Genomic DNA, 57671 nt, shown 5'->3' on the forward strand with positions numbered 1-57671 from the left:
CTCGAGCTCAACGACCGTCCTCGACAGACCCTCGCCTTCAAGACACCATCACAAGCACTAGCCGAGGTGTTGCGTTGACCGCCTGAGCCCGCAGGTATGTCCGGATTCGTTCGGGACCAATGCCGGGACGCGCCGGCTCTCCGGCGGCGGAGTCTGGCTGGAACGTCGGCCGCCGGTGGTCGTCCTCGCGGGTCGGCCGGATGAGCTCGACGCCAGGGGATGGATGGCCGTGGGCTTCCGGCCGCGGGTGGTGGCGACCGAAAGGCAGCAAACGGAACGGTGGGCGGGTGGTCGGCGCCGGCCCCCGGCCTGCGGATCCGGGGGCCGCGCCGGCTGTGGAAAGCGGCTCGGAATCGTGACCTGTTCGTTACCCAGGACCCTGTGTAACAACGGGTTCTGGGCCTCTCGATGTCGGTGGCCGGTGCTTGAGTAGCACCATGACAGCGATGGCCACACCTCGACACCGGGTCTCGGTGGCGGTCGCCCACGCCCACGCCGCACTGGATGCGGTGAGCGATGCGTCGGTGTGGTCCATGGATGCCGCGGAGACCACCGCGACCCTCGTGGAGCTCAGTAGGTTGAAGGCGCAGGTCGCCGAGCTGGAGGCCCGGGTCGCCGAGCACGCCGACGACGAACAGGTCGATACGTGGGCGCACCGGACCCGGCAGACCAAGCCCGCGGTGCTGGGCCAGGTCAGGCTCGGCCAGGCGCTGGTCACCCGGGGCCAGGTCCGCGACGCGCTCGCGGCCGGTGACCTGGTGGTCGAGCAGGCGCGGGTGATCGTCGCCGCGCTGGACCAGCTGCCCGGCGACCTCCACCCGGCCTTGGTGGACCGGGCCGAGCGGCACCTGGTCGCCGCCGGGCGCGAGCACACCGCCCCGACGTTGCGGATCCTGGGCAAGCGGCTGATGGACGTGGTCGCCCCCGACCTGGCGGATGAGTACGAGGCGCGGCAACTCGCCCGCGAGGAACGCGACGCGCTGCTGGCCACCAAGCTGGTCATGGTCGACGACGGGCACGGCAAGTGCCACGGCCGGTTCACGATCCCGTCCTTCCACGGTGCCGCGCTGAAGAAGATGCTGCTCGCAATCGCCGCCCCCAAACGGCAGGAACCGCAGGAACCGGGCGTCCCGCTGCGCCCCGGACCCGAACGCCGGGGCCGGGCGTTCTGCGAGCTCATCGAGCGCTACCCCGTCCACCAGCTCCCCCAGACCGGCGGCGTCTCGGCGACGATCGTGGTCACCATGACCCTGGACAGCCTGCTCGGGAAGCTCGAGCAGGCCGCGCTGCTGGACACCGGGGAGCGGATCACCGCGGCCACCGCCCGCCGGCTCGCGTGCGAGGCCGGGATCATCCCCGCCGTGCTCGGCGGCAACTCCGAGGTCCTCGACCTCGGCCGCACCCGCCGGTTCCACACCAAGGCACAGCGGACCGCGATCGCCCTCCGGGACAAGGGCTGCGCCGAGCCGGGCTGCGATTGGCCGCCGGCGATGTGTCACGTCCATCACGACATCCCCTGGAGCCGCGGCGGACCCACCGACGTCGAGCACGGCCGGCTCCTCTGCCCGAAACACCACACCAGGTTCCACCGACGAACCTAGGCCGACCTGCCTACGAACCTCCACCACAGACCGGCCGACGGGCGCGGTCCCACCTGCCAACACCCCAACGCCGTGAGCCGCGCGAAATGCGGCTGCTCCGGGCGAGTCGAGGCGGTGCGGAGTCCGCGGAACCACGGACTCGGACCCGACAGCCGGACGCGCGAGCCTCCGTCTCGGGCGGACGCTCCAATGCCCGGCGTGCCTTGTAAGGCTGCTTCGGCGACCTCGAGCGCATCCGTGGCGGCGAACGCCGCGGACCCCGGTTGACGATCTCGGGCATGGCTGTCCGGCCCGGCTGGACGGCACCTCGCTGCGCTGCGTCGCCGGTCGACGGACGACCAGGCCAGGTCCAAGGTCAGTAGCTAAGGTGCCCCCGCGCTCGAACCAGGGAGACGAACACCTCAGGTCGCTGGTTCTGATTGCAGCCAACGCCGTGCCCGTGCACCACATACCGACCGTGGCCGCGCACGTCGTCGTAGGCCCGCGTGCCCCGAACTGCCTGCCAGGTGCCACGCTCGACGAACGAGAAGTGACAGGTGACCGGGTCGTAGTGGTCGCGCGAGTGGCGTGGCTTGTGCCGGACGATGATGTTGCCGGCCGAGAAGACGAATCGATCCCGTCGCGGACCGAGAACCCGGTCAATGCCGTGGTCGTGAATGACGCCGTTCGCCACAACACTGTCGGGTCCGTGCCCATCTCCGATGGCCAAGAACCGGACGTTGCCTGAAACGCGCTCCTGCACTGCTCCGGCTGCGGTACCGGACGGGACGCCGACCAGCGCTCCGGCCAGGATGGCGGCAAGAGCGAACGCACGCATACGTGGTGTGGACATGAGACTCCCCATCCATAGTTGAGTTGGCGGTTGCCTCCATCGTGTTCGGATCTCCGCTGCTGGGAATACCCAAGTTGCGCGAAATGGGAGCGGGTATCCATCCGCCCACGACGCCGCAGCGACCGACCCGTCCATGACGCGGCGGGAATCCGGCGGCGTGCTGTCGGCTCGATGCGCGCGTCAGAGACCAAAATGCTTGGCAATATTCGCGAAGGCGGCTCCGGCGAGGATGGCGACGACGATAGTGACGGCGATCATCATGGGGTGTCCCTTCTGCGCGAGACACGCCCTTTCGAACCTCGAAGGCGTTCGGCCGTGCTATCGCGATGATCGGATCCTGCTCTTCAACCGTTTCCTGGTGCATCCCACACATTGGGGGATTCGTCGGTTCCGAGCGCTGGTACGGACCTCTTGCCGCCGAAGCGCACGGTCATCGGCTCATCCGGTGACCGCGGCCGTCCCGGTCCGCGGCAGCCGCCGGGACCCCCTCAACGGAGGGTCAAAGAACCTTGGAGAGGAAGGCCTGGGTCCGCTCGTGCTGCGGGGCGGAGAGGACCGTGCGCGGGTCGCCCTCCTCGACGATCACGCCGTCGTCCATGAAGACCAGGTTGTCGCCGACCTCGCGGGCGAAGCCCATCTCGTGGGTGACGACCATCATCGTCATGCCCTCGGCCGCCAGGTCGCGCATGACCGCCAGCACGTCGCCGACGAGCTCGGGGTCGAGCGCGCTCGTGGGCTCGTCGAAGAGCATCATGTCCGGGTCCAGCGACAGGGCGCGGGCGATCGCGACCCGCTGCTGCTGGCCGCCGGAGAGCTGCGCGGGGTAGGCGGTCTCGCGCTCGGCGAGGCCGACCTTCGCCAGGTTGCGCCGGGCGACCTCGACGGCCTCGCTCTTCGAGCGCCGCTTCACCCGTCGCTGCGCGACGCAGAGGTTGCCCAGCACGCTCATGTGCGGGAACAGGTTGAACTGCTGGAAGACCATCCCGATCCGGCTGCGGACAGCGTCCAGGTCGACCTCCGGGTCGCAGATGTCGATCCCCTCGACGAAGATCTGGCCGGACGTCGGCTCCTCGAGGCGGTTGACGCAGCGCAGCAGCGTCGACTTGCCCGAGCCGGACGGGCCGATCACGCAGACGACCTGGCCCTCGGCGACCTCGAAGTCGATGCCCTTGAGCACCTCGTGCTCGCCGAAGGACTTGTGCAGGCCGGAGACCTGGATGGCCGGGGTGCTCATCGGGCCGCCCTCATCTGTCGTCGTTCGAGGTAGGCCACCAGCTGGCTGGCCGGGATCGAGATGATCAGGTAGACCAGCGCGATCGCGATGAGCGGGCTGGCGTTGGCGTAGGTCACGAGGCCCTGCTGGCCGAACGAGGTGAGGTCGACCTGGTTGGCCTGCATGCCCACGAACGCCAGCAGCGAGGTGTCCTTGACCAGCAGGATGAACTCGTTGGTCAGCGGCGGGATCACGATCCGGATCGCCTGGGGGAGCACGACGGTGACCATCGTCCAGAAGCCGCTCATGCCCAGGGACTGCGCGGCCTCGCGCTGCCCTTTCGGCACGGCCTGGATGCCCGCCCGCAGGGTCTCGGCCATGTACGCCGACGACACCAGGATCAGCGCGATGATGCCCGCGCCGACGGTGCCGCCCGGCGGCTGCCACTGGAACGCCAGCGGTACGCCGAGCGCCATCACGATGATGACCACCAGGGCCGGCAGGCCACGGAAGAACTCGATGTAGATCGTCGCGAGGTACCGGTAGCCGCGCAGCGGCGAGAGCTTCATCAGCGCCAGCACGAGCGCCAGCGCGATGCCGCCGGCGAAGGCGAGCACCGTGTACTTCACCGTGTTCTTCGCCGCCGTGAGGATGATGTCGGGCCACAGGGCCTGCCAGGTCTCGGAGTCGAAGAAGTTGACCTTGACGGCCTCCCAGTCCGCGCCCAGCACCACGGCGAGCGCGGCGACCACGAGGACGCCGTAGAGCGCCCCGTGTCGCAGGCGGCGCTTGGTGGTCCGCCTCAGGCTCACTGGTCGGTGGCGAAGTAGGTGTCGTAGATCTTCTTGTAGTCGCCGTCGTCCTTCATCTTCTGCAGGGCCGCGTTGACGGCGTCGATGAGGCCGGTGTTGGTCTTCTTCATCGCCAGGCCGTAGGTCTCACCGGTGTCGTAGGTCTCGACGACCTTGAACTGGCCGGCGGCCTTGGGGTCGTTCTGGTGGTCGAGGTTGACCGGCAGGTCCTGGAGCAGTGCCTCGACCTGGCCGGCCTTGATCGCGGCGTACATCTCGCCGTCGCTCGGGAAGACCACGATGTCCGCGCCCGAGGCGTGCTCGTTGGCGTACGACTCGCCGGTGGTGCCCTTCTGGACCCCGACCTTGACGCCGTCCAGGTCGTCGATCGAGGTGATGCTCGAGTCGGCGGGGACCAGCAGGGACTGCTCGGAGTCGTAGTAGCCGTCGCTGAAGCCGATCTTCGCCTCGCGCTCCGGCGTGATCGTCATCGCGCTCGCCGCCATGTCGCACTGGCCGGCGTTCAGCGCCAGGCCGCTCTGGAGGGCGTTGAAGTCGGAGTCCTTGATCTCGACCTTCACGTTCAGCTGCTGGGCGATCGCCTCGACGATGTCGACGTCGAAGCCCGCGAAGCCCGTCGGGGTCGACTTGTCGAAGTTCTCGAACGGCGGGTACGGGACGTCGGAGCAGACGGTCAGCGTGCCCGAGGAGATCAGGCCCAGGTCGGCGGAGCCGGACGAGTCGGTGCCCGACGAGTCGGAGTCGGAGCCACACGCGGTGAGCGAGATCGCGAGCGCCGCGAAGGCGGTGGCGGCGAGGGCGGAGCGCAGGGGTCGGATCAGCATGCGAGCACTGTAGTGGTGGCGCTCACGTCCCGTGCAACGGTCCCCGCCGGGGCTGGATCACGGTCCGGTACCGGTCCATCCGCTAGCGCACGGCGCTGACGATCTCGACCAGCAGGGGAGCGGCCACGAGGGCCGGGAGCAGGTCCGCGACCGGGATCTCGCGGATCCGGAGGAGCCGCAGCGCGACCCCGACCAGGAGCAGGCCTCCGGTGGCGGTGATCGCCGCGAGGTGGGCGTCGGGGAGCACGTCGCCGAGCGCGTAGCCGAGCAGCGTCAGCGAGCCCTGGATCGCGACGATCGTGATCGCACTGGCCGCGACGCCCCAGCCGAACGACGCCGCGAACGCGATCGCCGCGAAGCCGTCCAGCGCCGCCTTCAGGAACAGCTGGTCGGCGCCGTTCCCGAGCCCGTCGTTCAGCGACCCCAGGATGGTGAGGGGACCGGTGCAGAACACCAGCGAGGAGACCACGAAGCCCTCGATGAAGCGGTGCCGCTCCGCGGAGTCCGCGGCACCGGCCAGGCGCGCCTGGAGCCAGCCGCCGAACCCCTCGACCCGGCTCTCGAGCCGCAACAGCGAGCCGGCGATCCCGCCCAGGAGCAACGACCCGAGCACGATCAGCATCGGGGCGCTGTCGCCGACCTCGGCCGAGAGGTCGTCGCTGGTGACCGCGATCGCCGACGTGCCCGCGATCAGGAGGGTGACCAGGCCGAGCGCGTCGGTCACCAGGTCGCGCGTGCGCATCGGCAGCCGGTTGCCCAGCAGCACGCCGATCGTGGCGCCCACGAGGACGGTGGCGACGTTGACGACGGTGCCGATACCGGGGATCAAGGGACTCCTCTGACAGGAAGGCGGGCCTGAGCGTAGTCTCCTTCTTTGGTGCCGCGTTCGGGGGACACGAGACGTGGCGAGGAGGAGGTCTCGAAAGGCCATGACTCGATGACGCGTACCCTCGTGTCGCTGCGCGCCGCCACGACCGCGGACGCGCCGCACCTCGCTGAGCTCTGGACCGACGTCATCCGTCGGAACGGCCGTGAGGAGCAGGTCGCCGACCTCGACACCGTGATCGCCCGGGTCGAGGCGTCCGAGGACGAGCGCATCGTCGTCGCGGAGTACGACGGCGAGTTCGCCGGGGCCGTGCACCTCCAGGCCACCACGATGTCCCCGCTCAACCACGAGCCGGTCCTCCGTGCGCTCTCGCCGCACGTGCTGCCCCGGTTCCAGCGGCACGGCATCGGCAGCGCGTTGATGGACGCCGCCGTCTCGTGGGCCGAGGAGCTCGGCATCGGGCACGTCGCCACCGCAGCGGTCGCCGGGTCACGGGACGCGAACCGCTTCATGGCCCGGATCGCGCTCGGTCCGTACGCCGTGCTGCGCATCGCGACGACCCACGCCGTGCGCTCCCGGCTCTCCGCCCACCGCCGCCCGGTCACCTCGAGCGGTGGCCGGCAGTTGACCCAGGTGCTCGCGGCCCGGCGCTCGATGCGCCGCTCGCGGGCCTCCGCGGCTCAGGAGTCGTAGCGGTCCCGCGGCATCAGGGCGCACGTGATCCGGGACGTGCAGACCCGCTTGCCGCGCTCGTCGGTGATGACGACCTCGTAGGTCGCCGTCGTGCGGCCGAGGTGGATCGCGGTCGCCGTACCGGTCACGGTGCCGGAGGTCGCGGAGCGGTGGTGGGTCGCGTTGATCTCGATGCCGACCGACAGCTTGTCGGGGTGCGCGTGGATCGCCGAGCCGACCGACCCCAGCGTCTCGGCGAGGACCACCGACGCGCCGCCGTGGAGGAGTCCGTAGGGCTGGGTGTTGCCCTCGACCGGCATGGTCGCGACCACCCGCTCGGCGGAGATCTCGAGGAGCTCGATGCCCATCTTCTCGTTGAGGCCGCCCATGCCCTGCGGCATCTGGGCGATGAAGTCGTCGATGTCCAGCTCGTTCCCGCCACCAGAGGTCATGGGCACATCCTGCCTGTCGGCGCCGGCTACTAGAGTCGGAGGGTGCCTCGCCTCCTGCTCCTCGACGGACACTCGCTCGCCTACCGCGCCTTCTTCGCGCTGCCCGTCGAGAACTTCTCCACCACGACCGGGCAGCACACGAACGCCGTCTACGGCTTCACCTCGATGCTCATCAACGTGCTGCGCGACGAGCAGCCCACGCACGTCGGCGTCGCGTTCGACGTCTCCCGGCAGACGTTCCGCCTCGAGCAGTACGCCGAGTACAAGGCCAAGCGCAACAAGACCCCCACCGAGTTCAGCAGCCAGCTGCCGCTCATCGAGGAGGTCCTCAACGCGCTGCGGATCCCGTTCCTGAAGAAGGACGGCTACGAGGCCGACGACATCATCGCGACCCTCGTCACGCAGGCGCTCGAGGACGACGAGATGGAGGTCCTGATCCTCACCGGCGACCGGGACTCGCTCCAGCTCGTGACCGAGCGGTCGACCGTGCTCTACCCGATGCGCGGCGTCTCGGACCTGGCCCGGATGACCCCGGCCGCCGTCGAGGAGAAGTACGGCGTCCCGCCGTACCGCTACCCCGAGCTCGCGGCGATCGTGGGGGAGACCTCCGACAACCTGCCGGGCGTGCCCGGCGTCGGCCAGGGCTACGCCGCGAAGTGGATCAACCAGTACGACGGCCTCGACAACGTCATCACCCACGCCGACGAGATCACCGGCAAGAAGGGCGAGGCGCTGCGCGAACACCTCGGCGACGTGATCCGCAACCGCCAGCTCAACGCCCTGGTCCGTGACCTGCCGCTCGACAAGGCCCCCGTCGACCTCGCCGTACGCCCCTGGGACCGGCACGAGGTGCACACCCTGTTCGACGGGCTCGAGTTCCGGGTGCTGCGGGACCGGCTGTTCGAGACGCTGACGTCGGAGGAGGACATCGACGACTCCGGCTTCGACGTCGCGATGAGCGTCCTGGGCGCCGGTGAGCTGGCCGGCTGGCTGGAGCAGAACGCCGCCTCGGGCGACCGCGTCGGCGTGCATGTCGTGGGCCGGTGGGGCGGCGGCAGCGGTGACGTCACCAGTGTCGCACTGGCGACCGGCGACGGGACCGCCGGCTGGGTCGCCACCGACGAGCTCGACGCCGACAACCAGGCGGCGCTGGTCGGGTGGCTGGCGGACCCGAAGCAGCCCAAGGTGCTGCACGACGCGAAGGGCCCGATGCTGGCGCTCGCGGCGTGGGGCATGCCGCTGTCCGGCCTCGAGAGGGACACCGCGCTCTCGGCCTACCTCGCCCGCCCCGACCAGCGCTCCTACGACCTCGCCGACCTGACCGTGCGCTACCTCAAGCGCGAGCTCAAGCAGGGCGGGGCCGACGACGGGCAGCTGAGCCTCGACGGCCTCGACGACACGCTCGACGGGACCCGCGCCGGAGAGGTGGAGATGCTGCACGCCCGGGCCGTCCTCGACCTGGCCGCTGCCCTGGACGACGAGCTCGAGGAGCGCGGCGGCACCCGTCTGCTCCACGACATCGAGCTGCCGCTGGTCGACCTGCTCGCGAAGATGGAGCAGACCGGCATCGCCGTCGACACCGAGCACCTCGAGTCGCTCGAGGGCCACTTCGCGGCCGAGGTCCGCGAGGCCGCCGAGCAGGCGTTCGCGGTGATCGGCAAGGAGATCAACCTCGGCTCGCCCAAGCAGCTGCAGACCGTGCTGTTCGACGAGCTCGGCATGCCGAAGACCAAGCGCACCAAGACCGGCTACACCACCGACGCCGACGCGCTGCAGGCGCTGTACGTCAAGACCGAGCACCCGTTCCTGCTGCACCTGCTGCGCCACCGCGACGTCTCCCGGCTGCGGCAGACCATCGAGGGCCTGCTGAAGACGGTGGCCGGCGACGGGCGGATCCACACGACGTTCAACCAGACGATCGCGGCGACCGGCCGGCTCTCGAGCACCGATCCGAACCTCCAGAACATCCCGATCCGCACCGAGGAGGGTCGCCGGATCCGCGAGGGCTTCGTCGTCGGACAGAGCGTCGTCGGGCAGGGCTTCGAGTCCCTGATGACCGCGGACTACAGCCAGATCGAGATGCGGATCATGGCGCACCTGTCCGAGGACGCGCTGCTCATCGAGGCGTTCCGGTCCGGTCGTGACTTCCACTCGATCACCGCGGCCCGGGTCTTCGACGTCCCCGCCGACGACGTGACCGTCGAGATGCGGGCCAAGATCAAGGCGATGAACTACGGCCTGGCCTACGGGCTGTCCGCGTTCGGCCTCAGCCAGCAGCTCGGGATCGAGGCGGGCGAGGCGCGCGGGCTGATGGACGAGTACTTCCAGACCTTCGGCGGGATCCGCGACTACCTCGGCGGCGTCGTCGAGGAGGCCCGGAGGACCGGCTTCACCGAGACCATCAAGGGACGGCGCCGCTACCTGCCCGACCTGACCAGCGACAACCGACAGCGTCGCGAGATGGCCGAGCGGATGGCGCTCAACGCCCCGATCCAGGGCTCGGCGGCCGACATCATCAAGATCGCGATGCTCTACGTCGACGGCGCGATCGAGCAGGCCGGGTTGCAGTCCCGGATGCTGCTCCAGGTGCACGACGAGCTCGTGTTCGAGGTGGCGACCGGCGAGCAGGAGGCGCTGGAGGCGCTGGTCCGTGAGCAGATGGGCCGCGCGGCCGACCTCGCCGTACCGCTGGACGTGTCAGTCGGCTTCGGCCGGAGCTGGCACGACGCGGCCCACTGACGGGCGCAGCACGTACGCGCTGACCGCCAGCAGTACGGCCAGCAGGACCGAGTCGACCGTGATGACCACCGCCAGCAGCCCGCGCAGGCTGGACGTGGTGAGGCCGAGGACGACGACCACCACGAACGCCGACCACACCAGGTACGCCGAGCGCTGGCCCTGCCGGGCGAGCACCGAGTAGACGAGCAGCTGCAGCATCGACAGCACGGTGCCGAGGATCGCGAAGATCCAGAGGTGGTCGGCGATCTCCTCGAACTGCTGGCCGCCCACGAAGACGAGCGCCAGGCGCGGCAGCAGCGCCGCCCCGGCGGTCGCGACGGCACCCAGCACCGCGACCAGGCCGAGGCTGGCGGTCAGCGCGCGCCGACGCTCGCCCACCGTCGACATCGAGGGGAACGCGACGACCACGACGAACTGTGGCAGGAACAGCACGGCCTTGGTCAGGATCAACCCGCCGGCGTAGAGGCCGGCGTCGTGCTCGGTCAGCACGTTGCGGGCGATCACGATGTCGGTGTTGGAGAGCGCGAAGAACGCGAGCAGCACCTGAGAGTTGTGGAACGACTCCCGGATCACCCTCCGGAAGCCGTGGTCCTCGCTCTGGACCCCTTCGTCGCGCGCGCGACGAAGGAACCACCAGCCGGCGACCACCGGGGCGCAGGCGCCGAGCCCGGTGCCGACGAGCGCGGCGGCCTCGGTCGGGTGCCAGGCGATCAGGAGCGTGCCGATGACCAGGCGGGGCACCCCACTGAGCACGTACAGCACCGACAGCGCCTGCCAGCGACGCTCGCCCTGGAGGATGCCGGCCTGGCCACCCATGATCGTGAACGGCACCGAGATGACCGAGACCAGCGCGGCGGTGAGCAGGCTGTCCAGCCGGAGCACCACGTTCAGCAGCGGCGACAGCACCAGGAGCAGCACGCCGAGCGCCGCGGCCGCCCGGTAGGTGACCCCGAGGATGGTCTTCTCGATCTGCGCGATGTGCTCGGGCTCGGCCGCGATCCGGCGCGCGGCGGTGGCCTGGATGCCCAGCTGGAGGACCGTGATCACCAGCAACGTGGCCATCAGGCTCGCGAACGCGCCGTACGCCTGCGGGCCGAGCAGCCGGGCGGCGATCATCGTGAAGCCGTACGTCGCCACGTTCATGACGGCCATCGCCACGGCGATCGAGCCGCCGCCGCTCAGCAGCCGGGTGAGGCGGCGCGAAGGGGTCACGGGAGGGAAGCGTATGCGAGACTCGCGCGCGTGATTCGCGCCGGTGCCGTGCTGCGGTCCCTGCGGCCGAAGCAGTGGACCAAGAACCTCCTCGTGGTCGCGGCACCGCTCGCCGCCGGCGACCTCGGCGACGCCGGCGTCCTGGGTCCGACCGTGCTGGCGTTCCTGGCGTTCTGTGCGGCCTCCTCCGCGATGTACCTGGTCAACGACTGCGCGGACGTCGAGGCCGACCGGCTGCACCCCCGCAAGCAGTTCCGGCCGATCGCGGCCGGCGAGCTCTCCGTCCGGGGGGCGCTCCTGGTCGCCACGCTGCTGTTCCTGGTCAGCGTCGGCCTGGCCGCGCTGACCCGCTGGGAGTTCGTGCTGCTGCTCGTCTCCTACGTCGCGGTGATGCTCGCCTACTCGCTCCGCCTCAAGCACGAGCCGGTGATCGACCTGGCGCTGGTCGCCGCCGGGTTCCTGATGCGCGCGGTCGCCGGCGGCCTCGCCGCGGCGATCCCGATCTCGGACTGGTTCCTCATGGTGGCCGGCTTCGGCTCGCTGTTCATCGTGGCCGGCAAGCGCTACTCCGAGCTGCACACGCTCGGCAGCGAGGCGGGCACCCGGCGTTCGCTGGTGCACTACACCGACAGCTACCTCCGGTTCGTCTGGAGCATCGCGGCGGCCGTCACCGTCGCGGCGTACTGCCTGTGGGCGTTCGAGAACGCCGCCGAGACCGGCATCCCGTGGCACACGCTCTCGATCCTGCCGTTCGTGGTCGGGCTGCTCCGGTACGCCGTGGACGTCGACGCGGGGGCGGCCGCCGAGCCCGAGGACATCGTCTGGGGCGACCGGCTGCTGCAGGGGATCGGCGTGATCTGGGTGGTCGCGCTGACCCTCGGGGTGCTGGGTGTCTGACTCCTCCACGTTCCACGGCTGGGGCCGCACGGCACCGTCGGTCGGCCGCCCGGTCACGGCGACCGCGAACGGCGTGCCGCACCTCGTCCGCCGGGCCGGGCCCCGCGGGCTGATCGCCCGCGGCCTGGGACGCTCGTACGGCGACCCGGCGCAGAACGCCGGGGGCGACGTGCTGCTCCCGCTGCCGACCGAGATCGGCGCGGTCGCGGCCGACGGCACGGTTCGCGCGAGCGCCGGGACCAGCCTGCACGACCTGATGGCGGCGCTGCTGCCGCGCGGCCGGTTCCTGCCGGTCACGCCCGGCACCCGGTACGTCACCGTCGCCGGCGCGATCGCCTGCGACGTGCACGGCAAGAGCCACCACCGCGCCGGGAGCTTCGGCGCCCACGTCGTCGACCTCGACCTGGTGATCGCGAGCGGCGAGACCCGCACGGTCGGCCCGGACCGGGACCCCGACCTCTTCTGGGCCACGGTCGGCGGCCTCGGTCTGACCGGGGTGATCACGGCGGCCACGCTGCGGACCATCCCCGTCGAGACGGCGTACGCCGAGGTCAGCACCCAGCGCCTGCCCGACCTGGACGCCGTCATGGCCGAGATGCGCGAGGGCGACGACGCCGTGACGTACTCCGTCGCCTGGATCGACACCCTGGCCCGCGGCGCCGCGCTGGGCCGCTCCGTGCTCTCGCGCGGCGAGCACGCCACTCGCGAGCTGCTCGGTGACCGCGGCGACCTCCTGACCCCGCCCGCCGCACCGCGCCTGGCGGTGCCGTTCACCCCACCGGTCAACCTGGTCGGATCACTCGGCGTGCGCGCGTTCAACGAGGCGTGGTTCCGCAAGGCTCCTCGCCACCGCACCGGCGAGATCCAGCCGCTCGCCACCTTCTTCCACCCGCTGGACGGCGTCGCGGGCTGGAACCGCGTCTACGGTCCGCACGGCCTCGTGCAGTACCAGTTCGTGGTGCCCGACCACGAGGACGCCGCGCTGGTGCGCATCCTGGAGCAGATCGCCGCCGCCCGGCTCCCGTCGTTCCTCGCCGTGCTCAAGCGGTTCGGCCCCGGCAACGACGGCCCGCTGTCGTTCCCGATGGCCGGCTGGACGCTGGCCTACGACGTCCCTGCGCACCCGGACCTCGCCCCGCTCCTCGACGGCCTCGACGACCAGGTCGTCGCCGCCGGCGGGCGGGTCTACCTCGCCAAGGACTCCCGGCTACGGGCGGGACTGCTGCCCGCGATGTACCCCCGGCTCGACGAGCTCCGCGCCGTCCGCGAGAAGGTCGACCCCGACCGCGTGTTCCGCTCCGACCTGTCCCGCCGCCTCGAGATCTGATGGAGATCTGATGCTCAACGCCCTCGGCCAGCCCCAGACCGTGCTGCTGCTCGGCGGGACCAGCGACATCGCGCTCGCCACGGCCGAGCGGTGGGCCCGCTCCGGTGACCTGCACGTGGTCCTCGCCGCTCGGCCCGGCGAGCGTCGGGACGCCGCCGCCACGCGGCTCGAGCAGTCCGGCGCCGTCGTGGAGGCGGTCGACTTCGAGGCCGAGGCCACCGGGACCCACCCCACGCTGGTCGAGGCGATCGAGCGCGACATCGACGTGGCGGTGGTCGCCTTCGGGGTGCTCGGGGACGAGGAGCAGGCCTGGCAGGACCACGCGGCCGCCGTGCACCTGGCCACCGTGAACTACACGGCGCCGGTCAGCCTCGGCGTCTGCCTCGCAGCGAGGCTCAGGAAGCAGGGCCACGGCGTGATCGTCGCGCTGTCGTCGGTGGCGGGGGAGCGGGTGCGCCGCTCCAACTTCGTCTACGGCTCGAGCAAGGCCGGAATGGACGGCTTCTACCTCGGCCTCGGCGAGGCGCTCCGCGGCACCGGCGCCCGGGTGCTCGTCGTCCGCCCGGGCTTCGTCCGCACCAAGATGACCGAGGGCCGCGACCCGGCGCCGCTGTCGGTGGACGCCGATGACGTCGCGGCCGCGATCGTGAAGGGCGTCGCCGGCGGTGACGACCTGGTGTGGGTGCCGGCCGCGATGCGCGGCGTGATGTCCGGCCTGCGACACGTGCCCCGCGCGCTGTTCCGGAAGCTGCCGCTGTAGTGCACCCTGCGCGGTGGCTCGTGCCGGCGTGGGCCGTCGCCCTCGCCGTGCTGATGCTGGGCCCGGTCCTCGGCGCGGGCTATCTGCTGACCTACGACATGGTGTGGGTGCCCGACCTCGCCCTGCGGACCGACTTCCTCGGCCTCGGCTCGGCACTGCCTCGCGCTGTCCCGTCGGACGCCGTGGTGGCGGTCCTCGACGAGGTGCTGCCCGGGATGCTCCTCCAGAAGGTCGTCCTGCTCGGCGCCCTGGTCATCGGCGGCCTCGGCGCCGCCCGGCTGGCGGGCCGCTCGACGGTGGCCCGGCTGGCCGCGGTCAGCGTCTACGTCTGGAGCCCCTACGTCGTCGAACGACTCTGGATCGGGCACTGGCCGTTGCTGCTCTGCTGGGCGGTGCTGCCGTGGCTGGTCGCCGAGGGGATCCGGCTCCGCACCGACGCACGCCTCGGCGCGGCACTGCCGTTCCTGCTGGTCGTCGGCAGCCTCAGCGCGAACGCCGGGCTGATGGCGGCCGCCACCCTGCTCGCCGTCGGTGTCACCCGTAGCAACGCGGCCCGCCTGGTCGCGGTCACCGTCGCCGCGAACGCGCCGTGGCTGGTCGCCGGACTGCTGCACCTCGACACCGCCACGTCCAGCACATCGGGCGCGGTCTTCGGGATGAACGCCGAGGGCCCGCTGCCCGCCCCCCTCGCCGCCCTCACCCTCGGCGGCATCTGGAACTCCGAGGTCGTCCCGGGCTCACGCGGACTGCTGGTGCTCCCGCTCGTGCTCACCGTCGGGTACGGCGCTCTGGCTCTCGTCGGCGCCCGTCCACTCGCCCGGCGGCTCGGCCGCCGGACGACCACCGCCCTGGTGTCGCTGTGGGCCGTCGGGTACGCCGTCGCGCTGCTGTCGTGGGCGGTCCCGGACGGGCTCGGCTGGGTGGCCGGCCACGTGCCCGCGGGCGGCCTGCTCCGTGACGGGACCCGCTCGCTGGCCCTCTGCGCACCGCTGACCGCGGCGCTGGTCGCCGCGGGGGTCCAGTGGTGCGGGGAACGGGCACCCCGGATCCCGGTCGCGGCTGCCGGCGCCGTGCTCCCGCTGGCCTTCATGCCGGACGCGGCCTGGGGGATCTCCGGCGCGCTCCAGCCGGCGGACTACCCGGCCGAGTGGGCCCAGGCGCGGACCGCGCTGGGCGCCGGGCAGGGCGACGTGCTGGTGCTGCCGTTCACGAGCTACCGGGCGCCGGCGTGGAACCACCACCGCAAGGTGCTCGACCCGCTCCCGCGCTACCTGCGGCCGGACTACGTCGTCAACGACCAGCTCGCCGTGGACGGCCGGATCATCGCGGGTGAGGACCCACGGGTGCCCGACGTGCTGGCCGCGCTCGCGCTGCCCGACGCCGGCGACCGCGCGGTCGCGCTGGCCGACCTCGGCGTCGGGGCGGTGGCGCGGGACCGCACCGTGCCCACGACCAGCACCTACGACGCCGAGGTCGCCGGCACCGTCGTCTTCGACGGGGAGGACCTCGAGGTCACGATCCTCGACGTGCCGGTCGACGAGCGGGAGGCCTCGGCCGGGTCGCTGGTGGCGCTCGGCAGCGCCTGGGCGGCGTACGTCGCGCTGGTGCTGGCCGGCGCGTGGAACACGTGCAGACCCATCTCGTCGGGAATGCCCACCCGGCGTCGGTCCGGGTGATACGTTCTGCGCCGAGAGGGAGGAACCCACGTGCAAGCTTTTCTCATCACCTTTGCGAGCGTCGTCGTCGGCGGAGGGCTCGCAGGTGCCACCGTGGTCGGTCTGGTGAACTCCCAGACGGCTCCTCCCGCGCAGTCGCCCGCGAACGTCAGCAACCCGACCCTGGACTACGGCTCCACCCAGTGAGCTAGTCCTCGGTGGCGTCCTGGTCGCTGACCAGCTCGCCGCGGAGCGCGCTCGCGACCACGTGCGCGAACGCCGCCTGCGAGTGCGCCCACGTGAACCCCGCGCCGTGCCGCACCGCTCCCTCCGCCAGGATCCCGCGGCCCTGCTCGTCGCGCAGCAGCGCGCCGAGTGCCGACGTCAGCTCGGCCTGGCTGCCGACGAGGATGCCGGAGACGCCGTCGACGATCGACTCCCGGGTGCCGCCGGCGCTCGCGTAGGCGACGGTCGGGGTGCGGTGCGCGGCCGCCTCGCCGACGACCAGCCCCCAGCCCTCCTTGAGGGAGGGCAGCGCCATCAACCACGACTCCTCGTAGATCTCCTGCTTCCGCACCTCGGACACGTGACCCTCGAAGACCACCGAGCCGCAGGCGACCTGGTCGGCGGCGTACGCCCGCAGCTCGGGCTCCCACCAGCCGCTCCCGACCACCCGCAGCCGGAGGTCCGGGAACTCGCCGAGCAGCGCGGTGACCGCGTCGACCGCGTGCTCGACCTGCTTGTGGGGGACCAGCCGGCCGACCACGCAGATCGACGGGTTTGTCGACTTGCGGGCGTCGACGTTGACGACCGGGTCGGTGCCGTTGTGCACGACAGCGACGCGCGGCCCGGTGACGCCGAGCCCGCGGAGCTCGGCGCGGGTGGCGCGGGACACCGCGACGTACTGCCGGCCGCGGTAGAGCCGCGGCGCGAGCCGGCTCTCGATCCACCAGCCGATCCGGCCGGTGAGCCCCGGGTAGACGACCGGCCACTGCTCGCGGTGCACGTGGTGCACGAGCACGATGACGGGCTTGCGGGTCACCAGCGGGGTGAAGAACGGCAACCCGTTCTGCACGTCGACCACCACGTCGACCCGGCCGAGGCGGCGGTGCAGCAGCGCCCACATGCCGAGCAGGTAGACGCTCAGCTTCGAGCCGCGGCGCACGAACCGGATGCCGTCGACGGTCTCGTCGGGGGCGGCGCCGGCGTACGCGACGCAGAAGATCGTGACCCTCGCGCCGCGCTCGACGAGCCCCGCCGCCATCTTCTCCAGGTACCGCTCAGCGCCGCCGCCCTCGGGGTTGCGGGTGTCCCGCCAGCTGAAGAACGCGACGTGGCGTCCGGCGAGGGCGTCGGTCGTCGGCACCCGCCGAGGTTACCGGTTGGTTCGGATAGGGTCCCGGGCATGCCGTGGACCGCCGACCTCCAGCGGTCGGTGCGGCTGTTCCGGGACTTCAGGGTCGAGCAGAGCGACCCGCGACGCTTCTACTCCGCGCTCGCCGAGGACTCGGTCGGCCAGCTCTCGACCTACCACGACCTGGCGGGCGCGACGCTCCTCGACGTGGGCGGCGGACCGGGCTACTTCCGGGACGCGTTCCGGGCCGCGGGCGCGACGTACTGGGCCCTGGACGCCGACGTCGGCGAGCTGTCCGGGCTCGGTGGGATCGCCCACGGCACGGTCGTCGGCGACGGCATGAACCTGCCGTTCCGCGACGGCGCCGTCGACGTCTGCTACTCCTCGAACGTGCTCGAGCACGTCCCGCGGCCGTGGGACATGGCCGACGAGATGCTCCGCGTCACCCGCCCCGGCGGCATCGTCTTCCTCTCCTACACGCTGTGGTGGGGACCGTGGGGCGGCCACGAGACGTCGCCCTGGCACTACCTCGGCGGTCGTCTCGCGCGCCGGCGCTACCGGCGCAAGCACGGGCACGAGCCCAAGAACAGGTACGGCGAGTCGCTGTTCGCGGTGACGGTCCGCGACGGTGTCGCGTGGGCGCGGCGGCAGCAGGCCGGGGTGGTGCTGGACGTGGTCCCGCGCTACAACCCGCGGTGGAGCCGCTGGCTCACCCGGGTGCCCGTCGTCCGCGAGCTCGCGACGTGGAACCTCGTGATCGTGGTGCGCAAGGCATGACCGAGGAGCAGCAGCCCGCGCGGGCGGGCGTGGCGACGTCGCGTCTGCGCATGTGGGGGTACGCCGCGATCCTGACGGCGCTGGCGTTCTCCCAGTCGGCCGGGAAGATGGTGGCCGACACGAAGTTCGACCTCCTGACCGGGCCGTTCCGGTTCCTCGCCAACGGCCTCCGGCTCTGGGACCCGGCCGCGGCATTCGGCCAGATCCAGAACCAGGCCTACGGCTACGCCTGGCCGATGGGCCCGTTCTTCCTGGTCGGGCACTGGCTCGAGCTGCCGCCGTGGGTGATCCAGCGGGTGTGGTGGAGCCTGCTGCTCTGCCTGGCGTTCTTCGGCGTGGTCCGGCTCGCGCAGCGGCTGAGCCTGGGGTCGCCGTTCACCCAGGTGCTGGCCGGCTTCGCGTTCGTGCTGACGCCGCGGATCACCACGCTGCTCGGGGGCGCCTCGGTCGAGATCTGGCCGATGGCGCTCGCCCCGTGGGTGCTGCTCCCGTTGATCCGCGGCGCCGAGCGAGGGTCCGTACGCCGCGCGGCGGCGTGGTCGGCGCTCGCGGTCGCGTGCTGCGGCGGGGTGAACGCGATCGCGGTGGCGGCCGTCCTGCCGCTCGGGGTGATCTGGATCCTGACCCGGGCGCGCGGCGGCCGGAAGTGGCCACTGCTGGGCTGGTGGACGCTCTTCACGATGATGGCGACGCTCTGGTGGAGCGCGCCGCTGCTGTTCCTCGGCCGGTACAGCGTGCCGTTCCTCGACTACATCGAGAACGCCACCATCACCACGGTCCCCACCGACCTGGCCCGCACCGTGCTCGGCCAGTCCGACTGGGTCGCCTACTTCGCCGGCATCGACTTCCCGGCCGGCCAGCAGCTGGTGACCACGCCGTTCCTCATGCTCGACGCGGCCGTCGTCGCGGGCTTCGGCCTGGTCGGGGTCGCGATGCGCTCCAACCCGCACCAGCGGTTCCTCACCTGGGGGCTGCTGACCGGCCTGGTGCTGGTCGGCTTCGGGTACGCCGACGAGCTGGCCGGCTTCCTCGCCGGCGACCGGGTCGCGTGGCTGGACGGGCCGCTGGCCGCGCTGCGGAACCTGCACAAGTTCGACGTTGTGCTCCGGATCCCGCTGGTGCTCGGGCTCGCGCACGCCCTGGCGGTGGTCGCGGCGTACGCCCGGGACCAGGCCTCCACGTGGGCCGCGCGCTTCCTCCAGGCCGCCGCGGTGCTCGCGGTGGTGGCGCTCGCGCTGCCGTGGGCGCAGGACCGGCTGGCGCCGCGCGAGGGCGTCGCGGCCGTGCCGGACTACTGGCACCAGGTCGCGGACTACCTGCACGACACCGACGACGGCACCGTCGCGCTCGAGATCCCGGCCACGACGTTCGGCGTCTACGACTGGGGCAACGTCCACGACGACATCCTCCAGGGGCTCGCGGACAGCCCGTGGGCCGTGCGCAACGTGATCCCGCTCGCGCAGCCCGGCAACGTCGCGTTCCTCGACGCGGTCAGCAGGGCGATCGAGTCCGGTCACCCGAGCAGCACGCTCGCGCCGTTCCTCGCGGAGAACGGCGTCGGCAGGCTGGTCGTGCGCAACGACCTCGACCGGTTCCAGACCGGCGCCCCCGACCCGGCGTACGTGCGCAGCGTGCTGATCCACTCGCCGGGCGTCACGCTGGCGAAGTCGTTCGGCCCGACCGTCGGCTCCCGGGCGTGGAGCTACGCGCCCGGCGGCAACGTGCGCGTGGTGGAGGGCTCGGGGATCTCGGCGGAGACCGGGTCTGTCGACGTCTACGACGTCGACCGAGCGGCCGCGGGCACCGTCACGCCGTCGCCCCAGGTGCTGGTCGGCGACCCCGGCTCCGGTCTCGACGCGGGGACGGCCGGGCTCGGCCCGGGTCCGCGGGTGCTCGCCGAGGACGCCACCGACGAGCAGGGACAGGTGCTCACCGACGGCACCAAGCGGCGCGAGGTGAACTTCGCCGCGGTCCGCTTCAACCAGTCCGCGACGATGCCGGCCAACGAGCCGTACCGGCTGCGCGGGCCGGAGAAGGCGCACCGCTTCCTCCAGCACCCCGAGCGCTGGCAGACCACCGAGAGCTGGGCCCGCAACGTCGTCCAGGTCACCGCGAGCACGTCCCAGGCGTACGCCGACGCGCAGCCGCCGCTCGAGATCGGCGCCCACCCCGGCGCGGCCCTCGACCTCGACCCCGCCACGCAGTGGAAGTCGGCGCGGCACCTGGATCCGACCGGCCAGTGGTGGCAGGAGACCTTCTCCGGGCCCACGTTCCTCGACCGCGTCAAGGTCACGCTCGGTCGAGACTCCGCGCCGGTCCAGCAGCTCCAGGTCCAGACCGACGACGGCTCGCGGGTGGTGACCGCCCCGAAGCCGGGGCAGTCACGCACCTACTCCCTGGACTACTCCGCCGCGAACTTCCTGCGGATCACCGCGGCCGGCCGCGACCTGACGCTGCCCGGCTCGTTCGCGCTCGCCGAGGTCGCCGTACCGGGCGTGGCCGCGCAGCGGTACCTGAACCTCCCGGTGCCGGACGACCGGTTCGCGCTGGATGCCGTCTCGGTGACCCGGGACCCCGACCGGGCGCCGTGCGTGATGGTCGGCGCGACCTACGCGTGCGACGAGTCGCTGATCTCCCCGGGTGAGGACGGGGACACGCTCGCGCGGCGGTTCATCCCGCCGTACCAGTCGACCTACCAGCTGTCCGCGACCGGCTCCCTGCGGCGGACCGTGGACGCCAGCCTGCTGCTGTCCTCCGGCGTCTCGATCACCAGCGACGCGCCGGTGCGCGACGTCGCCACCAGCCCGGTCGCGCTCGGGGACGGCGACCTGGCGACCACCTGGATCGCCGACGACCCCGACGAGGTGCTGCACCTGGACCTCCCGGCGCCGCGGACCCTCGGGACGCTCCGGCTCCAGGTGAACGCCGGCGCGGCCGCCGCCCAGCCCACCCGGCTGCTGCTGCGGGCCGGCGAGCGCCGGGCCTTCGTCCAGGTCGACGGGCACGGCCGGGCCGTGCTGCCGCACTGGCGCACCGACGAGCTGGACATCGAGGTCCGGCAGACGAAGGCCGCGGTGTCGACGTACGGCCGCCAGTTCGTGCGGCTGCCCGCCGGAATCTCCGAGCTGGAGCTCGACGGCGTGCCGTTCACCACCGACCCGCTCGACGAGCGCCGGTTCCCCTGCGGCACCGGTCCGCAGATCACGGTCGCCGGGCAGCTCCGCGACACCGCATTGCGGGCGAGCACCCGCGACCTGGTCCGCGGGGCGTCCGTGCCGCTGCGGATCTGCGGGACGTCGGACATCCTGCTGACCCAGCAGGCCACGTCCCTGCTCGCGCTGCCGAACCCGTTGTTCCGCTTCGACTCCGCGACGCTAGCGCACCAGGGCCTGCCCGGCCCGTCATCGGCTGCGGTCGACGTCGACCGCACCGCGAACGGCACGCCGAAGGGCGTCGACCTGCCTGCCCGCGCGCACGACTCGGTCCTCACGCTGCCGCAGAACGTGAACGCCGGGTGGCAGGCGACCCTGGGTGGGAGCCAGCTCACCGCGGTGCGGATGGACGGCTGGAAGCAGGGCTGGCGGGTGCCGGTCGGCGAGGCCGGCGCCGTGCGGCTGACCTACCGCCCCGCACTGCCGTTCACGATCCTCTTCGTCGCCGGGCTGGCGCTGGCTCTCGTCGTGCTCGCGTTCGCTGTCTGGCCGCGACGTCGGAGGCCGGCCGGCGTGGAGCCGGCCGGGCTGGCGGCCGGGCTGGCGGCCGGCCGTCCGGGAGTGCCCGACCTCGTCGTGGTCCTCGGGGCGGGTGCCCTCCTCGCCGGGTGGTGGGGTCTGGCCGGCACGGCCGCGGCGGTGGTCGCGGGCCTGGTGCTGCGCCGGTTCGGGGGCTGGCCGTGGCTCGCGGGCCTGTCGCTCGTGACGGGTGCGCTCGCGCTGAGCGCGGACCGGATCACCCGCCAGTCGTGGGCGGTCACCTGGAGCCAGGCCTGGCTGCTCGCGGCGGTCTGCCTGACGGTCGCCGCGCTCGCGACTCAGGTCACCGAGGCCCGGTCCGTCACCCCGGACTCGCGGTCGAGCCGGGCGACGAACCGGACGTTCTTGAAGCGCATGATGCGGCGCTCGAAGGAGTAGTAGGAGATCGTCGCGAGCGCGACCGTGATGGTGAGGGTCAGGCCGGCGACGGCGACGAACCGGCCGGTGAAGTACTCGATGTCGAGCCAGCGGAAGACACCGTTGAGCACCAGCATGTGGATCGCGAAGATGCCGTAGGAGATCTCACCGAGCCAGAAGAGCACGGGACCGCTGAGCTGGGTGCGCACCCAGCCGCGGCGCTCCGGTCCGAAGACCAGCGGCAGGAGGTAGAGCCCGCCGGCGACGGCGTACAGGGCGACCTTGGGCCCGGCCTCCCAGCCGCCGGGGGTCAGCAGCGTGCGCGGGCCGGCGAGCGGCGACGCGGCGATCGCGAACACCGCGGTCGCGAGGATCCAGCAGCCCACCAGGTCGTGGCCGAGGCGCTCCAGCGGGTGGTCGCGAGGATCGACGGCCAGGCTGGCCGAGACGGCGGCGAAGCCGACGCCGACGAGGAACCACGGCAGGTAGCCGGGCAGCCACTGGGCGTAGTGGCCCTCGTTGCCCGGGATCTGGGCGACGGCGGCCTGCCAGGCGACGCCGAGGGCGAAGAGGACGGCCGAGCGGCCGAGCACCGTCGGCAGGTGCAGCTCGTGCTCGCCACGGCGCGGCCGCCAGGTGAGGAACCAGCACAGCAGGGGGAGCGCCAGGTAGAACGCGACCTCGGTGCAGAGGCTCCACATCTGGGTGAGCGAGCTCGGCAGCAGGTCGGGCCGGTACAGCTGGGTGAACGTGAGGTTGGCGAGCCAGTCCTGCCAGCCCATGTCCTCGTTCGCGGGGTCCAGGGTGAGCGCGAGGACCACCACGACCCAGTAGAGCGGCAGGATCCGCAGCGCGCGCTTCCAGAAGTAGTGCCGGGACGAGGGCGCGGGGCGTCCGAGTGCCGTGGTGAGGAACCACGGCCGGCTCAGCAGGAAGCCGGACAGCACGAAGAAGATGGTCACGCCGAAGTCGAGCCGGGCGAGCACGGCACCGACCCAGCCGTGGTTGATCTGGCCGGTGTTGAACGCCGAGTGGGTCAGCACGACCATGACCGCGCCGATGGCACGAGCGGCGTTCAGGGTGGGGAAGGTCCGGTCCCGGAAGTCAGGGGTGCTCATCGGTCCTGCTTCTCCTCGAGGGCGCTGGCGGGAGCCACGCGGCCCACCGTCACATCATCGGTGCACAGGGTCACCCCGTCGACCAGCCCCTCGATCGTGACCGACCTGAACTGCGGCCCGCCCTCGAAGTAGAGCGCGTGCACCCCCGCCCGGACGGTGGTGTCCCGGGACACGCTGCCCGCCGTCACCCGGACCGCGCTGTCACCGCTGCTCAGGTAGCCGATCCGGACCCACCATCCGCCGAACGCGACCGGTCCGTCGAGCGGGATCGTCACCGGGCTGTCCTGCACCTGCCAGCCGCACCGCCCGTGCGGCCCGTCCTTGCCGCTGCGCACCACCGGGATGACCGCGGGGCCGACGACGCCGTGGTCGTCGACGATGTCGAGCCGGTCCGTCGCGACCTCGGTGAACGCCAGCGCGTGCTCGCCGGCGAGCACCCGGCTCTGCAGGTTCTCCGGGTAGCGCACTCCGTTGGTCACGGCGTACGGCACCACGGTGTCGACCGTCGGGATCGGTGTCGTGGCGGCGCGCAGCTGCGGCACGAGGGTGGCGAACCACTTCCGCGAGCCGTCGTCGTCGTGCCAGTAGGTCATGTAGCCGTACGTCGACCACGCGGCGACCAGGACCATCGCGCCCGTCGCGAGCCCGACCCGGCGCGGATGGTCCAGGAACTCGCTCGTCGACCGCCGCTCCGACGACTCGGCGGCGCCGAGCACCGGCATCGTGAGGCAGGCCAGGGCGATCGCGGACGCTGCGGCGAGCTCGCCCTGGAACCGGTAGTCCAGGCCGACGAGGGGGCCGGAGACGCTGGCTCGGGTGACCAGCACCAGCGTGATGTCGATGCCGAGGAAGTACACCGGGATCCAGAGCGCCCGCAGCGCGTGGCGGCGGTGCTTGCGGATCTCCCAGAGCAGCACGCCGAGCAGCGCCAGGGCCAGCAGGGTGAGGCCGTCGCCGGGCAGCGAGAACGAGAACGGCTGGTCGGGCACCCGCCACCACCGCACCGGTCCGCCCACCAGGCCGGGCACGTAGGTGTCGAAGAACATCCGGTTCACGGTGTCGAGCACCGGGTAGCTGACCGGCTTCGAGGCGCGGAAGTCGCGACCGACGCTGAGGTAGAGCAGCACGTACGCCGCTCCGGTCAGGACGTAGAGCGCCAGGGCGGGCAGCCGGCCGCGGACCGCTGTCCGCACCCGCTCGACGGGGGACCGGCCGGTGGCGAAGTAGCAGAGCGTGACGATGCCGAGCACGCCGTACACGAGCGCGGTCTTCTCGTTGAACGCGATGCCGGCGACGGCCCAGGAGTTGGCGGCCACGGCGTGCCGCAGCCTCCCGGTGCGCAGGTAGCCGACGTGGGCGGCGAGCCCGAAGAACAGGGCGACCTGGAGCGGCAGCAGGTTGATCGCGGCCGCCCACCAGATCGAGCCCTCGAGAGAGATTACCGACGCGAGGAAGAGGGCGAGCGGCGGCAGGATGCCGGGCCGCAGCCCGAACATCGTGCGCAGGAGGTAGAGCAGGCCCAGGTCGCAGAGCACCTGGAGCGCCACCATCTCGGTGGCCGGCAGCCAGAAGTGCCAGGGCGCGACCGCCTGGTTCAGCCAGGACAGGTACATCGCCGCCGGCATCACGTGGCCGTAGTAGGACCGGGCCGCGACCGACGGGGAGAGCCCGTCGTGGAACATCCGCGAGATGAAGTTGAAGTCGTCGATGTGGAACCAGCCGCCGTAGGTGGCCCACGCGCGCAGGGCGACGTGCGCCGCGATCAGGGTGAGGGCGGCGACGAGGACCTGGCGCTCGCGCCTCACGACGACGTCTTGGCCGACGTACGCGTCGGCTCCGGCGAGCCCAGCACCAGGTCGGTGACGCACAGGCCGGTGTCCTCGGGGAAGGAGTTGACCATCACCTCGTCGAAGCTCCCTTCCGCCTGGAACCACGCGGTGTGCTCGCCGGCCGGCACGTCCACCTCGTGCGCCTCGTCGCCGGCCACCAGCCGGAAGTGGGTGTCCACCGGGCTGTCGTAGTCGAGCGCGATCCACCACCCGCCACCGATGACCGGGCCGTCGAGGGGGATCCGCACGACGCCGCCGCGCAGCGGGTACGCGCAGTCGCCCTCCGCGTCCTTCGGCCGCTTCATCTCGCGCGCCGGATCCAGCCGCACCTGGGCCAGGTCGCCGGAGTCGTCGAACACGAACAGGTCGTCGAGGCTGTTGCGGGGGAATGCCATGTGCGCGGCCCACGGCTGGAACAGGTGGCTGTAGGTGTTCTCCGGGTAGCGGAACGACCACAGCAGCGTCTGCGGCACGCCGGCGTCGACCAGCGGCACCGGTGCGTCGGCAGCCGTCAGGCTCGCCGCGACGTTGTCGAGATAGGCGTGCGTGGGGTTGTGGTCCTGCCAGAGGTCGACCCAGCGAACGCTGGAGACGACGCTCAGCGCCAGCACGACGACCGCGACCGCGCCGACCAGGCGACGGTCCTCGTAGCCGTCCGGTGCGTCCTCGCGCACGGCGTTCGGCTCCCGCGCGCCGCGCAGCGGCAGGAACGCCAGCCCGATCGCGATCACGATGATCGCGGCGGCCTCGGTCTGGTAGCGGTACTCGCGGGCGATGTCGGGCCCCACGATCCCGGCGCGGGCGGAGGCGAGCAGCGCGACGTTGCCCAGCGTGGTGAACACGACGAGCGACCACGCCCGCTTGCTGATCGTCCGGCTGCGCCAGGCGTAGAACACCAGAGCGCCGATCGCCGCCCAGGACACGATGAGCAGGATGTCGGAGGGGTCGGCGAACGCCCCGACGGTGACCGACTGCCAGTGGACCGGACCGCCGGTGACCGCGGGGAGCATGGCGATCGCGACGAGGTTCCACGCGATCGGGCCCCAGGGGACGTCGGCGGACTCGCCGGGGGAGAAGTTGAGGCCGTACGCGGCGTACACCGCGAGGTAGGCGCCGCCGCAGACGACCGCCGCGACGACCGCGAGCCGGTACTCGTCCCAGAGCCGCCGCAACCGCTCCGGGGTCTTGCCGGCGCTGAACCAGCACAGCGCGACCAGGCCGTAGACGCCGAGCACGAGCACGGTCTTCTCGTAGAAGAGCAGTCCGAGGCCGACCCAGACCAGCGACGCGACCAGGTGCCGGGCGCGGTGGGTCCGCAGGTACGCCAGGAAGGCCGTGAGGCCGAACGCGAGCGAGATCTGCAGCGGGATCTGGTTGATCCCCGCCGCCCACCAGACACCCGCGGAGAGCGTGAAGACCCAGGCCAGGTAGCAGGCCAGCAGGACGAGGACGAGCTTCCGGCGCCCGAACATCGACACCAGCAGCCGGAGCATGCCGACGCTGGCCACGAGCTGGAGCAGCAGGAGCGTGGCCGCCCAGGGTGCCCAGTCGTAGACCCACCACTTGGTCAGCACCCACGCGAGCGCGAAGCCTGCGGGCATCAGGTGGCCGCCGTACGACTCGGTCAGGTAGGCCCAGTCGAAGGGCTGGTTCATGGCCCGGGACATGAACGCCAGGTCGTCGAAGTAGAACCAGGATCCCCACAGCGCCCAGGCCCGGAAGCCGAGCTGGAGCAGGATCAGGAGGCCGCCGACGAGCACGAATCGGTCGGGTCGGCGAAGCACGCCGGGAGTGTGCCACACCGGTCGCGACAATTCGGGCCTTCACAATTTACGGGCGGGGTGTGACGGAAGTCGCATCCCTACCCGCCAGCACTGCTAACGTGCCGCCCATCACATCCTGGGAGGGGTCGCAGTGAAGCGTAAGTGGTTCGGTGTGGTGCTGCTCGGGCTCGGCGCGTTCCTGCTCGTCACCGGCATCCTCGCGGTCACCTGGGCACCCGGCATGGTGAAGAAGACCCCCCTGGACGTGAACCAGGTGACCCACCTGGACGGCACCGTCAACAAGCTCGACCCGGCGACCGGTGAGCTCGTGGAGAACCCGGTCAAGGTGGAGAGCATCAGCAAGGCCGACTCCAAGGCCTCCGACGACGACACCATCGTGTGGGTCCAGACGGCGTGCGTGGTCATCGACATCGACGACGCTCCGAACTGCGTCGACGGCGACGACCCGCGGCTGGTCCAGGCGACCACCGACGTCTTCGCCACCGACCGGGTCTCGGCCGAGGCGATCCCCGACTACCGGGGCCTGCCCGCGGACGCCGTTCCGCACGAGGGCCTGGTCAACAAGTGGCCGTTCGACTCGGAGAAGACGGACTACGAGTACTGGGACGGCTCCGTCGGCAGCGCGGTCCCGGCCGTGTACGACCGCACCGAGACGCTCCTCGGCATCGAGTGCTACGTCTACAAGATCAACGTCTCAGACGTGCCGATCGAGATCGCCGACGGCATCGATGGCACCTACGACAACGCGGTCGAGATCTACGTGGAGCCGAAGACCGGCGCCATCCAGCAGCAGACCGAGTCGATGCAGCAGTACCTCGACGACGGCACCCAGGTCGTCGACCTGAACATCCAGTTCACCGACGACCAGATGCAGCAGTTCGCCGACGACGCGGTCACGAACATGCGCCTGCTCGACGTCATCACGCTGTGGGTGCCGATCGTCGGCTTCGTGGGCGGCGCCCTGTGCGTCGTCGCCGGCGTGCTGCTGCTGGTCAGCGTGCGCCGCAGGAAGATCGACGACAGCTCCACCCCGGCCGAGCCGGCGACCGCCGGGGTCTAGCCGAGCCGGGCGCCGAAGATCGCGGTCCCGGGGGTGTACCGCCCGCGGGTCGCGGACCAGCCGCCCCACACCCGCTCGTGGTGCTCGGGCCACTCCGGCTCGAGCAGGTCGGTGATCACGAAACCGGCGCCGGCCAGCAGGGCGACCCAGTCGCCCAGCGTGCGGTGGTGCTCGACGTACGACACCTGCCCGGTGGCGTCGTCGACCTCGACGTACGGCGTGCGGTCCCAGTAGGACTGGCTGGCGACCAGCCCCTCCTCGGAGGGGTCGTCGGGGAACATCCACCGCGTCGGGTGCGTGATCGAGAAGGCGTACCGCCCGCCGGTCCGCAGCACCCGGGCCGTCTCCGCGACGGCGTCGCCGATGTCGCTCACGAACTGGAGCGCGCCGAACGAGGAGAAGACCACGTCGAAGCTGGCGTCCGCGAAGGGCAGGCGGGTCGCGGTGCCGAGCACGGACGGGACCGCGATGCCGCTCTCGAGGTCGATCCGGCGGGAGTGCTGGAGCTGGCGGAAGGACAGGTCGAGGCCGTAGGCGCGACCACCCCGGGAGCGGACCCAGCGCGAGCACTGGCCCGCACCCGACCCGACCTCGAGCACGTCTTTGCCGGCCACGTCCCCGAGCACGCCGGCCTCGGCCTCGGTGAAGCCCTCGGGTCCCCACACGAACCCGGCGTCGCCGAGGAACTCCCCGTGCGTGGCCTGGTACTCGTCGGCGTACCGGTCCCAGTCCGGGCCGTTCGCCCGGCGGGACTCCTCCTCGCCGACCGGCCGGCGCTCGACCCGCACCGGAGGATGGTTCTCCACAACTGGCGAGCGTAGATCAAGGCGCCGCCGCCGGGCACCGCGGGGGCTTGCCCGGTTGGACGGATCTCCCGCGCGCCGCGTACCCTTGAGGTTGCGCCGGAGGTCTGCCTGGGTCCCAGACGGAGTGGATTCTCGCTCGCTATCTCTCCACCACCCTGGAATCGGTAGTGAAAGCTGGCCTTCGACGTGCCCGCACGACTCCATCCATCCAAGGAAACTACCTCCCCTATGACGAGCACCATTTCCGTTCTTCCCGATTACGACGCGCCCCAGGTGGCCGTCAACGACATCGGTTCTGAAGAAGACTTCCTCGCCGCGATCGACGCGACCATCAAGTACTTCAACGATGGCGACATCGTCGAGGGCACCATCGTCAAGGTCGACCGCGACGAGGTTCTCCTCGACATCGGCTACAAGACCGAGGGCGTCATCCCCTCGCGCGAGCTGTCGATCAAGCACGACGTCGACCCCAACGAGGTCGTTTCCGTGGGCGACAAGGTCGAGGCCCTGGTCCTCCAGAAGGAGGACAAGGAAGGCCGCCTGATCCTGTCCAAGAAGCGCGCACAGTACGAGCGCGCCTGGGGCACGATCGAGCAGGTCAAGGAGGAGGACGGCGTCGTCGAGGGCACCGTCATCGAGGTCGTCAAGGGTGGTCTCATCCTCGACATCGGCCTGCGCGGCTTCCTGCCGGCGTCGCTGGTCGAGATGCGTCGCGTCCGCGACCTGCAGCCGTACGTCGGCCAGACGCTCGAGGCGAAGATCATCGAGCTCGACAAGAACCGCAACAACGTCGTCCTCTCGCGTCGTGCGTGGCTCGAGCAGACCCAGTCCGAGGTCCGCCACGGCTTCCTGACCCAGCTCCAGAAGGGCCAGATCCGCAAGGGCGTCGTGTCCTCGATCGTCAACTTCGGTGCGTTCGTGGACCTCGGCGGCGTCGACGGTCTGGTGCACGTCTCGGAGCTGTCCTGGAAGCACATCGACCACCCGTCCGAGGTCGTCGCCGTCGGCGACGAGGTCACCGTCGAGGTCCTTGACGTGGACATGGACCGCGAGCGTGTCTCCCTGTCGCTGAAGGCGACGCAGGAGGACCCGTGGCAGCACTTCGCCCGCACCCACCAGATCGGCCAGATCGTGCCGGGCAAGGTCACCAAGCTGGTGCCGTTCGGTTCGTTCGTCCGCGTCGAGGAGGGCATCGAGGGCCTGGTGCACATCTCCGAGCTCGCCGAGCGCCACGTCGAGATCCCCGAGCAGGTCGTCCAGGTCAGCGACGACGTCATGGTCAAGATCATCGACATCGACCTTGAGCGTCGCCGGATCTCGCTCTCCCTCAAGCAGGCCAACGAGACCGCGACCGCGTCGGAGGCCGAGGACTTCGACCCGACGCTGTACGGCATGACGGCCACCTACGACGAGCAGGGCAACTACGTCTACCCCGAGGGCTTCGACCCGGAGACCGGCGAGTGGCTCGAGGGCTTCGACGAGCAGCGCGCGGTCTGGGAGGACCAGTACGCCAAGGCGCACGCCCGCTGGGAGGCGCACGTCAAGCAGCAGGCCGAGGCCGCCAAGGCCGAGGTCGAGGCCGGCGAGGCCACGTCGTACTCCTCGGGCGGCGACGAGGCCGAGACCGCGGAGACCGGCGGCTCGCTGGCTTCCGACGAGGCGCTGCAGGCGCTTCGCGAGAAGCTGACCGGCGGTAACTGAGCGCCACCGAACCACCCGACGACCCGCCCGGAGCATCCGGGCGGGTCGTCGGCATTTCGGGTTCCGCGGACCGGGTCAGCAGAACGGGTCGGGCCGGCGCGGCGTGGAGAGCGAGTCGTGGCGGGCCCACACGGCCAGGCCGGCGAAGACGGTGGCGAGGAGGATCAGCAGCAGCAGGGTCATGGCAGTAATACTGCGCCGTTCGTGATCCTGCCACGAGTGGCAGGAAAGACGCCCTTCGTTGATTTCCTGCCACCGGTCCGGCAGGCTGTGCCCATGCAGAAGGTCGCCGTCGTCGTGCAGGACGGAGCCGAGCCGTTCGGGCTCGGGTCGCTGGTCGAGGTGTGGGGGGAGCCCGAGCGCCCGGGGGACGACACGCCGTCCTTCGACTTCCAGGTCTGCACGCCGCGCCCGGGGCGGGTGCGCGGCCGGTCCGACTACGACCTGCACGTGGAGCGGGGGCTGGAGGCCACGGCGGACGCCGACCTGGTGTGCCTGAGCCCGAAGTACGAGTTCACCCGGCACGACCCCGCCGTGCTGGACGCGGTGCGGTCGGCGTACGACCGCGGGGCGATCATCTATGCCCACTGCTCGGCGGTCTTCGAGCTGGGCGCGGCCGGGCTGCTCGACGGTCGCGAGTGCACGACGCACTGGCGCTACACCGGCCTGCTCGAGCGGATGTACCCCGAGGCGAAGGTCTGCCCCGACGTGCTCTACTGCCACGACGGCTCGGTCCTCACCGGCGCCGGCTCCGCGGCCGGCATCGACGCCTCCCTGCACCTGATGCGCGAGCAGTTCGGGGCCCGGGTGGCCGCGACGACCGCGCGCCGGATCGTCGTGCCGCCGCACCGGGACGGCGGCCAGGCGCAGTTCATCGCCAGGCCGGTGCCCGACTGCGACGCCGAGACCCTGGGCCCGCTCCTGCAGTGGATCGTCGAGAATATCGGCGACGACCTGAGCGTGGAGTCGCTGGCCCGCCAGAGCCACATGTCCGAGCGCACCTTCGCGCGCCGCTTCCGCGCCGAGACCGGGACCACGCCGCACTCCTGGGTCACCCGGCAGCGGGTCCGGGCCGCGGAGGAGCTGCTGGAGCGCACGGACCACTCGATCGACTGGATCGCGGACGAGGTCGGCTTCGGCAACGCGGCCACGCTGCGGCACCACTTCGCGCGGGTGCGCGGGCTCAGCCCGCAGCAGTACCGCCGCCGCTTCGCCGGGTGATCGCCCGGGCGCTCTGCCAGGTGCTCCGTGCAGCCGGCCGAGGGACCTCGGAGTCGGACGCCTACTCGAACGTGGTCACGGTGGTGGTGCCGGCCAGCTGATCGCGGCGCACCTTGCCGGTCAGCGTGCGCGGCAGCTCGTCGAGGTGGCGGTACTCCTTGGGCCGCTTGGGCGGCGCGAGCCGCTCGCGCGCGAAGGCGTCGAGGTCGGCGGCCGTGGCAGTGCCGACGACGGCCGCGCAGACCCGCTGGCCCCACCGGTCGTCCGGGACGCCGTACACCGCGATGTCCGCGACCCCCGGGTGCTCGCGGAGCGCGTTCTCGACCTCCAGCGGGTATACGTTCACCCCGCCGGTGATGACCAGGTCGTGCCGGCGGCCGTCCAGGTACAGGTACCCGGCCTCGTCCAGCCGGCCGACGTCGTGGACCGTGAACTCGTCGCCGCGCCAGGCGCTCGCGGTCTTCTCCGGGTCGCCGAAGTACTCGAACCGGGCGTACGCCGGCACCGCGCACCAGATCGTGCCCTCGGGATCGACCGAGAGCCGGCGACCCGGCCGCGCGCCGCCGACGGTGCCGGGCCGCTCGAGCCACTCCTCGCTGCGGCAGGCGGTGAACTGGCCCTCGGTGGAGCCGTAGAACTCCCAGGTCGACCCGTCCGGGAAGGCCTCGATCAGCCTCCGCTTCAACGCCGGCGGGCAGGGCGCGCCGGCGTGCGCGACCAGCCGGAAGCTCGACAGGTCGGGCCGGCCGTGCGTGTCCCAGTGCGCGAAGAGCCGCTGGAGGTGCGCGGGAACGCAGAACATCGTGGTCGGCCGGTCGCGCTCGATGGCCGCCGTCGCGAGCGCCGCGTCGAAGGGTCCGGGCACGACGACCCGACCACCCGCGAGCGCCGTGCCGCTGGCGAAGCGGAGCGGCGCCGAGTGGTAGAGCGGGCTGAGGACGAGGTTCACGTCGTCCTCCCGGAACCCCCACATGGCGCGCTCCTCCTCCACGAGCGCGATCGCGTCGGCGGGACCGAGGACGCCGCTCCAGACGCCCTTGGGGGTGCCGGTGGTGCCGCTGGTGACGTGCATCGGGCGAGCACGGGGTAGGCCCGCGTCCCCGGCCAGCGCGGCGAGCGCGTCCTCGGTGCCGACGACGAGGGCGGGATCGAGGTCGCCGAGGATCCGCTCGCGCTCGTACGCCGTCAGCCGCGGGTCCAGCGGGATCGGCACCACCCCGCGCGCGAGGAGGGCCAGCACGGCGTCGAGGTAGGTCAGCGATCCCGGCACCAGCAGCGCGACCCGGTCGCCCTCGTGCAGCCCGTCTCCCACGGGGCAGGACTGTAGTCGGGAACCCCCTGCTGACTAGGCGAGCCCCAGGTCGGCGGTCAGCTGGCCGGTCACCTGGGCGAAGTGGGCGTCGTAGTCGAGGATGCCGCGGTACATGTGACCGAACAGCTCCAGGCTGAGGTGCCCGAACACCGTCGACCAGGCGATCAGCCAGCGCACGGTCCGCTCGTCGTCCAGGGGTACGTCGAGCGCCTGGCGGATGCCGCCGAGGGCCTGGCGCTCCTGCGCGCTCACCGGGCGGGCCTGCGGCACCGCGTCGCCGCGCTGCCCGGACAGCTGGGCGAGCGTGAGGAACGCGCCGCTGATCCGCGCGGCGGAGGGGATCGTGGTGTCCGGGGCGGCGTACCCGGGGACGGGGGAGCCGTAGAGCAGGGCGTACTCGTGCGGGTTCGCCCGGGCCCAGTCGCGGATCGCGTTCCCGACCGCGATGAAGCGTCCGGCCAGATCGTCGCGGTCGCGCACGCCGGCGTCGGCGGTCTCGACCGCGTCGCCGAGCTCGTCGTACGCCTCGATGATCAGCGCGGTCAGGAGGTCGTCGCGGCTCGGGAAGTAGCGGTAGACGGCGGACGACACCAGGCCCACCTCGCGCGCGATCGCGCGCAGCGACAGGGCGGCGGGTCCGACCTCGGCGAGATGGCGGCGGCCCGTCACCTGGATCGCGCGGGTCTGCTCCGCGCGGTTCTCGGCACGTGACTTCGGGGGCATGCCCGCATCCTCGCACAAATCGAGAGCAGTGCTCTTGTTTTGCGTCGGCCGGTGTGCCAGCCTGGGGAAAGCGAGAGCACTGCTCTCGATTCATCGGACCTCCAGGAGGAACCCATGTCCGCTCTCCACGTCATCGTCGGCGCCGGCCCCGTCGGGCGCGCCACCGCCGTCGCCCTCGTCGCCCGGGGCCACGACGTGCTGCTCGTCAGCCGCTCCGGCGCCGGCCCCGACATCCCCGGGGTCCGCCGCGCGGCCGCCGACGCGGCCGACGCCGAGCGGGTCACGGAGCTCGCGACCGGTGCGGTCGCGCTCTACAACTGCGTGAACCCGCCGTCGTACACGGTGTGGCCGACCTTCTGGCCGCCGATCGCGGCGGCGTTCCTCACGGCTGCCGAGCGCACCGGGGCGACGCTGGTGACCGCCTCCTGCCTCTACGGCTACGGCCCGGTCGAGGGGCCGATGGTCGAGGGCCTGCCCGACGCGGCGACCACGAAGAAGGCCGGCATCCGCGCGCGGATGTGGGCCGAGGCCCGGGCCGCGCACGAGGCCGGTCGGATCACGGCCGTCGAGGTCCGCGGCTCCGACTACATGGGTCCGTGGATCGACCCGGACCACGCGCACATCGTCCGGGTGACGGAGGCCGCGCTGGCCGGGAGGACGGTGCGGGTGATGGGCCGGCCGGACCAGCCGCACTCGTTCACCGACGTCCGCGACATGGGCCGGGCGCTGGCCGCGGTCGCGCAGGTGCCCGAGGCATGGGGCCGGGTCTGGCACGCGCCGACCAACGCGCCGCGCACCCAGGCGGAGGCGATCGCCGACGTCTGCCGCGCCGCGGGGCGTGAGCCGGTCGCGGTCAAGGGCTTCCCGAGGTGGGTGCTGGGGGTGATGGGCCGGTTCGTGCCGGTGCTCCGCGAGCTGCGGGAGACCGAGTACCAGTTCCGCTCGCCGTACGTCCTCGACTCGAGCGCCATCACCCGCGAGCTCGGCCTGGCGCCGACGCCGTGGGACGAGGTGTGCCGCGCGACCGCGACGGGCGAGCCTACGGCAGAGCCCTCTAGCCTGAACGCATGCGCGTCGGACTGACCGGAGGCATCGCCTCGGGCAAGAGCACCGTCTCGGAGATGCTGGCCGAGCTCGGCGCCACGATCATCGACGGCGACGTGCTCGCCCGCGAGGTGGTCGACAAGGGCACCCCGGGCCTGGCGCAGGTCGTCGAGGCCTTCGGCCCGGAGATCCTGACCGACCAGGGCGACCTCGACCGGCCGAAGCTGGGCAGGATCGTCTTCAACGACGAGGCGCAGCGGAAGCTGCTCGAGGGGATCGTCCACCCGCTGGTGTTCGAGCGGTACGCCGAGCTCGAGGCGGCCGCCCCGCGGGACGGCGTCGTCGTGCACGACATCCCGCTGCTGGCCGAGACCGGCCGCGCGGACGACTTCGACGCGGTGATCGTCGTCGAGACCCCCGCCGAGGTGCAGGTCGAGCGGATGCTCCGCGACCGGGGCTGGACCCGCGCCGATGCCGAGTCGCGGATCGCGGCCCAGGCCACGCCGGAGCAGCGCCGGGCCATCGCCACCCACCTGATCCTCAACACCGGCACCCGCGAGGACCTCCGCGAGCGGGTCCGCGAGGTCTATGCGGAGCTGCTCGCGGAGGCCTGAAGCGGGACCGCGGAACCGTCAGGCTGCGAGGTCGGGGTCCCCGAGGCGGCGGAGCTTCTGGAGCGCCTCGCGCTCCAGCTGCCGGACCCGCTCCGCGGAGATCCCGTGCTTCGCGCCGATGTCGGCCAGCTTGTGCTGGCGACCGTCGACCAGACCGTAGCGCGAGCGGATGATGTCCGCGGCGCGCTCGTCCAGCTGGCCGACCAGCGTGTTGAGCCGCTCGCGCGACTCGACGTCGATGAAGTTCAGGTCGGGTCCCGGCGAGCTCTCCTGGGCCATCAGGTCGCCCAGCGAGGTGTCGCCGTCCTCGTCGACGGGGGAGTCCAGCGAGACGTGCTCGCGGCCCCACGCCATCAGGTCGAGGACCCGCTCGACGTCCATGTCGAGCTCCTTGGCGATCTCCTGGGGCTCGGGGTCCCGGCCCAGCTGCCGCTCGAGGGTACGGCGCGCGCCGCCGACCTGGTTGAGCTCCTCGACGACGTGCACGGGCAGCCGGACCACCCGGGCCTGCTGCGCGATGCCGCGGGTGATCGCCTGGCGTACCCACCACGTGGCGTACGTCGAGAACTTGTAGCCCTTGGTGTAGTCGAACTTCTCGACCGCCCTGATCAGGCCGGTGTTGCCCTCCTGGATCAGGTCGAGCATCGGCATCTGGGCCCGCCCGTACTTGCGCGCGATCGAGACGACCAGGCGCAGGTTCGCGGTGATGAACGTGTCGACGGCCTTGCGGCCCTCCTCGGCGAGCCACTCGAGCTCGTCCTGCCTGGCCTGCATCGGGGCGCCGCCCTTCTTGCGGCCCACGCGGCCCTCGGCGAGGAGGTGCTCGGCCATCAGGCCGGCCTCGATGGCCTTCGAGAGCTCCACCTCGGCGGCAGCGTCCAGGAGGGGGTTCCGCGCGATCTCGTCGAGGTACAGGCCGACGCTGTCGCGGCCCTCGATCTCTCGGGTGCGGGCCGGTGCAGTACGTGTTGCCATGGGACGCCCTCCTCTTCCTACCTGGGTGGACGGCGCCGCTGCGCCCCCACACGTGCTGTACAACGCCCACGGTGACCAGCGGATTCCCCGGTCAAACATCGGCCTGTCATCCGGAACGACGTGTGGAGGGCCGGTTGAGTTGCGTCTGGGAAGAACTCTCAGGGACTTCTCAGGAGCGGGTGACCAGCCGCATCCGGTCGAGCATCCACGCGAGGGCGAACGCCCGGTCGTGCCAGGACTTGTACCGGCCCGACACGCCGCCGTGCCCGGCGGCCATCTCGGTGCGCAGCAGGAAGTCCCGGCGGCCGACCGCCGTCGCCCGCAGCCGCGCGATCCACTTGGCGGGCTCGACGTACAGCACGCGGGTGTCGTTGAGGGACGTCTCCGCGAGGATCGGCGGGTAGTCCAGCGCCGCGACGTTGTCGTACGGCGCGTACGACGCGAGGTAGTCGTACACGTCCGGGTCCGCCTCGGGGTTGCCCCACTCGTCGTACTCGGTGACCGTCAGCGGCAGCGTCGCGTCCAGCATCGTGGTGAGCGCGTCGACGAACGGCACCCCCGCGACCACGCCGCCGAACAGCCCCGGCGCTTGGTTCGCGACCGCCCCCACCAGCAGCCCGCCCGCGCTGGCGCCCTCCGCGAGGAGCACGTCCGGGGTGGTCCACCCGGTGTCGACGAGGTGGCGGGCGCAGGCGATGAAGTCGGAGAAGGTGTTCTGCTTGCGGAACAGCTTGCCGTCGTCGTACCACCGCCGGCCCATCTCGCCGCCGCCCCGCACGTGCGCGATCGCGAACGCGGCGCCCCGGTCGAGCAGCGAGAGCCGGGCGATCGAGAAGTACGGGTCGATCGAGGTCTCGTACGCGCCGTACCCGTAGAGCAGGACCGGCACGGGCCCCGTCCCGCCGCCCTCGGCCTCGCGGGAGCCGCGGCGCGCCACGATCGAGATCGGCACCCGCTCGCCGTCCTCGGCGGTCGCCCAGAGCCGGTGCTCCTCGTAGTCGGCGGGGTCGTAGCCACCGAGGACGGGGGTACGCCGGAGCAGCGTCAGCTCGCGGGTCCGCACGTCGTAGTCGTAGACCGAGGAGGGCACCGCCATCGTCGTGTACCCGAGGCGCACCACCGGCTGGTGGAAGCCGGGGTTGCCGGCCGAGCCGACCGTGTAGACGGCGTGGTCGAACTCGACCAGGTAGTCGTCGCCGAGCCCCTGCTCGCCGAGCTCGACGATGCGGAGCTGGGTCAGGCCGTCGCTGCGCTGGTGCACCACGAGGTGGCCGGCGAACGCGTCCACGTCCTCCAGGCGTACGGCGGGGTCGTGCGCGATGAGCGGCCGCCACTGCCCGGCCGGGGTGGGCTCGATCGGCGCGGTGGCCAGCTCGAAGTCGGGCCCGGTGCCGTTGTGGAGGACCAGGAAGACGTCGTCGCCGCCGATCACGGCGTGGTCGAGGGAGTACTCGAGGCCTTCGTGCCGGGCGCTGAACGTGCGGAAGCCGAGCTCCGGGCGGTCGGCGTCCAGGAACCGGTACTCCGAGGTCGTCTTGGAGCCGCTGGCGACCACGATGAACCGGTCGCTGCGGGTCCTGCCGACACCGACCCAGAACCGGCCGTCGGTCTCGTGGTGCACCAGCTCGTCGTCGGACTGCGCGGTCCCGAGGCGGTGCCGCCATATCTTGTCGGCGCGCCACGCCTCGTCGACCGTCGTGTAGTAGAACGCCTCGCCGTCGCGCTCCCAGGTGGCACCGCCGAGGGCGCCGGTGATCTCGTCGGGCAGCAGGCCGCCGGTGGAGAGGTCCTTGACGCGGATCGTGTACCGCTCGTCGCCGACCACGTCGGTGGAGTAGGCCAGCAGGTTCGCGTCCGGGCTGACCGAGGAGCCGCCGAGCGAGAAGAACTCGTGGCCCCGGGCCAGCTCGTCGAGGTCGAGCAGCACCTGCTCCCCGGGCAGCGCGGGCTGGTCCGGGCTGGTGTCCTCGGCGGGCAGCGGCGGGTTCCAGTCATCGGGGTCCGTCACCGGCACCCGGCAGCTGGCGCCGTACTCCCTGCCCTCGAACGAGCGCCCGTAGTACCAGTAGCCGCGGTTGCGTGTGGGCACGGAGAGGTCGGTCTCCCGGGTGCGCGCCTTGATCTCGTCGAAGATCTGCTGCCGCAGGTCGGCCAGGTGGGCCGTGCGGTCCTGGGTGTAGGCGTTCTCCGCCTCCAGGTACGCCGTCACCTCGGGCGACGCCTTCTCGCGCAGCCACTCGTAGTCGTCGGCACGGGTCCGGCCGTGGTGCTCGGTGGGGTGGGGCCGCCGGTCGGCGACGGGTGGCTGTGCGGGGGACGGCATGGCGGCGACTGTAGCGTCGGCCTCATGGCGGTCATCGACCTGAACGCCGACCTCGGTGAGGAGGTCACCGACGACGCGGCGCTGCTCACCGTCGTGACCAGCGCGAACGTCGCGTGCGGCTACCACGCCGGCACGCCGGCGACCATGCGGGCGGTGTGCGCCGAGGCGGCCGCGCGTGGCGTCGCGGTCGGCGCCCAGGTCTCGTACGCCGATCGGGAGGGGTTCGGCCGGGTGCCGCGGGACGTGCCGTACGAGGTGCTCCGCGAGCAGGTCGCCGACCAGGTCGGCGTGCTGGCCGCGACCGCGGGGGAGTGCGGGACCGAGGTGCGGTACCTGAAGCCGCACGGTGCGCTCTACCACCGGGTGCTCGACGACGAGGAGCAGGCGGCCGCGGTCCTGGACGGCTCCGGGACGTTGCCGGTGCTCGGGATGCCCGGCGTGCTCCTGACCGGGGCGCGCGCGGCCGGGAGAGCGGTGTTCCACGAGGGCTTCCCGGACCGCGGGTACACCCCCGAGGGCCGGCTGGTGCCGCGGTCCGAGCCGGGTGCGCTCGTCACGGCGGAGCGCGACATCGTCGCGCAGGCGCTCCTGCTGGCGGAGACGGTGGACTCGCTCTGCCTGCACGGCGACTCGCCGGGCGCGGTGCGGCACGCGGGCGCCGTGCGCGCGGCGTTGCTCGCGTCGGAGCTGGAGCTCCGTCCGTTCGTCGGCGCGCCGTAGCGGGGGATGAGCGGCCAGGTGGCCCATGCTGCACCCGTGCACACCACCACGCTCGCGGCGCTCGCCGCCGCCGTCCTGCTGCCCGTCTCCCTGACCGCCTGCTCCGGCGAGGTCAGCGTCGGGGGCGGTGGGTACGACCCCGACGACGTCGCCGCCAAGGTCCAGGAGGCGCAGGAGAAGGCCACGCCCGACCTCGACGTGACCGACGCGACCTGCCCCGACGACGAGCCCGAGAAGGGCGGCACGATCGAGTGCACGATCGCGATCGACGGCGTCGAGGCGCCGTACTCCGTGACGTTCACGCGGGTCGACGACGACGGAGTGAACTTCGACGTCGCGCCGGCCAAGGCCATCGTCTCGACCGACAAGGCGGCCGGGGCGATCACCGCCCAGCTCGAGAAGGCCGGGTACCCGGGGGTCGAGGTCGACTGCGGGGACGCCGGCGTGATCGTGCAGGACCCGAAGACGACCTTCACCTGCGACCTCACCGACACCGACGGGACGACCTCGCAGGCGACGGTGACGATCGACGACCTCGACGGGAACGTCCACTTCGAGGCCTGACGCCCCGGCCCCGGATCCATCCACAGGTCTGGACCGGAACCTGTGGACTGTGCACTCCTGTTGTGGATGGAGTGCCGTTGCCTGTGGAGGAACCTGTGGGTTGGGGTGAAGCCCTTGCGGGGTGTGACCGGGGCCACGTAGAACTCTCCCTACCGAAGCCGCCGCGAGGCGGGGTCGGGGATCGGACAGGAGCGAGGATCCGCACCGCGAGGCAACTCGAGGCGCCGGCCCGGTGACGGGGACGGCGGGGTCGGAGCGAGAGTCCGGTGGGCCGGGCGTCACCGATTCCGGTCAGCCGAGGGGCCCCTGGTGCTCATACCACCGGGGGCCCCTCACCCATTTCCGACAAGATGGCGCCATGCAGCTGCGCCCGGTCGGCCCGCGTGCGGTCCTCGCAGAGGTAGGCGACGCCGCGACCGCCCTGGCGCTCGCGACCTGGGCCCGCGGTCGGGTGGTCGCCGAGGAGATCGTGCCGGCCGCCGAGACGGTGCTCTTCGACGGTGTCGCCGACCTGTCCGCGCTGTCCGGCTGGTCCCCGACCGACGCGGTGCCCGACGGACCGCTCGTCGAGATCCCGGTCGAGTACGACGGTCCCGACCTGGCGTACGTCGCGGCGGCGTGGGGGACCGACGAGGACGGCGTCGTACGCCGGCACACGTCCCTGGAGCTCGTGTCGGAGTTCTGCGGGTTCGCGCCCGGGTTCGCCTACCTGGCCGGGCTCCCGGGCGAGCTCGCCGTACCCCGCCTGGAGTCGCCGCGCCCCCGGGTGGCCGCCGGGTCGGTCGGGCTGGCCGGGACCTGGTGCGGCGTCTATCCGACGGCCTCGCCGGGCGGGTGGCGGCTGATCGGCCGCACCGACGCGGTGCTGTGGGACGCCGGCCGCGACGACCCGGCGCTGCTGGCGCCGGGCACGCGCGTGAGGTTCGTGGCCCGATGAGCCTCGAGGTGCTCGAGGTCGGCCCGCTGGTGACCGTCCAGGACCGTGGCCGCGTGGGCTTGGCGCACCTCGGCGTGCCGCGGGCGGGCGCGCTCGACGCACCGGCGGCCGCGCTGGCGAACCGGCTGGTCGGCAACGACCCGGACGCCGCCGTCCTCGAGGTGCTGCTCGGCGGGCTCGTGGTCCGCAGCGGCGCCGGCCACTGGGTCGCGGTGACCGGGGCGGCCGGGCGCGACCGGGCGGAGTGGCTCCCGGCCGGAGGGGTGCTGCGGCTCGAGCGCCCGGCGACCGGGCTGCGGACCTACCTGGCGGTCGCGGGCGGGATCGCCGTCGACCCGGTGCTCGGGTCGCGCTCGACCGACACGCTGGCCTGGGTCGGCCCGCCGCGGGTCGAGGCGGGTGCGCTGCTCCCGGTCGGGCCCACGCGCGCCGAGCCGCGGCCGCTGGACACGCCGCGCGCGCCGAAGCCGGGCCCGCTGCGCATCGTCCCGGGACCGCGGGACGACTGGTTCGCCGACGACGCGCTGGACGTGCTGTGCGGGGCGGCGTACGTCGTCGAGGCGGACTCCAACCGGGTGGGTCTGCGCCTGGCCGGCCCGGCGCTGCGGCGTACCCGGGAGGGGGAGCTGGCCTCGGAGGGCATCGTGCTCGGCGCGGTGCAGGTGCCGCCGAACGGGATGCCGGTGGTGTTCCTGGCCGACCACCCGCCGACCGGCGGCTACCCGGTGGTCGGGGTGGTCGACGCCGACGACCTGTGGCAGTGCGCGCAGCTGCGGCCGGGGGAGCTGGTGCGGTTCACGCGGGCTCCGACGCCGCCGGGTCCGCCGGCTCCGGCGGCCGCCACGGCGTGAGCAGGGGGTCGTCGTCCTTGAACGACCGCACCGGACCCGGCGGCGTAACGGCCGTCTCGAAGCGCACGGTCACGACGCCCCGGCCCGAGCCCCAGACCCACCCGCGGCCGTGCTCGGTGTGCTCGACGTCCATGCCGGGCGCCCAGGTGCGGCGCGAGTGGTGGGGGACCTCCACCTCGGGGAGGGGCTCGGCCTCCTCCTCGGCCGTCTCCCCGAAGAGGTCCTCCTGCACCCAGTCGGCCAGCCCGGAGACGCCGACGCCGAGGAGGCGGACGCCCCCGGAGGTGTCCAGGTCGGTCAGCAGTGCCCGGGCCAGGCGGGCGACGGTCGCGGAGCTGTCGGTGGGGGAGGCGAGGGTGCTCGACCGGCTGAGCGTGGTGAAGTCGTGGAGCCGGACCTTGATCGTGACCGTGCGACCGGAGAGGCCGCTCTTGCGGAGCCGGGCCGCGACGTCGTTCGCCTGCCGGGTCAGCAGCCCTTCCATCAGCCGGCGGTCGGTGAGGTCGGTGTCGTAGGTGCCCTCGACGCTGACCGACTTCGCCTCGCGCTCGGCCACCACCGGGCGGTCGTCCTCGGCCCTGGCCAGGCTGTAGAGCCAGTGGCCGTTGGCGTTGCCGAGCAGCCGGACCATCTCGTCCTCGCTCACCGACTCGAGCTCGGCCACGGTGTGGATGCCGACCCGGCGGAGCCGCTCGGCGGTCGCCGGCCCGACGCCGGGGATCACGCGCACGTCCATCGGGCGGAGCAGGTCGCGCTCGGTGCCGGGTGCGACGACGACCAGGCCGTCGGGCTTGTCGAGGTCGCTGGCGACCTTCGCGATGAACTTGGAGGTGCCGACGCCCACGGACGCGGTCAGGCCACCGGTCGCCTCGACGACCCGGGCGCGGAGGTCCTCGGCGAAGGCCGTCACGGTCTCCAGGGCCAGGTCGGGGAGGTCCGCGCGGGCCAGGTCGACGAACGCCTCGTCGAGCGACAGCGGCTCCACCAGTGGTGAGGCGGCCCGGAGCAGGCCCATCACCGTCCGGCTGGTCTCGCGGTAGGCGTGGAAGCGGCCGCTCAGGAACGCCGCGTGGGGGCACCGCGAGCGCGCCTCGCGCGTCGACATCGCCGAGCGGACGCCGTACACGCGGGCCTCGTAGGACGCGGTCGACACCACCCCCCGGCCGCCCACCCCGCCGACGACGACCGGCTTGCCGCGCAGCGACGGCTTGTCCCGCTGCTCGACCGCGGCGAAGAAGGCGTCGAGGTCGAGGTGGAGCACCGACGCTTCCGCACGCACGCGCGCACGCTACCTCTCGGCGCCGACCTCGGGCCGACGGCCCGCTCACCGTCCACCGCGAGTCCTCCGACACGACGTTCCCCAGGCGGGCTCCCGGACCGTCGCCGGTGTCCGGCCGCGCGGGGACCGTCGTCCCATGACCGCCCTCTCCTTCACCGCCCGGACCCCCGACGACGTGCTGGCCCTGGTCCCCGTCGTGCTGGGCTTCGCGCCCCGCGACTCCATCGCGATGCTGACCTTCGGCGCGGGTCACCCCTTCCACGCGCGGGTCGACCTGCCCGCCGACCCGGCCGAGCTGCCCGAGGTCGTCGACCTGCTGCTCGCGCCCGCGCGTCAGCACCGGGTCCGGCAGGTGCTGTTCGTCGTCTACAGCGACGACGCCGGGCTGGCCCGGCGTGCCGTCCGGCTGCTCGAGCGGGCCTTCGCGGAGGGCGGCATCGAGGTCGTCGAGGCGCTCCGCGCCGACGGCGAGCGCTGGTGGCCGGCGATCGGCACGCGGGCCGGCGTACCTCCCTGGGGGGTGCCGTACGACGTCGCCGCCCACCCGTTCAGCGCCCAGGCGGTCTTCGACGGACGCGTGCTGCACGGGTCCCGCGACGAGCTCCGCGGGACCCTGCGAGCCGACGACCGCCTGGTCGCCGGCGTCGTCGCGGCGCTGCCCGGGGTGGCGGGCGACCCGCCCGACGCCGGTTGGGTGCGTGCGCTGGTCGAGCGGCACTGCCGCGACGGCACGCTGCCGGCCGCCGCCGAGGTGGCCCGCCTGCTCCGCGGGGTGCTCGACCCCGAGGCCCGCGACGCCGTCACCGCGCTGCTGTGCCGCGCCACCGCACGTGAGCACGTGGGCTTCTGGACCGAGGTCGTGCGCGGCAGCCCGGACCAGCTGCTGCCGGCCCCGGCCACGCTGCTCGCGCTCGCCGCCTGGCAGGCCGGGAACGGCGCGCTGGCCTGGTGTGCGCTGGACCGGTGCTTCGACGTGGACGAGGACTACCCGCTCGCCGGCCTGGTGGCCCGGCTGCTCACCGAGGCCATGCCGCCCGAGGCGTGGGACGAGCTGCGGGAGGCCCGGTGACCCCCACGCGTGTCCGCGGCCCGGTGCGGGTACGTCCGCCCCATGGTGCGCTCGGTGGGCCTCGAGGAGGAGCTCCTGCTCCTCGACCCGCGCACCCGGCAGGTGGTCCCCGGCGCGCCCACCGTGCTCAAGGAGTTCCGCGAGCACGGCCGGGGCCGCGCCCGCCTCCGGCCGGCCACCGACGAGGTCGACGCGGAGCTGTTCCGCCACCAGCTCGAGACGCGCACCGACCCCTCCCGGGACCTCGGGGACGCGTTCGCCCAGCTGGTGAGCGCCCGCCGCACGGCGGGTGAGGCCGCGCGGGCGGTCGGGCTCGCGACGGCGGCGAGCGGCATGGTCCCGCTCGGCGGTGAACAGTCCGCGGTCACCACCAACGACCGCTACCGCGACATGGTCGACACCTTCGGCGAGATCGCGCGGGACGGCGGCACCTGCGGGCTGCACGTCCACGTCGAGATCGAGTCCGACGAGGAGGGGGTCGCGGTCATCGACCGGATCACGCCGTGGCTGCCCGTGCTGCTCGCCATGAGCGCCAACTCGCCGTTCGCGCGCGGCCGCGACACGGGCTACGCCTCCTGGCGCGCCCAGGTGTGGCGACGCTGGCCGAGCGCCGGGCCGACCGAGGCGTTCGGCTCGGTGGCTGGCTACCGGGCGACCCGGGCGATGATGCTGGAGACCGGAGCGGCGCGCGACGACGGGATGCTCTACTTCGACGCCCGGCTGTCGGTGGGACAGCCCACGGTCGAGGTCCGGGTGTGCGACACCTGCGCCGACCCGGGCGACGCGGCGGTCATCGCGGCCCTGGTCCGGGGTCTCGTCGAGACGGCCGCCCGGTCCTGGGTGCAGGACCGGCCGGTGCCGCGCTGGCGGGCCGAGGAGCTGCGTGCCGCCCAGTGGCGGGCGTCGCGGTTCGGGGTGTCGGGCGACCTGGTGCACCCGGGCACCCGCCGGCTGGCGCCGGTGCGCGCGGTGCTGGACGCGCTGGTGTCCGAGGTCGAGCCGGTGCTCGCCGAGGCCGGCGACGTCGGGCTCGTCCGCACCGGGCTGGACCGGGTCCTGCAGGCCGGCGGCGCGGCCCGGCAGCGAGCGGCGTTCGAGCGGACCGGCTCGGTCGAGGGCGTGGTCGACGACCTGGTGGCCCGGACCGAAGCGTCCTGGGACGCCACGGAACTGCGCGTGAGGTCCTAAGGTCTCGTCATGGGCGAAGAGGTGGAAGCTCAGGAGTTCTCCCGCGCCGACCGGACGCGGCACCGGGAGAAGGTGCGGCGCAACCTCGACGTGTTCGCCCGGATGCTGCGCGAGGCGCGCTTCGACACCGACGACCCGATGACCGGCCTCGAGGTCGAGCTGAACCTCGTCGACGAGCAGGGCGACCCCGCACTCAAGAACGCCGAGGCGCTCGAGGCGATCGCCGACCCCGACTTCGTCACCGAGCTGGGCCAGTTCAACGTCGAGATCAACGTGCCGCCCGCGAAGCTGCGTCAGGGCGGTCTGACGACGTTCGAGGACACCCTGCGCGGCAGCCTGAACAACGCCGAGCAGCACTCCGCCGAGATCGGCGCGCACATGGTGATGATCGGCATCCTGCCGACGCTCGCACCGGGCCACATGGACCTCAGCTCGCTGAGCGCCAACCCCCGCTACAAGCTGCTGAGCGAGCAGATCCTGGCCGCTCGCGGCGAGGACATCACGATCGCCATCGACGGCACAGAGCGGCTGAAGACCACGGCGGACTCGATCGTCCCCGAGGCGGCGTGCACGAGCACCCAGTTCCACGTCCAGACCTCCCCGGACGACTTCGCCGACTACTGGAACGCCTCGCAGGCGATCGCGTCGGTGCAGGTGGCGCTCGGCGCGAACGCGCCGTACCTCCTCGGCAAGGAGCTCTGGCGCGAGACCCGGATCCCGCTGTTCGAGCAGGCCACGGACACCCGCAGCGAGGAGCTCAAGGCGCAGGGGGTGCGGCCGCGGGTGTGGTTCGGCGAGCGCTGGATCACCTCGGTGTTCGACCTGTTCGAGGAGAACGTCCGCTTCTTCCCGGCGCTGCTGCCGGTCACCGACGACGAGGACCCGCTCGAGGTGCTCGAGCGGGGTGACACCCCGGCCCTGCCGGAGCTGCGGCTCCACAACGGGACGATCTACCGCTGGAACCGCCCGGTGTACGACGTCTCGCGCGGCGTCCCGCACCTGCGTGTCGAGAACCGCGTCCTCGGGGCCGGCCCGACGGTCGCGGACACGATCGCGAACGCCGCGTTCTACTTCGGCCTGGTCCGGAGCCTCGCCGAGAGCGAGCGCCCGCTGTGGTCGCAGATGTCGTTCAGCGCGGCCGAGGAGAACTTCCACACCGCTGCCCGGCTCGGGATCGACGCGCAGATCTACTGGCCCGGTGTCGGCCAGGTCCGCGCGACCGAGCTGGTGCTGCGCCGGCTGCTGCCGATGGCCCACGAGGGACTCGTGGCCTGGGGCGCGTCCGGCGAGGAGATCGACCGGCTGCTGGGGATCATCGAGCAGCGCTGCCTGACCGGCCACAACGGCGCCGAGTGGTTCGTCCGCCGGATGCACGCGCGCCGCAGCGAGCACGAGCGGTGGGACGCCCTGCGGGCGACGCTGTGCGACTACCGCGAGCGGATGCACACCAACGAGCCGGTCCACACCTGGGACTGAGCCGGCCGCGGTGCTCAGCGCTGCCGGAGCCGCTTCCACTCCCGGCGTACGCCGCTGCGCGGGTCCCTCCACCCGTGCCGGGTCACCACGACCATGGTGAGGGTGACGCCGGCCTCCGCGGCGGCGGTGCGGGCGGCGGCCAGCCAGGCGGCGTCGACGTCCTGGAGGTCGAGCGGCCCGGCCCGGGTCAGCCACACGAGTGGCACGGCGCCGGCCACCCGACGGCAGCGCTGCAGCATCGCGGCGAGCACGTCGGCCCGGATCGCGTGGTCGGTCGGGTCGCCCCGGGTCAGCGTGAACAGCTCCTCGGCGCCGCCCGGGAAGCCGACGTGCAGGAGGGGCGGGTAGCCGCGCCGGTGCTCGGCGCGGGCGTGGTCCAGCGCCGCGCGGCGCAGCACGGTGGCCATCGCGCGGGGGACCGGCTCCGAGATGCCCTCCACGCCCACCAGCCTGCCCCGGACCGCGGGTCCCGTGCCGCCGTCCTCCACAGGCTCCCGTCCGCTGCGGCGATCGGATACCGTGCCCGACAACTGCAGTGCTCGTCCTGGACAGGGAGGCTCGATGGGGACCGTCGTCGTGGGTTACGTGCCCAAGCCGGAGGGTGAGGCCGCGCTGAACCGGGCGGTCGAGGAGGCCAAGCTCCGGGGCGCCCGGCTCGTGGTGGTGAACTCCCGCCGCGGCGGCACCGACTTCGACGCGGACGCCTCGACCCAGGCCGAGCGCGACATGGACGCGGTGCGCAAGGTCCTCGACGGCACCGGCGTCGAGTACGACGTCCGGCAGCTGGTCCGGGGCTTCGAGCCCGCCGAGGACCTGATCAGCATCGCCGAGGCCAACGCCGCGGAGCTGATCGTGATCGGCCTGCGCCGCCGTTCGCCGGTCGGCAAGCTGATCCTCGGCAGCAACGCCCAGCGCGTGCTCCTCGACGCGCACTGCCCGGTGCTGGCGGTCAAGGCCGACTGAGCACGATGGCCACGATCCGGATCACCGGCGACGCCGCCGCCGACCAGGTCCTCACCGACGACCCGTTCGCCCTGCTGGTCGGCATGATGCTGGACCAGCAGTACCCCATGGAGCACGCGTTCCGCGGGCCGGCGAAGGTCCTGGACCGGTTCGGCACGCTGGACCCGGCCCGCATCGCCTCCGCCGACCCGGTCGAGTTCGCGGCGCTGTGCAGCACCCCGCCGGCGATCCACCGGTTCCCGGGCTCCATGGCGGCCCGCCTGCAGACGCTGGCCTCGATCGTCGAGGAGCGGTACGACGGCCACGCCGAGCGGCTCTGGACCGACGCGACGTCGGGCAAGGAGCTGCTGGCTCGGGTGATGGAGCTGCCCGGCTTCGGGAAGCAGAAGGCGCAGATCTTCGTGGCGCTGCTCGCCAAGCAGCTCGACGTCCGGCCGGACGGTTGGCAGGTCGCTGTCGGGGCGTACGCCGAGGACGGGTACCGCTCGGTCGCGGACGTCGTCGACCAGGCGTCCTTGCAGAAGGTGCGCGACTTCAAGAAGCAGAAGAAGGCCGCGGCCAAGGCCGCCCAGACCGGCTGACGCGGGCTCGTCCGCTCCGGCCGTGACCGAGGGGCGGGGGAGCTCGTCAGGACCGGTCCGGTCCGGATCGGGGGGATTGTCCGGATCTCAGGGTGAGCGTGGCAGAATGAACCCCGCGGCTCTTGACGACACCGGGATGGGCCGCGCCCGGAACTGGTTGACCGTCGTTTCACGAGAGGTGTTCGTGTCCTCGAACCCGCGCAAGATGCTCCCTGCCGAGGTGCTCACGCACCCTGCCGTCGTGGCCCTCATCGACCGAGGAGCGCCCACCGGCAGCATCACTCCCGAGGAGGTCCGGCAGGCCAGTGAGGACGCCGCTGTCGAGCCGCGCCATCTCAAGGCGCTGCTGGCCCACCTGAGCTCCGTGGGGATCTCGGTCGAGATCCCGGCGAGCACGCGCGCGGTCGCGGCGACGTCGGCCCGCAAGACCACCACCGCGAAGACCGCGGCGAAGAAGGCGCCGGCCAAGAAGGCCGCGACCGCCCCCGCCACGAAGACCGCCGCGCCGGCCAAGAAGGCCGCAGCGCCGACGAAGACCGTGGCCAAGAAGGCCGCCGCGGGAGAGCCCGCCGCCGAGGCGACCCCGGCCGCCGAGGCCGCCGCGGTCGGCCCCGACGGCAAGAAGGTCCTCCCGGACCTGCCCGACGAGCAGTTCGAGAAGGACGTCGCGACCGACCCGAGCATCGAGGAGGACGAGAAGTCCGCCACGTTCGTCGTCTCGGCCGCCGACGACACCGACGAGCCCGAGCAGCAGGTCATGGTCGCGGGCGCGACCGCCGACCCGGTCAAGGACTACCTGAAGCAGATCGGCAAGGTCCCGCTGCTGAACGCCGAGATGGAGGTCGAGCTCGCCAAGCGGATCGAGGCCGGCCTGTTCTCGGAGGAGAAGCTCGCCAAGGGCGGCAAGACCTCCGCGAAGCTCCAGGAGGAGCTGGAGTGGATCGCCGAGGACGGCCGGCGCGCGAAGAACCACCTCCTCGAGGCGAACCTCCGGCTCGTCGTCTCCCTGGCCAAGCGCTACACCGGCCGCGGCATGCTGTTCCTGGACCTGATCCAGGAGGGCAACCTCGGTCTGATCCGCGCGGTCGAGAAGTTCGACTACACCAAGGGCTACAAGTTCTCGACGTACGCCACCTGGTGGATCCGCCAGGCGATCACCCGCGCGATGGCCGACCAGGCCCGGACCATCCGGATCCCGGTGCACATGGTCGAGGTCATCAACAAGCTCGCCCGCGTGCAGCGCCAGATGCTCCAGGACCTGGGCCGCGAGCCCACCCCGGAGGAGCTCGCCAAGGAGCTCGACATGACCCCCGAGAAGGTCATCGAGGTCCAGAAGTACGGTCGCGAGCCGATCTCGCTGCACACCCCGCTCGGTGAGGACGGCGACTCCGAGTTCGGCGACCTGATCGAGGACTCCGAGGCGATCGTCCCGGCCGACGCCGTGTCGTTCACGCTGCTCCAGGAGCAGCTGCACGCCGTGCTCGACACGCTCTCCGAGCGCGAGGCCGGCGTCGTCAGCATGCGGTTCGGCCTCACCGACGGCCAGCCGAAGACGCTCGACGAGATCGGCAAGGTGTACGGCGTGACGCGCGAGCGGATCCGCCAGATCGAGTCCAAGACCATGTCGAAGCTGCGGCACCCGTCGCGCTCGCAGGTCCTGCGCGACTACCTGGACTGAGCCGGGTCGTAGCCCAGGACCCGGTAGTCCTCCGCCTGGGTGCGCAGCACGTCAGCGGAGATCTCGGGACCGGCCACGGGCAGAACCACCGGGCGTCGGTCAGCCCGTCGTGAGGTCCCGCAGCGCGCGCCGGGCGGCCAGGTGGCCGCACATCCCGTGCACGCCCGGCCCGGGCGCGGTCGACGCCGAGCACAGGTAGGCGCCGGGGGCGCCGGTCGCGTACGCCGCCCGGCGCACGAGCTGCGGCACCGTCACCGCGCCCGCGGCGATGTCGCCGCCCACGTAGTTCGGGTTGTAGGCCTCGAACCCGGCCGGATCGGTCACGTGCATCCCGACGATCCGGTCGCGGAGCCCCGGCGCGAACCGCTCGATCTGGTCCAGCACCACGCCGGTCGCGTCGCCGGCGTACGCGTGCGGGACGTGCGCGTAGGCCCAGACCGGGTGCACGTCGCCGACGGAGCGGGTCGGGTCCGCGAGGTACTGCTGCCCGACCAGCACGAACGGCCGTTGCGGCATCCGACCCTTGGCGGCGCGCGCCTCGGCGCGGGCGATCTCCTCGAACCGGCCTCCGACGTGCACGGTGCCGGCCCGGCGACAGGGCTCGGCGGTCCAGGGGACCCCGCCGCGGACGGCGAGGTCGAGCTTGTACGCCCCCATGCCGTAGCGCCACCGCGGCCGGGGCCGGCCGGCGATGTCGGCGAACGCCGTCGGCGTGGTGTCGAACAGGCTGATCCGGGCGTCGGGCAGGTCCGACATGGAGCGGACGTGCACCCCGGTGCGGATCTCGCCGCCCAGCGAGCGCAGGAGACCGGCCAGCGCGTCGGTGATGGCGCGGGAGCCGCCCTCGGCGACCGGCCAGCCGTACCGGTGGCCGGCGCCGATCATGAACGCGCCGATGGCGGCCGTCGACGGCCGGTTCAGCGGCCGGCTGATGTGGGCCGCGACGCCGGTGAACAGGGCACGCGCCGCGTCGGTGCGGAACGCCCGCGCCAGCACCGTCGCCGGCAGGGCGGCGCGCAGCCCGAAGCTGCCGAGCAGCACCGGGCGGTGCGGCAGGTGCACGATCGGCCCGAGGACGTCGGGCGCCAGGTCGTCGTACTGCTCGCTGACCGGGCCGAAGACGGCACGCCACCGGTCGCCGTCCTCGCCGAGACCGGCGGCGGTCGTCTCGAGGTCCCTGACCAGCACGCCCGCGGTGCCGTCGTCGAGGGGGTGCGCGAGGTCGACCTCGGGGAACCGCCAGACCAGGCCGTGATCCTCCAGCGGCAGGGTGCGGAAGAACGGCGAGCCGATCCCGAAGGGGTGGATCGCCGAGCAGACGTCGTGCAGCACCCCGGGCACGGTCAGCTCGGCCGTTCGGGCGCCACCGCCGGTCTCGTCGTGCGCCTCCAGCACCGTCACGGCGAGACCGTGCTGCGCCAGCGTGATCGCCGCCGCGAGCCCGTTCGGGCCTGACCCCACGACGACCGCGTCCATGCCCATCAGGTGCCCAGTCCTGGTTCCGGTACTCAGCCGGCGGCGACCAGCGCGACGGCGCCCGCGCACAGCGCGAGGCCGTAGGCCTGGGTGCGGTGGACGTGCTCGCGGAGCACGGTGGCCGCGAGGAGCACCGTGAACGCAGGGTAGAGCGAGGTGATGACCGCGGCGACGGTGAGGTACCCGTGCTGGGTGGCGACCAGGAAGAGGCCGGTGGCGGACGCGCCGAGCGCCCCGCTGAGCACGCCGCCGGCGGCGTACCGGTTCCGCGGCACCCAGCTCTCGCGCAGCAGGATCGCGACCATGACGATCGCGCCGGCCGCGATCAGCTGGTTGAGGGCGAGCGGCAGGAAGCCGGCCTCCGCGGGGATCTGGGCCAGCGCCGCGAACAGGACGCCGAAGCCGAGGCCGGCGAGCACGCCGTCCACCAGCCCCGAGCCACCGGTGGACCCAGGTGACTCGACGGGCTCCCGGGAGACCAGCCAGATCGCCGGCAGCGCGAGCAGCACCCCCAGCCAGACCAGGGCGCCCGGCCGCTCGCCGCTGACCAGGCCGACGACGACCGGGACCAGGACCGAGCCGACGCCCGAGACCGGGGCCACGACGCCCATCCGGCCGGAGGCGAGCCCGCGGTACAGGAACGCCGTGCCGAATCCGTTCGCGACGCCGGCCACCACGGCCCAGCCGAGGTCGGTCGCGGTCGGGGACCCGCCGTCGAACGCCGCGACCACCAGCACGAGCCCGGTGGCGGCGAGCTGGGTGACCAGCGCGACCGCCCAGGCCCCGCCGCGCCGGGAGAGCAGCCCGCCGCTGAAGTCGCTCAGCCCGTAGGAGAGCGCCGCGCACAGGGAGAGCAGGATGCTCACGTCGCGAGCACCCCGTACGCCCAGACCGCGGTCGCTCCCAGGGCGGCGACCAGCTCGATCACGATGCTCAGCCCCACCGCCTTGAGCGAGTGCACGGTCGACGGCCACGCCTGCCGCGACCCGACCCGGGCCAGCTCGGCCAGGTACACCCCGAGGACGAAGCCGAGGAAGAGCCCGACGACCGGGACGACGAAGAACCCGACGACCCCGACCAGCGCGCCGATCCACTGGGTCGTGGCGGGGATCCCGGCGACCTGGAGGTTGCGGCCGGGTACGACGTACTTGACGACGGCACCGGCGACCACGACGGCGGTGGCCACGGCGAAGACGGCCCACGCCGTCGGCCCGCCGACCAGCACCGCCCAGCCGAGGATGCCGGCGACCACCAGGATCGAGCCGGGCAGGACCGGCACCAGGATGCCGACCAGTCCCACGGCGATCACGAGGGCGACGATGAGCTCGGCGGCGGTCACGGGGAGAGCCTAGGCAGGTCCGGACGCACCGAGGCCCCGGACTCGCGTCCGGGGCCTCGGTGGAGGAGTCTCGGGATCAGACCTCGTCGTCGGGGGCGATGGCCCGGGTGCTCGAGAGCTTGTGGGTCTCGTCGATGACGTTGGCGGCGATCTCCTTGAGCTTGTCTCCGTGCTCGCGGGCGTGGTGGGCGCAGAAGAGCAGCTCACCGCCCGACTGGAGCTCTACGCGGAGGTAGGCCTGGGCTCCGCAACGGTCGCATCGGTCCGCGGCGCTCAGCGCGGCGGAGTTGGGGGCAACTGCAGTGGTCACATCGGCCTCATTTCTTCTACTGCCTCGGTGTCTGGCTCAACGTACTGACCGGGTCCAAGATTCCCGCTCCTTCGTGGTGCCGGACACGTCATCCAATCATGTGTCCTCTTCCCGTTCCCCGGCTTTTCCATGCAACGGATGCCCAGTTGTGAACGGGACGACATCGTCTGATGAGTGTGACGCGGGTTCGGACGCTCGCGTTGCAGATCGCGGCGCCCGAGTGCCGATCGTGTCCACATCGTGACCCTCCCCGGGTTTTCCGTGTCGCTGCGCTGGCCCTGCGTGGTGGTGCGTCGTGGTGCCGGGTGGTGCTGGTGGTGCTGCGGGGAAGTGCTTCCCACGCTAGACCCGCCCCGGGCAGGCGAGCCTTCATCGGTGTCCGGCGTGTCGCGGGTAGATTCGGTGTGCACGGCACCATCGGATTTCGTCGCAGGAGCCCCACGATCGACAACACGTACAACGCGGCACACCTCCTCGTCCTCGAGGGACTGGAGGCGGTGCGCAAGCGTCCCGGGATGTACATCGGCTCCACCGACACCCGCGGCCTCATGCACTGCCTGTGGGAGATCATCGACAACGGCGTCGACGAGGCGCTGGCGGGCGCCGCGCACCGGGTCGAGGTGACGCTCCACCCGGACGGCTCGGCCGAGGTGCACGACGACGGCCGCGGGATCCCGACCGACAAGGAGCCGAAGACCGGGCTCCCCGGCGTCGAGGTCGTGGCCACCAAGCTGCACGCCGGCGGCAAGTTCGGCGGCGGCTCGTACGTCGCCACCGGCGGCCTGCACGGCGTCGGCCTCTCGGTCGTCAACGCCCTGTCCGCCCGGATGGACATCGACGTCCAGCGTCCGCCGTCCGAGCAGGGCCTGTCCTTCCGGCACGGGGCGCCCGGGGTGTTCACCGGCGAGGGCCCGGAGGCGCCGTTCGAGCCGAGGTCGGGCCTGACCCGCAAGGGCGGCCGGGTCGCGAAGGGGAAGTCCGGCACCCGGATCCGGTTCTGGCCGGACCGCCGCATCTTCACCAAGGACGCGACGTTCCTCTACGACGACCTGATCGGTCGCGCCCGGCAGACGTCGTTCATCGTGCCCGGCCTGGAGCTGGTGATCCGCGACCTGCGCGGCCCGGACCCGGTCGAGGAGAAGTTCCGCCACGACGGCGGCATCGCGGAGTTCGCGGACTTCCTGGCGCCGGACGAGCCGGTGACCGACATCGTGCGGCTGCAGGGCGCGGACACGTTCACCGAGACCGTGCCGTTGCTCGACGACAAGGGCCACATGACGCCCCAGGAGGTCGAGCGCGAGCTGCAGGTGGACGTCGCGGTCCGCTGGGGCACCGGCTACGACACCACGCTGCGGTCGTTCGTGAACGTCATCGCCACCCCCAAGGGCGGCACCCACGTCAGCGGCTTCGACCAGGCCGTCACCCGCACGTTCAACGACGCCATGAAGGCCACGAAGGTCCTCAAGGTCAACGACGACGACGTGATCAAGGACGACGTGCTCGAGGGCATGACGGCCGTGGTCGCGGTCCGGCTCGCGGAGCCGCAGTTCGAGGGCCAGACCAAGGAGATCCTCGGCACCCCGGCCGCGCGCACCGTCGTACGCCGAGTGGTGGCGGCGGAGCTGAAGAAGTTCCTCACCTCCACCAAGCGCGCCGAGAAGGCGCAGGCCCGCCTGGTGATGGAGAAGGTCGCCGGCGCCGCCAAGACTCGGGTCGCGGCCCGCCAGCACAAGGAGACCCAGCGGCGGAAGAACGCGCTGGAGTCCTCCGCGCTGCCGTCCAAGCTCGCCGACTGCCGCGCGACCGACAACGAGCGCACCGAGCTGTTCATCGTCGAGGGCGATTCGGCGCTCGGCACCGCCAAGCTGGCCCGGAACTCCGAGTTCCAGGCGCTGCTGCCGATCCGCGGCAAGATCCTCAACGTCCAGAAGGCCTCGGTCGGCGACATGCTCAAGAACGCCGAGTGCGCCTCGATCATCCAGGTCGTCGGGGCCGGCTCCGGCCGCACCTTCGACCTCGAGGCACGGCGCTACGGCCGGATCATCTTCATGGCCGACGCGGACTCCGACGGCGCGCACATCCGCTGCCTGCTGGCCACGCTGTTCTACAAGTACATGCCCGAGCTGATCACCGAGAAGCGGGTCTACACGGCGGTGCCCCCGCTGCACCGGATCGAGCTCTCGAACCCGAAGAAGGGTATGGACAAGTACGTCTACACGTACTCCGACGACGAGCTGCAGCGCACCCTCGCCGAGCTCAAGAAGAAGAACGTGCGGTGGAAGGACCCGGTCCAGCGCTACAAGGGCCTCGGCGAGATGGACGCCGACCAGCTGGCCGAGACCACGATGGACCCGCGGCACCGCACGCTGCGCCGGCTCACGATCGACGACGCCGACGAGGCCGCGAACGTGTTCGAGCTGCTGATGGGCTCCGACGTCGCCCCGCGCAAGGAGTTCATCGTGCAGGGCGCGTACGAGGTCGACGTGGAGGCCCTGGACGCCTGAGCGTCTAGCAAGGTCGACGCGGACCGGGTCCGTGCCGAGCTCCGTCTCGGCCCGGAGCGCAGCCCGAACTCGCGCTCCTGACCCTCACAGCAGGTAACGGCTGCTCGGCCAGATCTCGGTGAGAGGGACGCCCGGGAACCGCTCGGCGACCGCGGTGTACACGCCCCGGTAGTGCTCGGCCACGGTGCGGACGGTGTCGTCGGGCAGCTCGGAGGTCTTCGGGGAGAAGTGCACGCGCTCCTCGAAGCCGGGCTCGACGTAGTCGATGCCGGCCAGCCCGCACAGCCTCAGGATCTCCTCCTCGGTGAAGAGCGTCTCGTAGAAGCCGTAGTACACGCGGTCCGGCCCGAACACGGTGTCGAGCTTGCGGATCACCTCGTCGTACGCCGTGCGGTTCGCGTACGCCGGTCGCGCGTACTGAGCCAGGACGAACTCCGCGGACCGGGTGCGGGCGGCCTCGTGGCGCTCGTACAGCCGCGCGTGCATGCGCACCTGGGACCAGATCCGCTCCACCGGGTCGCGCATCAGGAACACGGGCAGGGTGCTGATCCCGCGCCGGTCGAAGCCGGCGCGGACGGCCTCGAACCGCTCGGTGGGGAGCATGCCGTACGAGGGCGTCATGTCGGCGACCAGCCTGGTCCGCGGCGTCCGGTGCAGCAGGCCGGTGAAGTAGTCGAAGTAGAACTGCTGGTCGAGGAACATGCTCAGCCGGTGCGCCGACGTCGCCGCCAGCCGGTTGCCCGGCTCCGGGTCGGAGGTCACCTGCTCGGCGGCCCGCCCCAGCAGGCGCTTGCGGGCGACCCCCTCCGACGGCAGGTCCAGCGAGTCCAGCACGTGGTACTCCTTGCGGTACCCGTGCGTGAACTGCGGAGACGTGGCCAGGTACTGGTACAGCCACGTCGTGCCGCCCTTCTGGCAGCCCGCCCCGAGCAGGAAGGTCTTCGTCACGAGCCGAAGGGTAGTGGCGCCGTCAGACCCGCTGGTCGAGCAGCCCCGTGTCGACGTCGTAGATGAATCCGCCGATCTCGACGGTGTCGGGGACCAGCGGGTGCGAGCGGAGCTTCTGCACGTCCTCGCGCAGGGCCGCCTCCTGGTCCGCGATCACGTTGAAGGGCTGCCACGAGGCGTCCTGACCGGCGCTCGCGGCGACCCGCTCGCGGAGCTCGGCCTCGGTGTTGCTGGCGACCGCGCAGCGGGTGTGCGGGACCACGAGGATGCGGTCGACGTTGAGCAGGTGGACGCCGAGGACCAGCGCCTCCATCGCCTGGGGGGTGATCCGGCCGCCGGGGTTGCGGAAGATCTTCGCGTCGCCGGCCTTGAGGCCCAGCATCCGCAGCGGGTCGATGCGGGAGTCCATGCAGGTGACGATGGCGACGCCGGCGTGGGCGACGCCGTCGAACCCGGACAGGTCGAAGTCGGCCGCGAACTCGCGGTTGGCGGCGAGCAGGTCGTCGAAACTCACGTCTGGGGACGTTAGCCGACGCCTACCCCGCGGCGCGCAGCAGGTCGCCGGTCGAGACGGCCCGGGTCCCGGCCGACCGGAACAGCAGCAGGGCCAGGACGCCGGCGACGACCGCGCAGACGGCCGCTCCGGTGAAGACGGTGTGCTCCTGGGCGATGCCGGCGACCTTGAGGAGGTGCGTGAACTCGTCGCACCGCGAGCTCCCGCCGCACACCTCCCGCGCGGTGGGGACGTCGGCCTGCTCCTGGTAGTACCGCCGCAGGCCGATCGTGGTCAGCGCCGAGATCCCAACGAGCATCCCGACCATCCGGGACACCACGACGAACGCGCTGGCGAGGCCGTGCACGTCGTCGTCGGTGCTGGCCAGCACGGCCGCGTTGACGGGGGCGAGCGCCAGGCCGAAGCCGAACCCGCCGACCAGCAGCGGGACCGTCGCGAGGGCGCTGCCAAGGCTCTCGAAGTCCCACGTCGCCATCCAGAGGAACGCCGTCGCGGCGCAGGCCATGCCGATCGCGGTCACGACGCCGGCCGGCAAGGTGCGGGTGAGGTAGCCGCCCAGGACGGCACCCGCGGGCAGCGCGACGAGGAACCGCACCAGCACCAGCGCCGACATGAGCTGGGAGCTCGGGTACGCCGTGGTCCGGGCGAAGAGCGGGATGTCGATGAGCGCCGCGATCAGCGCCGCGCCGACGAAGAAGCTGA

General features: G+C 72.2%; 51 protein-coding genes (1 of these 51 running past the window's edge). 26 read left to right on the plus strand and 25 right to left on the minus strand.

Annotated features, from left to right (window positions below):
- Positions 1 to 446: 446 nt before the first annotated feature.
- Positions 447 to 1601 (plus strand): HNH endonuclease signature motif containing protein, encoded by a 1155-nt coding sequence (locus N538_RS27055; RefSeq protein WP_197025201.1) that lies wholly within the window; start codon positions 447 to 449, stop codon positions 1599 to 1601.
- A 355-nt stretch (positions 1602 to 1956) separates the two neighbouring features.
- On the opposite strand, the gene N538_RS0101105 is transcribed toward N538_RS27055, so the two are convergent.
- The 5 genes from N538_RS0101105 to N538_RS0101130 form a co-directional block, all read right to left on the minus strand.
- Positions 1957 to 2433: a hypothetical protein gene (locus N538_RS0101105; RefSeq protein ID WP_155991905.1), complete on the minus strand. Its 477-nt coding sequence runs from the start codon at positions 2431 to 2433 to the stop codon at positions 1957 to 1959.
- Positions 2434 to 2932: 499 nt separating this feature from the next.
- Positions 2933 to 3667, minus strand: a complete 735-nt coding sequence (locus N538_RS0101115; protein ID WP_028635762.1) for an amino acid ABC transporter ATP-binding protein — start codon at positions 3665 to 3667, stop codon at positions 2933 to 2935.
- Positions 3664 to 4458, minus strand: a complete 795-nt coding sequence (locus N538_RS0101120) for an amino acid ABC transporter permease (protein WP_155991906.1) — start codon at positions 4456 to 4458, stop codon at positions 3664 to 3666. The genes N538_RS0101115 and N538_RS0101120 overlap by 4 nt, the downstream gene beginning before the upstream one ends.
- Positions 4455 to 5282, minus strand: coding sequence for an ABC transporter substrate-binding protein (locus tag N538_RS0101125; protein ID WP_036569085.1), 828 nt, complete (start codon positions 5280 to 5282; stop codon positions 4455 to 4457). Before N538_RS0101125 ends, N538_RS0101120 begins: the two co-directional genes overlap by 4 nt.
- 82 nt (positions 5283 to 5364) lie before the next feature.
- Positions 5365 to 6111 (minus strand): DUF554 domain-containing protein, encoded by a 747-nt coding sequence (locus N538_RS0101130; protein ID WP_028635765.1) that lies wholly within the window; start codon positions 6109 to 6111, stop codon positions 5365 to 5367.
- A gap of 108 nt (positions 6112 to 6219) precedes the next feature.
- Between N538_RS0101130 and N538_RS0101135 the strand changes: the two genes are divergently transcribed.
- Positions 6220 to 6801: a GNAT family N-acetyltransferase gene (locus N538_RS0101135; RefSeq protein ID WP_036569087.1), complete on the plus strand. Its 582-nt coding sequence runs from the start codon at positions 6220 to 6222 to the stop codon at positions 6799 to 6801.
- On the opposite strand, the gene N538_RS0101140 is transcribed toward N538_RS0101135, so the two are convergent.
- Entirely contained in the window at positions 6789 to 7232 is a 444-nt protein-coding gene (locus N538_RS0101140) for a PaaI family thioesterase (RefSeq protein WP_028635767.1), read from the minus strand. The two genes, N538_RS0101135 and N538_RS0101140, sit on opposite strands and share 13 nt — an antisense overlap.
- 42 nt (positions 7233 to 7274) lie before the next feature.
- Between N538_RS0101140 and polA the strand changes: the two genes are divergently transcribed.
- Positions 7275 to 9971, plus strand: a complete 2697-nt coding sequence (gene polA / locus N538_RS0101145; RefSeq protein ID WP_028635768.1) for a DNA polymerase I — start codon at positions 7275 to 7277, stop codon at positions 9969 to 9971.
- On the opposite strand, the gene N538_RS23255 is transcribed toward polA, so the two are convergent.
- Positions 9930 to 11183, minus strand: coding sequence for an oligosaccharide flippase family protein (locus N538_RS23255; RefSeq protein ID WP_231496102.1), 1254 nt, complete (start codon positions 11181 to 11183; stop codon positions 9930 to 9932). The two genes, polA and N538_RS23255, sit on opposite strands and share 42 nt — an antisense overlap.
- A 30-nt stretch (positions 11184 to 11213) precedes the next feature.
- Here N538_RS23255 and N538_RS23260 point away from each other — a divergent pair, with 30 nt between their 5' ends.
- From N538_RS23260 to N538_RS28225, 5 genes are read left to right on the plus strand one after another with little or no spacing between them, the layout of a single operon-like run.
- On the plus strand, positions 11214 to 12080 hold the full coding sequence (locus N538_RS23260) for a decaprenyl-phosphate phosphoribosyltransferase (RefSeq protein ID WP_036569124.1): 867 nt from the start codon (positions 11214 to 11216) through the stop codon (positions 12078 to 12080).
- Positions 12073 to 13407 carry an FAD-binding protein gene (locus tag N538_RS0101160; protein WP_028635769.1) on the plus strand — a complete coding sequence of 445 codons (1335 nt, stop codon included), beginning with the start codon at positions 12073 to 12075 and terminating at the stop codon, positions 13405 to 13407. The genes N538_RS23260 and N538_RS0101160 overlap by 8 nt, the downstream gene beginning before the upstream one ends.
- A gap of 10 nt (positions 13408 to 13417) precedes the next feature.
- Positions 13418 to 14167 carry a decaprenylphospho-beta-D-erythro-pentofuranosid-2-ulose 2-reductase gene (locus tag N538_RS0101165; protein ID WP_028635770.1) on the plus strand — a complete coding sequence of 250 codons (750 nt, stop codon included), beginning with the start codon at positions 13418 to 13420 and terminating at the stop codon, positions 14165 to 14167.
- Positions 14167 to 15843 (plus strand): hypothetical protein, encoded by a 1677-nt coding sequence (locus tag N538_RS23265; protein ID WP_051548564.1) that lies wholly within the window; start codon positions 14167 to 14169, stop codon positions 15841 to 15843. The genes N538_RS0101165 and N538_RS23265 overlap by 1 nt, the downstream gene beginning before the upstream one ends.
- Positions 15844 to 15873: 30 nt before the next feature.
- A complete protein-coding gene (locus N538_RS28225) occupies positions 15874 to 16029 on the plus strand; it encodes a hypothetical protein (protein WP_155991907.1) in 156 nt (51 codons plus the stop codon).
- Between the two features lies 1 nt (position 16030).
- Here N538_RS28225 and N538_RS0101175 read toward each other — a convergent pair whose 3' ends face one another.
- Complete coding sequence (locus N538_RS0101175; protein WP_028635771.1) at positions 16031 to 17188, minus strand: glycosyltransferase family 4 protein; 1158 nt, start codon at positions 17186 to 17188, stop codon at positions 16031 to 16033.
- A 39-nt stretch (positions 17189 to 17227) separates the two neighbouring features.
- On the opposite strand from N538_RS0101175, the gene N538_RS0101180 reads away from it, so the two are divergent.
- Both N538_RS0101180 and N538_RS0101185 read left to right on the plus strand, forming a co-directional pair.
- The gene (locus tag N538_RS0101180) at positions 17228 to 17953 is read left to right on the plus strand and encodes a class I SAM-dependent methyltransferase (protein WP_028635772.1); all 726 of its coding nucleotides are present in this window, start codon (positions 17228 to 17230) and stop codon (positions 17951 to 17953) included.
- Entirely contained in the window at positions 17950 to 22083 is a 4134-nt protein-coding gene (locus N538_RS0101185) for an alpha-(1->3)-arabinofuranosyltransferase domain-containing protein (protein WP_028635773.1), read from the plus strand. The genes N538_RS0101180 and N538_RS0101185 overlap by 4 nt, the downstream gene beginning before the upstream one ends.
- Here N538_RS0101185 and N538_RS23270 read toward each other — a convergent pair.
- Genes N538_RS23270 through N538_RS0101200 form a run of 3 tightly spaced genes read right to left on the minus strand, consistent with a single transcriptional unit; the run spans position 21984 to position 26793 of the window.
- Positions 21984 to 23180: an acyltransferase family protein gene (locus N538_RS23270; RefSeq protein ID WP_051548565.1), complete on the minus strand. Its 1197-nt coding sequence runs from the start codon at positions 23178 to 23180 to the stop codon at positions 21984 to 21986. The genes N538_RS0101185 and N538_RS23270 overlap by 100 nt on opposite strands.
- Positions 23177 to 24985 (minus strand): hypothetical protein, encoded by a 1809-nt coding sequence (locus tag N538_RS0101195; RefSeq protein ID WP_155991908.1) that lies wholly within the window; start codon positions 24983 to 24985, stop codon positions 23177 to 23179. Before N538_RS0101195 ends, N538_RS23270 begins: the two co-directional genes overlap by 4 nt.
- Positions 24982 to 26793 (minus strand): hypothetical protein, encoded by a 1812-nt coding sequence (locus N538_RS0101200; protein WP_155991909.1) that lies wholly within the window; start codon positions 26791 to 26793, stop codon positions 24982 to 24984. Before N538_RS0101200 ends, N538_RS0101195 begins: the two co-directional genes overlap by 4 nt.
- A gap of 130 nt (positions 26794 to 26923) precedes the next feature.
- Between N538_RS0101200 and N538_RS0101205 the strand changes: the two genes are divergently transcribed.
- The gene (locus N538_RS0101205) at positions 26924 to 27853 is read left to right on the plus strand and encodes a DUF3068 domain-containing protein (protein WP_197025202.1); all 930 of its coding nucleotides are present in this window, start codon (positions 26924 to 26926) and stop codon (positions 27851 to 27853) included.
- On the opposite strand, the gene N538_RS0101210 is transcribed toward N538_RS0101205, so the two are convergent.
- Positions 27850 to 28641, minus strand: coding sequence for a class I SAM-dependent methyltransferase (locus N538_RS0101210; protein WP_028635777.1), 792 nt, complete (start codon positions 28639 to 28641; stop codon positions 27850 to 27852). The two genes, N538_RS0101205 and N538_RS0101210, sit on opposite strands and share 4 nt — an antisense overlap.
- Before the next feature lie 246 nt (positions 28642 to 28887).
- On the opposite strand from N538_RS0101210, the gene rpsA reads away from it, so the two are divergent.
- Positions 28888 to 30360, plus strand: coding sequence for a 30S ribosomal protein S1 (gene rpsA, locus N538_RS0101215; protein ID WP_028635778.1), 1473 nt, complete (start codon positions 28888 to 28890; stop codon positions 30358 to 30360).
- A 276-nt stretch (positions 30361 to 30636) separates the two neighbouring features.
- Positions 30637 to 31581: a GlxA family transcriptional regulator gene (locus N538_RS0101225; RefSeq protein ID WP_028635779.1), complete on the plus strand. Its 945-nt coding sequence runs from the start codon at positions 30637 to 30639 to the stop codon at positions 31579 to 31581.
- Positions 31582 to 31642: 61 nt separating this feature from the next.
- On the opposite strand, the gene N538_RS23275 is transcribed toward N538_RS0101225, so the two are convergent.
- Both N538_RS23275 and N538_RS0101235 read right to left on the minus strand, forming a co-directional pair.
- Positions 31643 to 32893, minus strand: coding sequence for a class I adenylate-forming enzyme family protein (locus tag N538_RS23275; RefSeq protein WP_036569089.1), 1251 nt, complete (start codon positions 32891 to 32893; stop codon positions 31643 to 31645).
- Positions 32894 to 32926: 33 nt separating this feature from the next.
- The gene (locus tag N538_RS0101235) at positions 32927 to 33616 is read right to left on the minus strand and encodes a TetR/AcrR family transcriptional regulator (protein ID WP_036569090.1); all 690 of its coding nucleotides are present in this window, start codon (positions 33614 to 33616) and stop codon (positions 32927 to 32929) included.
- Positions 33617 to 33730: 114 nt separating this feature from the next.
- Here N538_RS0101235 and N538_RS23280 point away from each other — a divergent pair, with 114 nt between their 5' ends.
- Positions 33731 to 34699, plus strand: a complete 969-nt coding sequence (locus tag N538_RS23280) for an NAD-dependent epimerase/dehydratase family protein (protein WP_036569092.1) — start codon at positions 33731 to 33733, stop codon at positions 34697 to 34699.
- Entirely contained in the window at positions 34684 to 35274 is a 591-nt protein-coding gene (gene coaE, locus N538_RS0101245; RefSeq protein WP_028635781.1) for a dephospho-CoA kinase, read from the plus strand. Before N538_RS23280 ends, coaE begins: the two co-directional genes overlap by 16 nt.
- An 18-nt stretch (positions 35275 to 35292) precedes the next feature.
- Here the strand turns inward: coaE and N538_RS0101250 are convergent, their stop codons facing one another.
- Entirely contained in the window at positions 35293 to 36249 is a 957-nt protein-coding gene (locus N538_RS0101250; RefSeq protein WP_028635782.1) for a sigma-70 family RNA polymerase sigma factor, read from the minus strand.
- Positions 36250 to 36418: 169 nt separating this feature from the next.
- Positions 36419 to 38572 carry a S9 family peptidase gene (locus N538_RS0101255; RefSeq protein WP_028635783.1) on the minus strand — a complete coding sequence of 718 codons (2154 nt, stop codon included), beginning with the start codon at positions 38570 to 38572 and terminating at the stop codon, positions 36419 to 36421.
- A 24-nt stretch (positions 38573 to 38596) separates the two neighbouring features.
- Here N538_RS0101255 and N538_RS0101260 point away from each other — a divergent pair, with 24 nt between their 5' ends.
- The 4 genes from N538_RS0101260 to N538_RS23290 all read left to right on the plus strand — a co-directional run bounded on the left by N538_RS0101260 (position 38597) and on the right by N538_RS23290 (position 41644).
- Positions 38597 to 39292 (plus strand): 5-oxoprolinase subunit PxpA, encoded by a 696-nt coding sequence (locus N538_RS0101260; protein WP_028635784.1) that lies wholly within the window; start codon positions 38597 to 38599, stop codon positions 39290 to 39292.
- A gap of 36 nt (positions 39293 to 39328) precedes the next feature.
- Positions 39329 to 39856, plus strand: a complete 528-nt coding sequence (locus N538_RS23285) for a DUF4333 domain-containing protein (protein ID WP_036569095.1) — start codon at positions 39329 to 39331, stop codon at positions 39854 to 39856.
- A gap of 358 nt (positions 39857 to 40214) precedes the next feature.
- Positions 40215 to 40793, plus strand: coding sequence for a 5-oxoprolinase subunit B family protein (locus N538_RS0101270; protein WP_028635785.1), 579 nt, complete (start codon positions 40215 to 40217; stop codon positions 40791 to 40793).
- Entirely contained in the window at positions 40790 to 41644 is an 855-nt protein-coding gene (locus tag N538_RS23290; protein ID WP_036569097.1) for a biotin-dependent carboxyltransferase family protein, read from the plus strand. Before N538_RS0101270 ends, N538_RS23290 begins: the two co-directional genes overlap by 4 nt.
- Here N538_RS23290 and N538_RS0101280 read toward each other — a convergent pair.
- On the minus strand, positions 41589 to 42923 hold the full coding sequence (locus tag N538_RS0101280; RefSeq protein ID WP_028635786.1) for a DNA polymerase IV: 1335 nt from the start codon (positions 42921 to 42923) through the stop codon (positions 41589 to 41591). The two genes, N538_RS23290 and N538_RS0101280, sit on opposite strands and share 56 nt — an antisense overlap.
- 136 nt (positions 42924 to 43059) lie before the next feature.
- Between N538_RS0101280 and N538_RS0101285 the strand changes: the two genes are divergently transcribed.
- The 3 genes from N538_RS0101285 to N538_RS0101295 are packed head-to-tail and all read left to right on the plus strand — an operon-like array spanning position 43060 to position 46656.
- Positions 43060 to 43992, plus strand: a complete 933-nt coding sequence (locus tag N538_RS0101285) for a DUF4192 domain-containing protein (RefSeq protein WP_028635787.1) — start codon at positions 43060 to 43062, stop codon at positions 43990 to 43992.
- 42 nt (positions 43993 to 44034) lie between these two features.
- Positions 44035 to 45180, plus strand: coding sequence for a carboxylate-amine ligase (locus N538_RS0101290; RefSeq protein WP_028635788.1), 1146 nt, complete (start codon positions 44035 to 44037; stop codon positions 45178 to 45180).
- A 9-nt stretch (positions 45181 to 45189) separates the two neighbouring features.
- On the plus strand, positions 45190 to 46656 hold the full coding sequence (locus N538_RS0101295) for a glutamate--cysteine ligase (RefSeq protein ID WP_028635789.1): 1467 nt from the start codon (positions 45190 to 45192) through the stop codon (positions 46654 to 46656).
- 14 nt (positions 46657 to 46670) lie between these two features.
- On the opposite strand, the gene N538_RS28230 is transcribed toward N538_RS0101295, so the two are convergent.
- Positions 46671 to 47096, minus strand: a complete 426-nt coding sequence (locus N538_RS28230) for a hypothetical protein (RefSeq protein WP_028635790.1) — start codon at positions 47094 to 47096, stop codon at positions 46671 to 46673.
- 121 nt (positions 47097 to 47217) lie between these two features.
- On the opposite strand from N538_RS28230, the gene N538_RS0101305 reads away from it, so the two are divergent.
- From N538_RS0101305 to N538_RS0101315, 3 genes are all read left to right on the plus strand, one after another.
- Positions 47218 to 47619: a universal stress protein gene (locus N538_RS0101305; RefSeq protein ID WP_028635791.1), complete on the plus strand. Its 402-nt coding sequence runs from the start codon at positions 47218 to 47220 to the stop codon at positions 47617 to 47619.
- A 5-nt stretch (positions 47620 to 47624) separates the two neighbouring features.
- Entirely contained in the window at positions 47625 to 48200 is a 576-nt protein-coding gene (locus N538_RS0101310) for an HhH-GPD-type base excision DNA repair protein (protein ID WP_028635792.1), read from the plus strand.
- A 205-nt stretch (positions 48201 to 48405) separates the two neighbouring features.
- Positions 48406 to 49878, plus strand: coding sequence for an RNA polymerase sigma factor (locus N538_RS0101315; RefSeq protein ID WP_231496105.1), 1473 nt, complete (start codon positions 48406 to 48408; stop codon positions 49876 to 49878).
- Between the two features lie 99 nt (positions 49879 to 49977).
- Here the strand turns inward: N538_RS0101315 and N538_RS0101325 are convergent, their stop codons facing one another.
- From N538_RS0101325 to N538_RS0101340, 4 genes are all read right to left on the minus strand, one after another.
- On the minus strand, positions 49978 to 51360 hold the full coding sequence (locus N538_RS0101325; protein WP_231496103.1) for a phytoene desaturase family protein: 1383 nt from the start codon (positions 51358 to 51360) through the stop codon (positions 49978 to 49980).
- Positions 51361 to 51386: 26 nt separating this feature from the next.
- Positions 51387 to 52220 (minus strand): EamA family transporter, encoded by an 834-nt coding sequence (locus tag N538_RS0101330; RefSeq protein WP_028635795.1) that lies wholly within the window; start codon positions 52218 to 52220, stop codon positions 51387 to 51389.
- A complete protein-coding gene (locus N538_RS0101335) occupies positions 52217 to 52693 on the minus strand; it encodes a DUF456 domain-containing protein (protein ID WP_028635796.1) in 477 nt (158 codons plus the stop codon). Before N538_RS0101335 ends, N538_RS0101330 begins: the two co-directional genes overlap by 4 nt.
- A 76-nt stretch (positions 52694 to 52769) precedes the next feature.
- Positions 52770 to 53003 (minus strand): DUF7455 domain-containing protein, encoded by a 234-nt coding sequence (locus tag N538_RS0101340; protein ID WP_028635797.1) that lies wholly within the window; start codon positions 53001 to 53003, stop codon positions 52770 to 52772.
- A 515-nt stretch (positions 53004 to 53518) separates the two neighbouring features.
- Between N538_RS0101340 and N538_RS0101345 the strand changes: the two genes are divergently transcribed.
- The gene (locus N538_RS0101345) at positions 53519 to 55507 is read left to right on the plus strand and encodes a DNA gyrase/topoisomerase IV subunit B (RefSeq protein ID WP_231496106.1); all 1989 of its coding nucleotides are present in this window, start codon (positions 53519 to 53521) and stop codon (positions 55505 to 55507) included.
- 84 nt (positions 55508 to 55591) lie between these two features.
- Here the strand turns inward: N538_RS0101345 and N538_RS0101350 are convergent, their stop codons facing one another.
- The 3 genes in view from N538_RS0101350 to N538_RS0101360 are tightly spaced (at most 22 nt apart) and all read right to left on the minus strand, a layout consistent with a single transcriptional unit that may run on beyond the window.
- Positions 55592 to 56455, minus strand: a complete 864-nt coding sequence (locus N538_RS0101350) for a sulfotransferase (RefSeq protein ID WP_028635799.1) — start codon at positions 56453 to 56455, stop codon at positions 55592 to 55594.
- Positions 56456 to 56477: 22 nt separating this feature from the next.
- Positions 56478 to 56969, minus strand: a complete 492-nt coding sequence (locus tag N538_RS0101355) for a beta-class carbonic anhydrase (RefSeq protein ID WP_028635800.1) — start codon at positions 56967 to 56969, stop codon at positions 56478 to 56480.
- A 22-nt stretch (positions 56970 to 56991) separates the two neighbouring features.
- A protein-coding gene (locus N538_RS0101360; RefSeq protein WP_028635801.1) for an MFS transporter crosses the window boundary here: on the minus strand, positions 56992 to 57671 show its 3' portion. It continues 1075 nt past the right edge of the window; only the last 680 of its 1755 coding nucleotides appear in the window; its start codon lies beyond the right edge, outside the window; its stop codon occupies positions 56992 to 56994.

This window comes from Nocardioides sp. URHA0032 (genome assembly GCF_000620645.1).
In the GTDB taxonomy this organism is placed as follows: Bacteria; Actinomycetota; Actinomycetes; order Propionibacteriales; family Nocardioidaceae; genus Nocardioides.

Bases quoted from the DNA above. Each gene is read 5' to 3' on its own strand.
- N538_RS27055 (WP_197025201.1), top strand. From the start codon at position 447: ATGGCCACACCTCGACACCGGGTCTCGGTGGCGGTCGCCCACGCCCAC.
- N538_RS0101105 (WP_155991905.1), bottom strand. From the start codon at position 2,433: ATGTCCACACCACGTATGCGTGCGTTCGCTCTTGCCGCCATCCTGGCC.
- N538_RS0101115 (WP_028635762.1), bottom strand. From the start codon at position 3,667: ATGAGCACCCCGGCCATCCAGGTCTCCGGCCTGCACAAGTCCTTCGGC.
- N538_RS0101125 (WP_036569085.1), bottom strand. From the start codon at position 5,282: ATGCTGATCCGACCCCTGCGCTCCGCCCTCGCCGCCACCGCCTTCGCG.
- N538_RS0101135 (WP_036569087.1), top strand. From the start codon at position 6,220: ATGACGCGTACCCTCGTGTCGCTGCGCGCCGCCACGACCGCGGACGCG.
- N538_RS0101140 (WP_028635767.1), bottom strand. From the start codon at position 7,232: ATGACCTCTGGTGGCGGGAACGAGCTGGACATCGACGACTTCATCGCC.
- N538_RS0101165 (WP_028635770.1), top strand. From the start codon at position 13,418: ATGCTCAACGCCCTCGGCCAGCCCCAGACCGTGCTGCTGCTCGGCGGG.
- N538_RS0101180 (WP_028635772.1), top strand. From the start codon at position 17,228: ATGCCGTGGACCGCCGACCTCCAGCGGTCGGTGCGGCTGTTCCGGGAC.
- N538_RS0101185 (WP_028635773.1), top strand. From the start codon at position 17,950: ATGACCGAGGAGCAGCAGCCCGCGCGGGCGGGCGTGGCGACGTCGCGT.
- N538_RS23270 (WP_051548565.1), bottom strand. From the start codon at position 23,180: ATGAGCACCCCTGACTTCCGGGACCGGACCTTCCCCACCCTGAACGCC.
- rpsA (WP_028635778.1), top strand. From the start codon at position 28,888: ATGACGAGCACCATTTCCGTTCTTCCCGATTACGACGCGCCCCAGGTG.
- N538_RS0101225 (WP_028635779.1), top strand. From the start codon at position 30,637: ATGCAGAAGGTCGCCGTCGTCGTGCAGGACGGAGCCGAGCCGTTCGGG.
- N538_RS0101235 (WP_036569090.1), bottom strand. From the start codon at position 33,616: ATGCCCCCGAAGTCACGTGCCGAGAACCGCGCGGAGCAGACCCGCGCG.
- N538_RS23280 (WP_036569092.1), top strand. From the start codon at position 33,731: ATGTCCGCTCTCCACGTCATCGTCGGCGCCGGCCCCGTCGGGCGCGCC.
- coaE (WP_028635781.1), top strand. From the start codon at position 34,684: ATGCGCGTCGGACTGACCGGAGGCATCGCCTCGGGCAAGAGCACCGTC.
- N538_RS0101250 (WP_028635782.1), bottom strand. From the start codon at position 36,249: ATGGCAACACGTACTGCACCGGCCCGCACCCGAGAGATCGAGGGCCGC.
- N538_RS0101255 (WP_028635783.1), bottom strand. From the start codon at position 38,572: ATGCCGTCCCCCGCACAGCCACCCGTCGCCGACCGGCGGCCCCACCCC.
- N538_RS0101260 (WP_028635784.1), top strand. From the start codon at position 38,597: ATGGCGGTCATCGACCTGAACGCCGACCTCGGTGAGGAGGTCACCGAC.
- N538_RS0101270 (WP_028635785.1), top strand. From the start codon at position 40,215: ATGCAGCTGCGCCCGGTCGGCCCGCGTGCGGTCCTCGCAGAGGTAGGC.
- N538_RS23290 (WP_036569097.1), top strand. From the start codon at position 40,790: ATGAGCCTCGAGGTGCTCGAGGTCGGCCCGCTGGTGACCGTCCAGGAC.
- N538_RS0101285 (WP_028635787.1), top strand. From the start codon at position 43,060: ATGACCGCCCTCTCCTTCACCGCCCGGACCCCCGACGACGTGCTGGCC.
- N538_RS0101290 (WP_028635788.1), top strand. From the start codon at position 44,035: ATGGTGCGCTCGGTGGGCCTCGAGGAGGAGCTCCTGCTCCTCGACCCG.
- N538_RS0101295 (WP_028635789.1), top strand. From the start codon at position 45,190: ATGGGCGAAGAGGTGGAAGCTCAGGAGTTCTCCCGCGCCGACCGGACG.
- N538_RS0101305 (WP_028635791.1), top strand. From the start codon at position 47,218: ATGGGGACCGTCGTCGTGGGTTACGTGCCCAAGCCGGAGGGTGAGGCC.
- N538_RS0101310 (WP_028635792.1), top strand. From the start codon at position 47,625: ATGGCCACGATCCGGATCACCGGCGACGCCGCCGCCGACCAGGTCCTC.
- N538_RS0101315 (WP_231496105.1), top strand. From the start codon at position 48,406: ATGCTCCCTGCCGAGGTGCTCACGCACCCTGCCGTCGTGGCCCTCATC.
- N538_RS0101325 (WP_231496103.1), bottom strand. From the start codon at position 51,360: ATGGGCATGGACGCGGTCGTCGTGGGGTCAGGCCCGAACGGGCTCGCG.
- N538_RS0101345 (WP_231496106.1), top strand. From the start codon at position 53,519: ATGTACATCGGCTCCACCGACACCCGCGGCCTCATGCACTGCCTGTGG.